Below are 56,845 nucleotides of genomic sequence, written 5' to 3' on the forward strand. Positions count from 1 at the left end.
CGCTGGAATACCTTGTCCACGGTTTCGAGGTAGAATTCCGCGGTCATGTCCAGGACCGCGAAATATTCCTCGTAGAATGTCTTGATCCTGTCGGCTTCCACCTGCTTGCCGTCGGCCAAGAGCTGATACAGTTCGCGATGCGCGGCACCATGGCGGTCCATGTTCATCGACATGAACGCCGAAAGCTGCAGAAAACCCGGATAGACCCGCCGTCCCCGGCCCGCATAGCGCATCGGCACCATGCTGATCAAATTGTCCTCGAACCATTCCAGCGTCTGTTCATTGGCGAGTTCGTTGACGACCGTGGGCGCGGCGCGCGTGTCGATCGGACCACCCATCAGGGTCATGGAGCGCGGCGTGGCGGGGTCCTTGTCCTCCGACATGATCGACACCGCCGCCATGGCGGGCACGCAGGGCTGGCAGACGGAGACGAGGTGCGAACCCGGCCCCAGCTCCTGCATGAAGGTCATGATATAGTCGACATAGTCGTCGAAGCCGAAACGGCCGGCGCTGAGCGGCACGTCGCGCGCATTCTTCCAATCGGTGATATAGACGTCGTGGTCGCGGAGCAGCGTCTGCACCGTGTTGCGCAGCAGGGTCGCGAAATGGCCGGACATCGGCGCCACCACCAGAACCTTCGGCTGGGCGGTCTCCACATCGTCCTTGGCAAAGTGCAGCAGATTGCCGAAGGGCATGTCCAGCGCCACTTCCTCCCGCACCGGAACCAGCGCATTGCCCGTTTCGACCGGGCGAATCGCATAGGCGGGACGGCGATGGGTCAGCTTCGCGCCCTGGAACACATCCATCATGGCAAACATGCGGCGGGGCATCGCCCAATCCGCCACGGGGCCCATTTTATCCCTGAAAGACAATGCGATCTGTGCCCCGAACCGGGCCGGAGCCAGCATGTCGTTCCACGCCTGATAGCCACTGTACAGCATCTTCATCTAATCAAACGCGCCCTGATCTCGTTCGGTCCCGATTCGACCATCATTATAGGTCTATACAGGTTTTCCATATTGCACCGCATCATGATTGATGGAAAAGTAGGATAAAGCGGGAGGATTTGCCATGGCCGACGCGGAATTGACCATTTCCAGCAAGACTTATTCCTCTTGGTCCCTGCGCGGATGGCTGTTGTGCCGCCTTGCCGGATTGCAGGTGGCGGAAAAGACGATCGCGCTCGACGATCCCGAAAACCGGGCGGAATTGCTGCTTTTGTCCCCCTCCGTGCTGGTCCCGCGCCTGACCCATGAGGGGGCGAGCGTGTGGGATACGCTCGCAATTGCGGAATATCTGCATGAGCTTTACCCCCATGCCGGGCTCTATCCGGACGATCGCATCGCCCGCGCCCATTGCCGGTCGGTGTCGGGTGAGATTCATTCGGGTTTCATCAACCTGCGATCCGCCCTGCCGATGAACCTCAAGGTCCGGCATGAGAAATTCCCGGTCTTTTCGGGCGCGAAACAGGATATCGAGCGGATCGAGGAGATTTGGACCGAATGCCTGGATGCCTATGGCGGCCCCTGGCTGTTCGGGGAGAAGCCGACCGTCGCCGATGCCATGTTCGCGCCGGTAGCGCAGCGTTTCCTGAGTTACGCCGTGCCGCTGTCGGCCAAATCGGCAGCTTATTGCAATTTCAGCAACGACTGGCCCTTGATGCGCGAATGGATCGACGCCGCGCGCAAGGAAAAGGACGAGGTCGAGGAATTGGAAGTCGAATTTTAGAGCAAGGCGCTGCCCTAGAGCGCGCTGCGTTAAATCGTACGCAAGCCGCGCGCTCTAAGTTTTTGTTGTCGCATCGTTTTAAGCGCAAAACCGGTTCCCACTTTTCCGCACGATGCTCTAGGATTCCAGGCCCGCCAGCCATTCCCCGATCATTGCCCGGCCCGCCGCGACCGCGCCGGGACCGTGATCGGCATGGTCCTGCCGCAGCGCAATGTCGCATTGCTTCGCCATATCGAGATCGGCCCAGAAATGCGTGAGCCAATCCTCGAAGCGGGGGTCCTCCCCCATTTCGGCGTGAAACTGGAGCGCCAGCAGGTTCCGCCCGCGGCGGAAGGCCTGATGCGCGTAATTTTCGGTCGAGGCGAGCAGGTCCACGCCAGCGGGTAGATCGAATGTGTCGCTGTGCCAGTGCAGGACGGGAACATCCCGCAAATGGCGAAGCGGGGAATCGACGCCCGTCCCGTTCAGCGTGACTGGCGCAAAGCCCAATTCCATATGGCCGCCGGGATAGACGCGGGCACCCAGCGCCGCCGCGATCATCTGACTGCCCAGGCACACGCCCAGCGTCGGCAGGTCCTGCTCCAGCCGGGCGGCGAGCTTCTCGATCTGGTGCGGAATCCAGGGGTGGATATGCTGCTCATAGACGCCCATCGGCCCGCCCATCATGATCAGCAGGTCGGGCGTGCTAAGGTCGGCATCCAGGAAATCGGGACTGGCGACGTCGATCCGTTCGATCTCAAAGCCTGCGGCCTCGATCGGCTGGAGATACCCCGCCGCTCCTTCGCGCGGCACATGACGGACGATCAGCGCTTTTTTCATCTCTACCGCGTTGGTAGCCATTGGAAGCCCGGGCCGCTACCCCAGCCTTTCTTGAGGCGGCGATATTCCTCCTATCGCCCCGCGCGACCCAGGCGGACGATGCGGGCCAGTGCCGCGATGCCGATACCCAGCCAGACGATGTTGAGTACCATCGAGGGAATGGCGCCGTGCCACCAGGTGTTGAGGATGAAGAGCGCCGAGCCCAACGCATTCATCCCCTGGAACAGCGCGGACTTGCCCGACACGCGCCCGCTCGACACCAGCATATAGGCGCCCAGCACCAATATCGCGCCCAGCCAGCCAGCGATTTCGACAAGGATCGGCACATCGTCCCCCACAAGAAAAGGGCCGCCTCCTCTTTAGGAGACGGCCCTTTTTCCTCCAACTCAGCCTGTCAGCCGATCAAGCGGCCAGCTTGCGCAGCACATATTGAAGGATGCCGCCGTTCAGGAAGTAATCCAGTTCGTTGACGGTATCGATGCGGCACAGCGCGGTGAAGGTGAAGGTCGAGCCGTCGGCGCGCTTCACGATCACGTCCACGTCCTGGCGGGGCTTGAGACCCGACACATTCTGGATGGTGAAGGTCTCGTCGCCCGTCAGGCCCAGCGTGTCCTTGTTCTCGCCGTCCTTGAACTGGAGCGGCAGCACGCCCATGCCGACCAGGTTCGAACGGTGGATACGCTCGAAGCTTTCGACGATGACCGAACGGACTCCGAGCAGGTTGGTGCCCTTCGCCGCCCAGTCGCGCGACGAGCCGGTGCCATATTCCTTGCCGCCGATGACGACCAGCGACGTGCCGTCCGCCTTGTGCTTCATCGCCGCGTCGTAGATCGGCATGACTTCGCCTTCATAGCGGGTCATGCCGCCTTCGACGCCGTCCAGCATCAGATTCTTGATGCGGATATTGGCGAAGGTGCCGCGCATCATGACTTCGTGATGGCCACGGCGCGAACCATAGCTGTTGAAGTCGGCCTGGCTGACCTGATGCTCGCTCAGCCATTTGCCCGCGGGCGAAGACGCCTTGATCGAGCCGGCCGGCGAGATGTGGTCGGTTGTGATCGAATCGCCGAAGATCGCCAACGGCTTGGCTTCGATGATGTCGGTGACCGGCGCCGGGGTCATGGACAGCCCCTCGAAATAGGGCGGGTTGGCGACATAGGTCGAACCGGCGCGCCACTTGTAGGTGTCCGAACCCGTGACGTCGATCGCCTGCCAGTGCGCATCGCCCTTGTAGACATTGGCGTAGCGCGCCTGGAACATCTGGCGGTCCATGCAGCCCGCCATGGTGGTGGCGACTTCGTCATTGGTCGGCCAGATATCCTTCAGGAACACGTCCTGGCCGTCCTTGCTCTTGCCGATCGGGGTGGTGATGAAATCCTCGATCACCGTGCCCTTGAGGGCGTAGGCGACGACCAGCGGCGGCGAGGCGAGGAAGTTCGCGCGAACGTCCGGCGACACGCGGCCTTCGAAGTTGCGGTTGCCCGAGATCACGGCGGCGGCGACCAGGCCGTTGTCGTTGATCGCCTTGCTGATCGGTTCGGCCAGCGGGCCGGAGTTGCCGATGCAGGTGGTGCAGCCATAGCCGACCAGGTTGAAGCCGATGGCGTCGAGGTGCGACTGAAGACCGGCCTTCTCCAGATAGTCGGTGACGACTTGGCTACCGGGGGCGAGCGAGGTCTTGACCCAGGGCTTGGGCTTCAGGCCGAGTTCGTTCGCCTTCTTGGCGACGAGACCGGCGGCGACCAGAACGCCGGGGTTCGACGTGTTGGTGCAGCTGGTGATCGCGGCAATGGTGACGTCGCCGTCGCCAATGTCGAAATCCTTGCCTTCGACCGGAACGCGCTGCTGCGCCTTCTTGTAGGTGTTGGCCATGTCGGCGTTGAACACGTCATCGACTTCCGGCAGCGCGACGCGGTCCTGCGGGCGCTTGGGACCGGCCAGGCTGGGGACGACGGTGCCGAGGTCCAGTTCCAGCGTGTCGGTGAAGACGGGTTCGACGGCGGGGTCGATCCAGAAGCCCTGCTCCTTGGCATAGGCTTCGACCAGCGCGATATTTTCTTCGGTGCGGCCGGTCAGGCGCATATAGTCCAGCGTCTTGTCGTCGATGCCGAAGAAGCCGCAGGTCGCGCCATATTCCGGCGCCATGTTGGCGAGCGTCGCGCGGTCGGCCAGCGACAGCGAGGCAAGGCCGGGGCCGAAATATTCGACGAAGCGGCCGACCACGCCCTTGGCGCGCAGCATCTGGGTGCAGGTAAGCACGAGGTCGGTGGCGGTGACGCCTTCCTTCAGCGTGCCGGTGAAGCGGAAGCCGACGACTTCGGGGATCAGCATCGAGACGGGCTGGCCGAGCATCGCGGCTTCAGCCTCGATCCCGCCGACGCCCCAGCCCAGCACGCCCAGGCCGTTGACCATGGTGGTGTGGCTGTCGGTACCGACGCAGGTGTCGGGATAGGCGACGGTGACGCCGTCGGGGCCTTCGCTCGACCAGACGGCCTGCGCGATATTTTCCAGATTCACCTGGTGGCAGATGCCGGTGCCCGGGGGAACGGCGTAGAAGTTGGCGAGCGACTTGGAACCCCACTTCAGGAAGTCATAGCGTTCCATGTTGCGCTGATATTCGATTTCCACATTCTGTTCGAACGCCTTGGGCGTGCCGAATTCGTCGACCATGACTGAGTGGTCGATGACGAGGTGGACGGGAACCTGCGGGTTGATCTTGTTGGCGTCGGCGCCCAGCGCGTTCATCGCGTCGCGCATGGCGGCCAGGTCGACGACGCAGGGAACGCCGGTGAAGTCCTGTAGCAGCACGCGGGCGGGACGATACTGGATCTCGCGTTCGGCCTTGCCCTTGTCATTCTGCCAGTCGACGATCGCCTTCACGTCCTCGGTGGTGACGGTCACGCCGTCCTCGAAGCGGAGCAGGTTTTCCAGCAGCACCTTCATCGAGAAGGGCAGGCGCGAAACGTCGCCCAGCTTGGCGGCGGCCTTCTTCAGCGAATAATAGGCAATGTCCTTGCCGCCGACATTCAAGATGTCGCGCGTTCCAAGGGTGTCCTGTCCGATGGCGGTCATGAGTCGTGCGTCTCCTCGCAGTGGCCCGGCCAGGAGGAGGCAGGATGACGCTATTCCACCAGGGGCTCGCCGGACGGCGAAAAAATACCGGACGGCAAGGTGGCGGGATGCGCCCCAACTCACGGCCGAAGCGGATATGTCCCGATGCGCGCCGCCATAGCGCCTGCACGCCCCAAGTCAAATGCGAAGGCGCGAAAATGGGACATTCCTTCGAATCTTTCTTGTAGACGCGGTCATTCGACGCGGGATACATTGGGTGGCAGCCGCGTTCTGGTTTAAGGAGCGGGCTACACAGAGATGAAAATGGGTCGCTCGCTCTGACTGTCGTCGTTGCATCAATGCAGGCGTGATCGGGTCTCGTGCACTTTCGCGCCGATGCCGAGAATATATGTCTGAGGAGGAAGAGACGATGCGCCCAGTTTCGAGCCTCGCTACCGGCAAGTCTTTTGACCCGGCCTTAAGGGGTTACATCATTCACTATCATCCGGGGGAAGCCAATCACTGCCCCAGTTGCGGCCGCAGCCAGTGGATGGTCGGCCGGTTGATGGCGGAATGCGCCTATTGCGAAACCGCATTGCCGCTCGAGAATAATCGCGGATTCGGCGCATGCGCCCGTTTCGTGCGCACGCATGACGTCATGCCGTCCTATGATCCGCGCGATTCGTTCAATCCGTGAGGCAAATGCGATCCTGATACACGCAGGGCCGCAGCCCGGTCAGGCAGCGGCCACCCCTTCGACCTCCACTATGCCCTCGCCGGCATAAAATCCCCGTACCCTGACCCGCTTTTCGACATGGTCGACAGGCACGCGCAGCAGCACCAGTCGGAAGATGCCGCCGAGATCACGCTGGAGCAGGAAGCCGGCTTCATCGCGTATCAGCCGGCCGGTTTCGTCCACTCCAGCGCCTATCTCAGTGATGCCGATCCATGTCATGGACGGTCAGTCTATCGCATTCCTGATACCCTTGCCAGCCAGCAGGCCGAGCACCAGGAAGATCAGGAACAGCGCGATCGCCAACACGAACAGGAATTTGGCGATACCGACAAAGGCGCCCGCCGCGCCGCCAAAGCCCAATATGGCCAGGACAGCGGCAATCACGAGCGAAATGATGGCCAGACGGATCATGCGACACTCCTTCCGTTGAAAGACCCGCATATTCCAACGGATGGTGAGGCAGTGGGGTTCCGGCTAGAGCATCGTGCGCAAAAGTGGGAAACGGTTTTACGCTTAAAACGATGCGAAAACAAAAACTTAGAACGGGCGTCTTGCGTACGATTTAACGCAGCGCGCTCTAGCGGGACGGTGATAAACATCTGCGAAGTTGCGATGTGTGATTTGCCGATGCGCGGGCCTCCAGGCCAGAAACTGGCCGGAAAGGCCTTGCATGTCAGACCCAGCCTTCCAGCACCTGATTGGGCGGACGATGCCCGTCCACCCAGCTACGGATATTGGCGATCACCCGCGCGCCGGTCGCGTCGCGCCCCTCGAACGTGGCGGACCCCATATGCGGCAGCAACACGACGTTGGAGAGTTCCAGCAAACGCGGGTCGATCGCCGGTTCATGGGTATAGACGTCGAGCCCCGCCCCCGCGATCCGCCCTTCCGCCAGCGCCGTGATCAGCGCCGGTTCGTCGGTGATCTCCGCGCGGGAGGTATTGATCAGATAGGCGTCCGACCGCATGAGCGCGATCCGCCGCGCATCGATCATCCCCCGGCTATCGGCATTGAGCGGACAGTGGATCGACACGATGTCGCTGGCCGCCAGCAGCGAGTCCAGGTCCGGATACCAATGCGCCTCCAGTTCCTGCTCGACCTCGAAGGGCAGGCGATGGCGGTTGTGATAGGCGATGGAGAGGCCGAACGCCGCCGCCCGCCGGGCTACCGCCCGGCCGATGCGGCCCATGCCGATGATCCCCAGCTTCTTGCCGCCGATGCGATGGCCGAGCATGCCGGACGGGCTCCAGCCGGTCCAGGCGCCGGATCGCACCAGCTTCTCCCCCTCGGCCAGGCGGCGCGGCACCGACAGGATCAGCGCCATCGTCATGTCGGCCGTATCCTCGGTCAACACGCCCGGGGTATTGGTGACGATGATCCCCTTCTTCCGCGCGGCGGCGAGGTCGATATGATCGACACCACTGCCGAAGCTGGCGATCAGTTGCAGCCGTTCCGGCGCCGCCTCGATCAGCGCGGCGTCGATCTGGTCGGTGACGGCAGGCACCAGCACGTCGCATTGTGCCATGACGCGGGTCAGCGCGGCGCGGTCCATCGGAACGTCGCCGATGTTGAAGACGGTGTCGAACAGATCGGCCATGCGCGCCTCCACATTGGGAGGCAGGCGGCGCGTGACGATGACGCGCGGCGTGGCGGGGCGCGGTTTCTTGGCCATATCCGGCCGCTATGCTTCACAGGCGCGATGGTCAAGCGCTTATACCGCCAAGTCGCTGCGATGCTGACGCATCACGACCTGGCGACGCTCCGCCGCGGCGCGGGCCTGGCATAAGAGCGGTTGTCGGGGCTGCCGCCCGGCGTCTATAAATGCAGTATCGTTCGGCTTGGGGAATATGGGAACATGAAGGGCTATTTGCTGGGCGCGGGGCTGATCGCCGCCATTTGCCTGAGCGGCGGCGCGGGGGCGAACCCGGTCAAGCCGGTGCCTTACTGGGCCTCCCTCAGCCATGACGAGGCCCGGATGCGCGTCGGCCCCAGCCTGGATTACCCCTCCAACTGGGTCTATCGCCGCCGCGACCTGCCGGTGAAGGTGGTTCAGGTGCTGGGCCTGTGGCGCAAGGTCGAGGATTCCACCGGAACGCAGGGCTGGATGCACGTCCGGCTTTTGAGCGACGCGCCGACCGCCATCGTCACCGCCGAGATCGCGCCGATGCGGGAATCCGCCAATGAGGAGGCCCGCACCGTCTTTCGCGCGCAACGGGGCGTGGTCGGGCGGATTTCCTCCTGCGGCAAGGGCTGGTGCGGGTTCGATGTGGGCGGACAAAAGGGCTTCATCCGCGCCGACGACATCTGGGGGGCGACGCGGTAACGCCGCTCCCCTTTCACCTTATCGCGCCTGCCCGATGTGCATCAACCGCTTGACCAGCGGCGCAGCGGCCATCACGGCGATGCCGATGCCGACCGACCACCAGCCGATGCTGCCATAGACCGCCAGCACGTCGTCACGGCTGGCCGCCCCGCCCTCGCCTCCGGTCGCGGCAGAGATCAGCCCGGCGGCATATTCGCCCAGCGCCATGGCGAGGAACCAGATGCCCATCATCAGCCCGATCATGCGCGACGGCGCCAACGTCGACATGGCGGACAGCCCGACCGGCGACAGGCACAATTCGCCGATGGTGTGGCACAGATAGAGGAGGAAGATGAACAGCACTGGAGTCAGCGTGCCGGGCGCGCCCGTTCCGGCGACCAGGATCAGGAAGCCCGCGCCGACCAGCGCGATGGCGATGCCGAATTTTGCCGGGGTCGACGGTTCCCATCCCCGCTTCGCCAGCCATATCCAGAGCGCAGCGATCACGGGTCCGAACATCAGGATATAGGCGGCGTTGACCGACTGGAACATCGAGGCGGGAACGTTGAAGCCCAATATGTGCCGGTTCGTGTAACGGTCCGTAAAGAGGCTGAGCGACGATCCGGTCTGCTCGTACAGGCCCCAGAAGATCGGATTGATGACCAGCAGGAACAGCGCCGCCAGCATCCGGTCGCGCCCGATCCGTTCCATCCGGCCAAAGGCTTCCCACAGGATGTAGAGCACCACCGCCACGCTCGCGACCGCCAGCATCCAGCCGACGATCACATGCTGCTGGATGAGGAACCAGCACAGTGCGATGGACGCAAGACTGGAAAGATAGACCAGCCATTCGCGGGGGATGATCCCGCCGACGCGCTGGGCCAGACGATCGGGATCGGGCGGCTCGCCCTTGCCCTGCAACAGCGGCTTGCTGAGCGTGAAACCGATGACGCCCGCGATCATGCCGACCGACGCGGCGCCGAAACCCCAGTGCCAGCCCCATGTCTGGCCGAGATAGCCGCAGATCACCGGGCCGATGGTCGCGCCCAGATTGATGCCCATGTAGAAGATCGTATAGGCCGGGTCGCGCCGCATGTCGTCGCGCGGATAGAGCTGTCCCACCAGCGCCGACGCGCTGGATTTGAGGAAGCCCGTGCCGGTGATCACCGTCGCCAGGCCGAGCCAGAAGAGCCCAAGACCCATCGCGCCCGCATCGTCGCTTTCCATTCCCAGGATCAGATGACCGACGGCAATCACGATCCCGCCGAACAGCACCGCCTTGCGCTGCCCCAGATAGCGGTCGGCCAGATAGCCGCCCATCAGCGGCGAGATGTAGATCAGCGACATATAGGCGCCATAGGCATAGGAGGCGTCGCTGTCGGAAAAGAGGAAATGCTGCGTCAGGTAGAAGATCAGCAGCGCGCGCATACCGTAGAAGGAGAAGCGCTCCCACATCTCCACGAAAAACAGCAGGAACAGGCCGCGGGGATGGCCGAGCCAGGTCTTCCCCTCCCCGGCCACGTTTGAAACGGAGGTCGCCATTCAGGCCCCTTTTATTCGATTTGATCGTCGGGCCGCGAAGCTGCCCGCTATGCCCACAGCCTAGAGCGGAAATTATTCATCTGTCAAAGAAGGGCCGCGCACTTGCGTCCGGTCCCGCGGCAAGCCATCTGGTCCGCCATGTTCAACGATCTCCGTTCCCCACTCTCGCTCCTCCAGACCCGCCGTTCCGGCAAGCCCCGCGACCTGGTAGCACCCGGCCCCGATGCGGGCCAGCTGCGCGCGATATTGGATGTCGCGCTGCGCACCCCCGATCATGGCAAGCTGGCGCCGTGGCGCTTCGTCATCGTCCCGTCGGAGCGGCGCGACGCGCTCGCCGATCTGCTGGAAAGCGCCTATCGCACCGAAAAGCCTGACGCTGGACGGTTGGAGATCGAAGCGATGCGCCAGTTCGCGCATCAGGCCCCCGCCTTGATCGTCGCCCTTTCCGCGCCGGTCGCGGGCAGCAAGATTCCGGTCTGGGAACAGGAACTGTCCGCCGGCGCGGCGATCATGAACCTGCTGCACGCTACCCATGCGCTGGGCTTTGCGGGCGGATGGCTGACCGGCTGGCCCGCCTATAATGAAGATGTCCGCGCCGCCTTCGCGCGGGGGGATGAACGGATCGCCGGCTTCGTTTTCATCGGCACGCCGGGCAAAGCGCAAGAAGAACGGCCACGGCCAGAATATGATAATGTAGTTTCCATCTGGGACAGATAGTTACGCGGTTAGCGTCCCGTTGAGAAACTCCCAGCCTTGACCCGAATGGCTGTATTATGTCACTGAAGCACTATGGCCGACGACTCCAAGCCCGTCTATCTCCGCCTGCGTGAGATCATCGCCGCCTCCATCTTGGACGGGGCGTTTCGCGATGGCGACATGCTCCCCTCGGTCCGCGCACTGGCCGCGCAGCAGGGGGCCAATCCGCTGACGGTGGCCAAGGCCTATCAATGTTTCCAGGATGACGAACTGGTGGTGGTGAAGCGCGGTGTCGGCATGTTCGTCGCGGATGGCGCCACGAGGCGGCTGCGTGAGATGGAGCGGGCCAAATTCCTGGACACGGTGTGGCCGCCAGTAGCCGAACAGATCAGGCGGCTGGGGATCGATGTCGCCGATCTGGACATGCAACGGGCCTGATATTCCGGAGCATGAGCGGATCGGGCCGGAAGAGGATATGTCGGATGGCCGCCCTCAATTCTGCATCTGATACTGTTTGAGCAGATCGTAGAGCGTCGGGCGACTGATCCCGAGAATCTTGGCAGCGCCGGAAATATTGCCGTCGGTCCGCGCAATGGCCCGGCGGATGGCGCGGCGGTCAGCCATTTCCCGGGCGGCCTTGAGGTTCACCATATCCCCACCCTCGGTGCGATCGCCGTCCAGATCCAGGTCGGCGGCGGTCACATGCTTGCCGTCGGCCATGATGACGGCGCGCTTCATGCGGTTTTCCAGTTCGCGCACATTGCCCGGCCAGCCCCAGCTGTCGAGCGCGGCCAGCGCATCGGGCGCCAGGCCCTTGACCTGCGGGTTCATGTCCTTGGCGAAGCGATGGAGGAAATGCCGCGCCAGCAGCGCCGGGTCGCCGGGCCGGTCCTTGAGCGCGGGAATGCGCACGACGATCTCGGCCAGACGGTAATAGAGATCCTCGCGGAAAGTCCCAGCCGCGATCATGTCTTCCAGATTCTGGTGCGTGGCGCAGACGATCCGGGTGTCGACCTGGATCGGCTGGCGCCCGCCGATCCGCTCGATGACGCGTTCCTGAAGGAAGCGGAGCAGTTTCACCTGCAAGGCCAGCGGAATGTCACCTACTTCATCGAGGAACAATGTGCCGCCCTGCGCCAGCTCGATCTTGCCGGGCGTGGTCTTGATCGCCCCGGTGAAGGCCCCCTTCTCATGCCCGAACAGTTCGGCTTCCAGCAGCGTTTCGGGTATCGCCGCGCAGTTGATCGCGACGAAGGCCCCCTCACGCCGCGGGCTGGCATCATGCAGGCCCTGCGCCAGCAATTCCTTGCCCGTGCCGCTCGCGCCCAGCAACAGCACGGAAACGTCCGCACCCGCCACGCGCTCTATCGTGCGGGCGACCTTCATCATCTCCGGCGCGGCAGTGATCAGCCGCCCCAGCACCCGCCCGCTCTCCGGCGCGGTTTCAGCCAGCCGCGCATTTTCCTTCTCCAACGCATGGACATGGAAGGCGCGGCGGACGATCAGCCCCAGTTCGTCGATGTCGACCGGCTTCTGGTAGAAATCATAGGCGCCGCCGGAAATGGCATGGAGCGCGCTTTCCCGCGCGCCATGGCCGGAAGCAACGATGACCTTCGTGTCGGGCTTGATCCGCAATATCTCGGCCAGCGTGGCGAAACCCTCGCTGGTGCCGTCGGGATCGGGCGGTAGGCCGAGGTCCAGCGTCACCACGTCGGGCGCCTGCTCGCGCAGCATCTCGATCGCCTCCTCGCGGTCGCCCGCGATGAAGAGCTGATATTCCTCATAGGCCCAGCGCAATTGCCGCTGGAGGCCCGGATCGTCCTCGACGATCAGCAATTTCGGTCGCGTGTCGCTCATCAGGCGGCCTTCCCCCTGTCAATGTCCGTCCGCGCCAATGGCAGGCGCAACGTGAACCGGCTCCCCATGCCGGGCCTGCTTTCCACATCGATCCGGCCGCCCATGGCCTGGGCCAGCGCGCGCGCCTCGAACGCGCCGATGCCGAAGCCCCCCGCCTTGCTGGACGAGAAGGGCTTGAACAGATCGCGGCGGATGAATTCGGCGGTCATGCCCCGGCCCTGATCGATCACGGCGATCAACGCGTCCTCGCCGTCCGTCGAGAGCCGCAATTCCACAGGACTGCCGGATGCGCTGGCATCGATGGCGTTCTGGAGCAGGTGTATCAATATCTGTTCCACCCGCGCCGGATCGGCCAGGGCCAAGGGCGCTTCCCCCGTGACACTGATCGGATGCTGACGCGATCGGGTACGCGCGACCTGCCGCGTCACCTCGTCCAGCGCCATGGGACGCGGTTCTTCCACCCTGCCCTTGTTATGCTGCGACAGGCGGGCAAGCATATCGTTCATCTTGCCCACGGATTCCTGGAGCGTCAGCACCATGTCGGCGCGGAAATCGGGATTGTCGGCATGACGCTCCGCATTCCGGGCAAGCAGGGAAAGCTGGCTCACCAGATTCTTGACGTCGTGGATGATGAAGGCGAAGCGGCGGTTGAACTCCTCGAACCGCTGGGCATCGTCCAGCGCCTGCTGGCCCTGCGCCTCGCTCAGATAGCTGGCGGCCTGCCGTCCGGCGGCGCGCAGCATGTCGAAATCCTCCCAGTCCAGCCGCCGGTCGATCGGCGGCCGGGCCAGCAGGATCGCCCCGATCAGCCGGTTGAAATGGATCAGCGGCACCAGCGCCCAGGCACGACGCTCCTCGCTCATCCAGCCCGGCGCAACGACCTCTCCCGCGCCGCTCGGCGGGCGGTCGACATCGATGATCCAGCCGCTCTGCTCGATCAGCAGCGCGAGCGGCGCGGGGACCACGGCGCCATCGGGCAGTTCGCCGGTCCAGTTCCACTGCGTTTCGAAAGCCAGCGCGCCATCCTCGGCCCGCAGCATCAGGATGGCGGCCGGGGAATCGGTAATGTCGGCCACCGCCTTCGCCACTCGCTCACCGAGCGGCATGGCATTGTCTCCGGGGCGCCCTATGGTGTCGCCGAAACGCATCCATTCGGTGCGATAATCGTAGCGATGCTGGAAGAAATGCTTGGCCACCTGCACTTTCCAGAAGGCGCGCAGGCGGCGGGAGGGCAACAGCACCAGCGCGCTGACCGCCATGAAGAAGACACAGCCGATCTCGACCAGCCGGGCGTAGGGACCAGCAACCAGTTCCAGCAACACCGCCGCCGCCACCAGCACCACGCCGTAAAGCGCCACCGCCGCCAGCGAGAGCGATTTCAGGGCCAGCGTGCGCGACAATTGCAACCGCCCCGCCATGTCGTTGCGGAGACCCGCGCCGATGACCGGGGCGAGCAAGGCCATCATCGGTCCGCGCAGGGCGTAAAGTTCATTCGCGCGGTGCATCGCGAAGGTGGCGATGGCATAGAGGTTGAGGTCATAGGTCCACATCGCCGCCAGCGCGCCCAGCAGCAGCGCGACCCGCCCTCGATCCTGCGCGGGCCAGCTGATGTAAAGATGATGGACCAGCATCAGGCCACCGATCGCGGTCATCATGTGCAGCACCAGCGAGACATGGATGAGAGCGCGGTGCAGATCGCTCGCCGTCGGCAGTTGCCGCCAGATGATGTCGGTGAAGGTCTGGAGCAGGAGCAGGCCCGCCACCGCGGCATAGACCGAACCGATCGCCACCAGCGATCCCGCTCGTCCCGCCGTCCCCTGCCGCAGCATGACGAACAGCAGCAGCAGCCAGGCAGCGTTGCGGATATTCTCGCCGATGCCGGTCAGCGGCTTGTCCACCCCGCCGAACGACACATAGAGCGACCAGCAGGATGTGAGCAGCAGCGCGGCGGCCAGCAGGCGCTGTTCCGGCGCCTCGTCGCGGCGGCGCAGGATGAAGATGCCGAGCGCCGCGAACAGCACCGCCGCCAGCGCGTGCCCCCAGTCCCCGATAAATTGCAGCAACGTGCCCATCGCCCGCCTCCCTCAGCGCGCGCCTTCGGGCCAGAGGATGACCCGCAGCGTCTGGATGAGGATCAGGAGATCCAGGAAGGGCGTGTAATTCTTGGCATAATAGAGGTCATATTCCAGCTTGTGCCGGGCATCCTCGATCGAAGCGCCATAGGGATAGTTGATCTGTGCCCAGCCGGTGATGCCGGGCTTCACCATATGGCGCTCGGCATAATAGCGCAGATGCTGTTCCAGATCCTCGACGAACTGGCGGCGTTCGGGACGCGGGCCGACGAAGCTCATCTCTCCTTTCAGCACCGTCCAGGTCTGGGGCAATTCGTCGATGCGCAGCTTGCGCAGCCAATAGCCCAGACGCGTGATGCGCGGATCGTCCTTCTCCGCCCAGACCGCCTGGCCGGACAGTTCCGCATCCTGCCGCATGGTGCGCAACTTCACGATCCAGAATTCCTCGCCGAACAGGCCGACGCGCTGCTGGCGGTAGAAAGCCGGGCCCTTGCTGGTGAGTTTCACCAGAAGCGCCGCGAGCAGGATGACCGGGCCGGTCAACAACAGCAGGATCGAACTGGCGACGATGTCGAACAATCGCTTGGCAATGCTGGAGAGGCGCCGGCCGGCGGAAAAACCGTCGGAAAAGATCAGCCAGCTCGGGTTCACGCTGTCCAGGTCGACGCGCCCCGTCTCCCGCTCCAGGAAGGTGGAGATTTCGTTCACATGGACGCCGGTGGTCTTGATCCGCAGCAGGTCGGACAGCGGCAGGGCGTTGCGGCGTTCCTCCAGTGCCAGCACGACCTCGCTTGCGCCCAGACGCACGACGAAATCGGCCAGATTGTAGATGGCGTTGCGGTTGATCGCTTCGGGGATCACCTGCGCGCCGTCGTTCATGGCGATATAGCCGACGACGAGGAAGCCCGAACCCTTGCGTTCCTCGATCTCCCGGATGCGATGGGCGCGGTTGCCCGCGCCCAGCACGACGAGCCTGCGCTTGAAGGCCTCACCGCCCAGCATCGACCCCAGCAAGAGGCGGATCGTCAGCAACAGGCCGATCGCCAGGCCCATGGCATAGAGCGAGTTGGACCGCCAGAGCGTGATGTCCGGCAGAACGAAATGCATGACCGACAGGAACAGCACGCCCAGCGAAATCGCCACCAACAGGCGCGCGAGGGCATAGCGAATCGATTGCAGGGCCTCCGTACCGTAGACGCCGACGGCGATCATGGCCGTCTGGATAGACACGGCGAAGCTGGCCAACGGCCCGATGCGGGTCATGACGGGATCGACATCCATGCCGATCTGGTGCGCGCGCAAGATCCAGCCGCCCTCCGCCGCGCCGATCAGCAGCATGCAATCCAGCAGGCCGAGCAACAGCACCGCATGCGGCACATAATGTTTGAACAATCTTATCATTCGTCGCGCGTTCCCGCTGCGCCCCGCGGGCGGACAGATGGCCGGATCGCCTTACAGTGATTGTAAGAAAATCCGACATGCCGTCACATTGCACGACAATCGCAAAGAATTTCTGAACGAGACACGCTGGAAGTGAGCCGACGGATCGGGCATGAAAATGCCGCGCTTCAGGCGCCGGGCCGGGCCGCCTTCCCCCGCAGACGCGCAATGCGCCCCGGTCGTTCAGCCTCACTCGTGGTTCTGGAGCCTGTCGGCAGCATTTTTCGCCGCATTTCCGACCACGCGGGCCGCACTGTCAGGCGCATCGGCGGCGTCGATCAAGGCATCGGCCCCACGATCATGATTGCCCTTGGTGGCGTAAAAGAAACCAACCGCCAGGATCAATGCCAATGCCACCAGAATGAAGATGACCAAGCTGCCGCGCGACCGGCCCGTCGGCCGGGTCGATTCATTCAAATTGTCGAAGGGCGTGGAGGACTCGTTTCTCCGATCCTCGGCCATTCTCCTTCTCCCGTCGTAGCGACCAACATGGAAGGCGAAACCTTAACATAGATTATTCCCGATCAGGGTCAGTATCTTCCTTCGCTTCGCGGCCGCGGCTCAGCCGGTCGACATCATCCATGATCTCGTCCAGCACCGCGACGTCGCTGCTATCCTGGCTTCGACGCGATGGCAGTTCGCCATTTTCCAGAATCTGCTCCAGCGCCGCCCGGCCACGCGCCACGCGGCTCTTGATCGTGCCCACCGCCACGCCGCAGATTTCGGCCGCTTCCTCATAGGCGAAACCGCCCGCACCGACCAGGATCAGCGCCTCGCGCTGCGGCTGGGGCAATTGCAGCAGGGCGCGCTGCATGTCGGACAGTTCGACATGCTTGTCTTGCCCGGCCGGTGCTGCCAGCAGGCGGTCCGCAGCCAGATCGTCCCAATCCCCCCGGAACCGCGAACGGCGCATCTGCGAGAGATAATGGTTGCGCAGGATGATGAAGGTCCAGGCCCGCATGTTGGTGCCCGCCTGAAAACGGGACCGGGCCGCCCATGCCTTCAACAGCGTTTCCTGCACCAGGTCATCGGCCACATCGCGATTGCCCGACAGCGATCGGCCAAAGGCACGCAGATGCGGAATGACGGCCGCCAGTTCATGCTTGAAATCAGTATCCGACAGGGCCTCGCGCTCGCCATCCGGACCTGCGCTATCGGTCATGGACACAACCCCCTCATTGGCTGTCGCCCTCGCTGCATGAACCGAAGTCGTCAAAGCCATATCCGCGTCCGCATCCTAACCTTACTCTGCCCGGGGGCCAAATTACCGAGGCGCTCTCTAATAGCCCCACACTATCACGATCATCACGATAATGGCGAGTGTGAGGGAAATACCCAACACATAACGCACGACATGCGGCGTGGAACCCGCCCGGGCTTTTTCGGTGGCGATATGCTGCTCCTGCTCGACCATGAGCTTCTCCCGATCGTTACGCATCAATAACGCGGGCCCCGGGTCGGGGTTCCGTTTTCGCCCCAATTTTCCAGGATAATCAGCCGCTCAGACTGGCGCGGTCGCTTCGTCGAAGAACAACGCCTGGGAAATGGCGGCTTTCACGGTGGAACGCTGGAACGGCTTGGTGATGAGGAATGTGGGTTCCGGCCGTTCGCCGGTCAGCAGGCGTTCCGGGAAGGCGGTGATGAAAATCACCGGCACGGAAAATTCCGCCAATATGTCCTTCACCGCATCGATGCCGCTGGAATCGTCGGCCAGTTGGATATCGGCGAGCACCAGGCCGGGTCGCTCCGCCATCGCTTCGCGTACCGCATCCTCGCGCGTGACGGCGATCGCGGTGACTTCATGGCCCAGGTCGCGGACGATCGTCTCTATATCCATGGCGATGATCGGCTCATCTTCGATGATCAGCACCTTGGCGCGGGTCTGCGCCTCGATCTCGCTCAACGCTTCCTTCACAAGTTCCTCGACATCGTCGCTGTCGAGACCGATCAGATAGCCGACATCGTCGACCGTGAAGCCCTCCAGCGCCGTCAGCAGCAGCGCCTGGCGGGGCAAGGGCGTCAGCCGGGCGAGTCGTGCCTGGGCAATCGCCTCCTGACCGTCGGCACCCGAAAGCAGCGGTCCGTCTTCCAGATGGGAGGATGACCAGATGGCATGAAAAGTCTTGTAGAGGCCCAGGCGGGGATCGACCGTGCTGGGAAATTCGTCCGGCGCCGCGACGATCGCTTCCAGCGTCGCGCGGACATAGGCATCACCATGCGCCTGACTGCCTGTCAGCGCACGGGCATAACGACGCAGAAAAGGAAGATGGGGGTGAAGTTGCTGACCAAGCGACATCTGTAAAAATTCTCCCAGCCCGTTGGGCGCCGTTGTTCCAACACATTCTGTTTCGAAACATTCGCCGACGAAGGAAAATGGATGGACGATGCCGATGTGGCAAGCCCCCTTTTCCCCCTGTTGAAATCAGGCGTGCATCCCGGCCATGGCCCCAACCATGACGCGATCGCGCCGTCCGATTTCCCTTGCCGAATGGCCGGCAGGGCAAAAAATGCTTCGGACAAGGGAACCATCAAGCACAGAATTTGTTTCACTGGCGTTCGGTTTTTTCGAATTTCTTTGGAATTTTCTGTTTTCATACCCCCGACGCTGAATTGACGTCATGGGGGAAAGCCGCAAGAAGAGCAGGCGGGCATGGTGATATTGGCTGCAGAGGGGCGTGTTTTGGTTGCTTCAACGACGGAACGGGATGTGACGGGAGGGGACAAGAAAGATGTCAGCGCCAACACTCCGGGTTCTGGCGTGAAGAGCAGCGCGGCCCGCAAGAAGCGGGTATCGGGGGCCAAGAATGACGGCCAGGTTGGCAATGCGCTGCGTTCCGTCTATCAACGCACAGTCGAGGAAGATATTCCTGCCGAAATGCTGGACCTCCTCAGCAAACTGGACTGACCTCCTTCTATCATCGGCCCGTTGAAAAAGGCGAAAGGCGCTATGGCGCGGATTGCGATGTGCAGCGTCGATTTCCCTTGCCAGCGGCCCCGCGCGATCCCAAAACCGGCCCTGCCCATTCAGCACCAGGTCCATGCTCGCTAGCCTTGAGCCGCCAGCGGCGCAGGACGGCCCGACCGCGGCCGCACCCTCCTTCCTGCACAGATTGAACGCGGTGCCGCAGTCCACCGGCGTCAAGATGTTCCTGATCCTGACGTTGGCACTGTTGCCCCTGGGGCTGATCGCGCTGGTCGCATCGCTTCAGGCAATCCGCACGACCGATCTGGAAAAGGAAGCGCTGCTGCGGGTCGCGGTCACCCAAAGCGCGCGGAAATTGTCCGCCGATCTCACATCGGACCGCACTGCGCTGATGCTGACGGCCAACAGTTTCGCGGTCTCCGGGCCTGATCGCGCGATGTGTGCGCGTCTCTCGATCTTCCTGGCTTCACATGATCGCGGGGGCGGACGCTATTATATCTACGACCGAGGCGGGCGGCGCCTGTGCGGATCGCCGCAGCCCGAGCCGGACGGGCTGGCGCCGGAGCGCCGCTTTTCCGTCCGGGCGATGCACTTGCTGCCGCGCAGCCAGTTTCTCGTCAATCCGGTGCAGAGCCGCGACGGTACCGTCGTTGCGCTCGCTTATTATCCGCGCGCCTATCTGGAGGCGATCACCAGCCCTGCGGGCGCCCTGCCCAACCGCCAGATCAGCCTGCGTCAGGGCCGGGACAGCCTGGTCATCACCCAGCCGTCCAGCCTGCCTCAAAGCCGCAGCACCACCCTTTCCGCCCGGCTCGATCCGTCCGACATGATCCTGACCATGACGATGCGCGACCCGCCGGTGACGCTGGTGCGGATGCTCTCGCTATTCCTGCCGCTCGTCATGTGGTTCGCGGCGGCGGCGATCGGCTGGTTCGTCGTCAACCGGCTGCTCATCCGGCCACTGGTGCTGCTGCGCCGGTCGGTGGCCACCTACCACCCCGGCGAAGTCCTGGAACCGATGCGCCGCATCCGAACCCCGGCGCAGGAAATCGTCGCTTTGGGCGACACCTTCCGCGAGATCAGCGAGGATGTCGCCACGCACGAAGCAGAGATGGCCGAAAGCCTGGAAACCCAGCGCAAACTCACGCGGGAAGTCCATCACCGGGTCAAGAACAACCTCCAGATCATCGCCAGCCTCATCAACCTGCACGCGCGGTCGGCCCATGATGCCGAAGCGGTCGAGGCCTATGCGACGATCCAGCGGCGGGTCGACGCGCTTTCCGTCGTCCATCGCAACCATTATGCGGAACTGGAGGAGCATCGCGGCGTGGGCGTGCGTTCACTGATCAGCGAACTGTCCGCCAGCCTGCGCGCCACCGCGCCAGCCGAAGCGCGCCGCTTCGGCATTCAGATCGACAGCGACAATCTGCATATCAGTCAGGATGTGGCGGTGCCGGTCGCCTTCCTGCTGACGGAACTGGTGGAACTGGCCATGCTATCCAATCCGCGCGCGACGATGCACATCTCCGTGCAGTTGGAGGACGATCGTGAGGATCGAGCCGTTCTGCGCATCGCCTCCCCCGCCCTGCGCGCATCGCAGGAGATGAGCGAGCGGCTCGAGGACCGCTATGGCCGGGTGCTGACCGGGCTTTCCCGGCAACTGCGCGCGCCGCTGGAGCATGATTCGGAGGCCGGGGATTATGCCATCGCCATCACGGTGCTTCCCTGATTTTCCGGCCTGTTTTCTCCGGCTGAGCGTCAGGCGCGCTGATAATCCCGCCTGAAATCGGCGGCGAAGCCGGCAAACCGGCCTTCTGCAATGCTGTCGCGGATTGCCTGCATCAACGCCTGGTAGAAATGGATATTATGCTGGGTCATCAGCATCGCGCCCAGCATCTCTCCCGCCTTGACCAGATGGTGCAGATAGGCGCGGCTCCAGGTCGCGCAGACCGGGCAGCCGCAGCGCGGATCGAGCGGCCCCATATCTTCGGCGAAGCGCGCATTGCGGATGTTGAGCGGCCCCGCCCAGGTAAAGGCCTGTCCATTGCGTCCACTACGCGTGGGCAGCACGCAGTCGAACATGTCGATCCCGCGTTCGACCGCGCCGACGATATCGTCCGGCTTGCCCACGCCCATCAGGTAGCGCGGTTTGTCCACCGGCAACATGCCGGGTGCAAAGTCGAGCGTGGCGAACATCGCCTCCTGCCCCTCGCCCACGGCAAGACCACCGACGGCATAGCCATCAAAGCCGATATCGATCAGCTTTTCCGCCGAAATCCGCCGCAGTCCTTCGTCAAGCGATCCCTGCTGGATGCCGAACAGGGCGGCGCGCTCCGCATGCTCCCCGCCCGCGTCAAAGCCTTCGCGTGAACGCCTGGCCCAGCGCATGGAGCGCTCCATCGACTTCGCCGCTTCGTCATGGGTGCAGCCATTTTTGGTGCACTCGTCGAAGGCCATGACGATATCGCTGTCCAGCAAACGCTGGATTTCCATCGAACGCTCCGGCGTCAGCATATGCTTCGACCCGTCGATATGACTGGAGAAGGCGACCCCCTCCTCGCTCATCCTCGTGAGCGCGCTGAGGCTCATCACCTGATAACCGCCGCTGTCGGTCAGGATCGGCCGGTCCCAGCCCATGAAGCCGTGCAGGCCGCCCAGCCGCGCCATGCGCTCGGCGCCGGGACGCAGCATCAGATGATAGGTATTGCCCAGGATGATGTCCGCCCCGGTCGCGCGCACCTCGGCAGGGCGCATCGCCTTGACGGTGGCGGCGGTGCCGACCGGCATGAAGGCGGGCGTTCGGATGTCGCCCCGGCGCATCCGGATCGTGCCGGCGCGGGCCTTGCCATCGGTGGCGGCTATGGAAAAGGAAAAGCGGGAATTTGTCACAGCGCGCGCTGTAGGAGCGAACGGCGCCTCAGACAAGGCCGCCCGCGCGCACCGCCTCAACCGTCCTTGCGCAACCCGTCAAATGCGACGATCGCATCGATATCGAACCCCTCTACCCGGCGGTAATTGCCGATGAAGCAAAGGCAATCGGCCGACAGGCTCAGCCGCCAGGACTCACCCTGCATATCGTGCAGCAGCAGGGTCACAACCTGCATGTCGTTTCGGGGCGTTTTCATGCCCCATTTCCTAATTAATAAAGGTTAACAAAGGCCTGTCGCTGATCCTCGCCCGATTTCTTAACGCCGAAATGTTGCATTAATACAACGTTAACCATGGCATATAGGGTTTTTCAGAGGCTTATGGGCAACAGTGCGTAATAAAAATGGTTTATGCCCGCCAACACCCTATGGGATGGTTGCGCAGAGGATGTAAGATTGTCCACCTCAATCCCAAGAAAAGGTTGGGGGCGCAGATGATTGATTCCGGACGATTTAATTCGAGGCACGAGCCTATGGACGATCTGTCCTCGACACCTCTGTCGGCGGGCGAGCATGAAGCGCTCGTTACCGCTACGGAAAGCTTCACTTCCGCGCCCCATACCGGCCAGTCGACGATGTTCGATCTGGGCCAGATCGATGTGAGTTGGAATGCGGACGAGCAATCGCTGTGGGCGTTCATGACTCCCGCGAATCGTCCCAACTTCAGCATGCAGATGCTGCGCGACGTTCGGACCTGGTATTCGGAAACCAAAAGGCTGTTCGAGGCCGAATTGCTGCCCGTCAAATATATGATCGCCGGATCGCGCTTTCCGGGCGTCTTCAATCTTGGCGGCGATTTGGAGCTGTTCGCGGCCTGCATCGAACAGCGCGATCTGCCCAGCCTGGTCAAATATGGTCATGCCTGCATCGACGTCGTGCATCGGACGTGGCGCAACGGCGACCTGCCGGTCGTGTCCGTCGCGCTGGCGCAGGGCGACGCATTGGGTGGCGGCTTCGAAGCCCTGCTCTGCTTCGACGTCGTGATCGCGGAACGCAGCGCGCGTTTCGGGTTGCCGGAAATGCTGTTCGGCTTGTTTCCCGGCATGGGCGCCTATTCGATCCTGGCGCGCAAGCTGGGCCGGCTGATGGCCGAGCGCATGATTCTTTCCGGTAAGGTCTATACCGCCGAAGCGATGTACGACATGGGCATCGTCCATATGTTGGTGGAGGATGGCGAAGGCGAGCAGGCGGTACATGATTATATCGCCGCGAACCGGGCCCATCATGCCGGCCATGTCGGCGTGTTCGAGGCCGGACGGCGGGTCGATCCGCTCGATTATGCGGAACTCAAGGACATTGTTGAAAACTGGGCCGAATGCGCCCTCCAGATCGATCTCAAGGATCTGCGGATGATGCGGCGCCTCGCTTCCGCGCAGACCCGGCTGACCAAATAGGATCAGGCTCGCCGGCGACCTTCCAGCGTCGGGACTTCATTGACCGTCGTGCCCCGCATCCGTTGCAGCAGCTGATCGGCGGGTATCGGCTTGCACAGGACGAAACCCTGGACATTGGTGAAGCCCGTTTCGCGGGCATAGCGTAGCTGTTCTTCGGTCTCGATCCCCTCCGCCACGGTTTCGACGTCCAGTTGCCGGGCCAGATAGGCCACCGACTGGGCGATGGCCCGGTCGCGGGAATTTTCGCCGACGCCGCGCATGAAGCTCTGGTCGACCTTGATCGTGTCGAAGATATTGTGTCGCAGATAGCCCAGCGACGAATAGCCCGTGCCGAAATCGTCCAGTGCCAGCCGCAGGCCGGTCCTGCGCAATTCGTTGAGGATCATGTGGGTCCGACCGTCATCCTCCAGGAAGATCGATTCCGTCACCTCCAGTTCCAGGCGGCGCGGCTTCAACCCGGATTGCAGGAGCGCGGCCATGACGCCGCGCGGTAGATTGTCGCCCCGGATCAGAGCGGGCGAGATGTTGACGGCCACGCGGATATGTTCGTCCCAGGTCATGGCGTCGCGGCAGGCCTGTTCCAGCGCCCATAGCGTCATCGGCTCGATCAGCGAGCAGCTTTCCGCGATCGGGATGAATTCGGCCGGCGAAATCCGGCCGAGCACCGGATGTTCCCAGCGCATCAGGGCTTCGCAAATGGCGATGCGATCCGTGGCGGCATCGAATATCGGCTGGTAATGCAGCATCAGCTCGCCATTGGCGATGGCGGTGCGCAGGCCCATTTCCAGTTCGTAGGTGCGGTTCTGCCGTTCCTTCATCTTCCAGTTGAAATGGGCATGGCGATTGCGCCCTTCATGCTTGGCGCGATACAGCGCCATGTCGGCATGTTGCAGCAATTCGTCGCTGTCGCGGCCATCCTCCGGCGCGATGGAGATGCCCATCGATGCCGTGATGTTCAGATGGTAATTTTCGACTTCGAAGTCGGACACGAATTCGGCCAGCAGGTCGGACGCTATCTCCTCCGCCATTGCACGATCCGCGCCCGGGCAGATGAGGATGAATTCGTCACCGCCGAAACGCGCGACATGGCCGCGCCGGTTCAACGCATGCGAAAGCCGCTCGGCCACCAGGCGGAGCAGCTGGTCGCCGATGATATGACCCAGCGAATCGTTGACTTCCTTGAAGCGGTCCAGGTCCATCCACATGACCGCCATCAAATCGTCTTCGGATTGCCGGGAATCGAACCAGTCGCGCAGCCGCATGTGCATCGCCATGCGGTTTTCCACGCCGGTCAGGCTGTCGAACCGCGCCAGCCGTTCGAATTTCACCGCCAGTTGCGATTTTTCATATTTGCCCTGAAAGGCGTCGAGAACGATATGATGGGTGGTGCGGGTGATGTCCGCCATGGCGAAGATCATGAGGAAGCACATGATCCCGAGGGTCGTATAGGGCAGCCCGCCGACCAGCAGCAGCCCGAAGGAGGTCGGCAACATCGAGAAGCAGGTCTGGCCCACGGCAACATGGATTCGCCCCGCATTACGGCCCGAAATACCGCCGGCATAAGCGGCAACGATGCCCACGCTCAAAACATGCAGGGTCAACATGTTGGTCAGCGTCAGGGTGACGAAGGCCAGGACCCCCAGCAGCGCCGCATAGCCCCAGGCGCCCAGTTCATAGGCGAAACCCCAGATCGGCTTGGCCGGCCGATCCTGGTGCGCCAGTTCGCGGTGGAAATAGAGCGAAGCGATCGAACGGCTGATCCCGACCATGCAGATCAGGACTGAAACCACTGTGATTTGAGCCAGTTGGGCCTTATAGGCGACGACCAGACTGGCGCCGCCGCCGGCCAGCGCGCCGCTCATCAGCGATGCCGGGGACGCATAGAGGGCTTTGACAAGATTCGCCTGCACTTCAGCGCTGTGCTGAGTGTCTTGCGCAAAGCGCGCTCGCATGGCGGCGATCAGGTTTCGAACAAGGCGTGACACGTCATCAGCACCATTGGCGAAACATGATTTCCATTTGGTAAATTCGCGCTTCGCAAAGCGCTCCATAATGACGCATCTGTTACGAATTTGGTCAAATTGTCCGCCTCTCTTCGCCATGACGGACAGGAAATCTTGCTTTCCCGGCCCAACGGCGGAAAATGCGGTCGTCATGACGCTTCATCCGCTCCATCGCCCGGTCTGGAACGCCCTCAACAGCGGCTGGTCAACGCTGGCCCAGGGGGATGCGCGCGCCCTGCGGACCGATCCGCGCTACGCCCCCTTCGCAGCGGCTGCCGATGACAGGGCCGAGGCGCAGACAGCGCTCGCCGCATTAATAGCGGGGAATGACGAAGCCTGGATCGTCGAGCCGGACCCGATCGTTGCGCCGCCCGGCACGCGGATTGTACGCGAAGCCATGCTGGTGCAGATGGTGGCGGAAGGGATGGTGGGACGCACGCCTACCATCGATAGCGTGTTGCTGGGAGAGGAGGATGCGGCCGAGATGCGCGACCTGGCGCTGATGACCAAACCCGGGCCGTTCCTGCCCCTCACCCATCGGCTGGGCCGTTTCATCGGGATCAGGGAGCAGGGCAAGCTGGTCGCCATGGCGGGAGAGCGGATGCGCATCCCCGGCTTTGCCGAAATCAGCGGCGTGTGCACCCATCCGGAACATCGTGGACGGGGCTATGCCAAGGGTCTGATGCAATTGGTCGGCCGCGCCATGCTGGAGCGGGGTGAGACGCCCTTCCTCCACGCCTATGCCGCGCATGAAGCGACGGTGGCGCTGTACCGCACGCTGGGCTTCGAGGTGCGAGCGCAGATGCACATGATGGTGATCGCGGCCCGATAGGCGGCTTCAGCCTGGCCTCATTGCGTCAGGGCCTCATTGGGATCGACGGAGCGGATCGGGCTGGCCGGGCTTTGCGCCGGCGGCGCGGCTTCGGGCATGATCGCAGGCGTCGTCGTGGGGATATGAACCTCCTGATCGACATAGACGTCGAAAACCGTTCCGGCGGGCAACTTCACATCCTTGCCCCGCACCAATATGGCAAGCGGCAGAAAGACGATCCCCGCCCCCACCGATCCCAATGTGCCTGATTTGCCCTTGGCATTGCGCTGGCCGCGCACGGGAATGTCGAGCTGCCCGACCTTCAGCCGGTCGACCCGGATGTCGAGCTTGCCGGAACGGCCGAGCAGGCCGTTATCCCTCGCTCGCGTGACTTCCCCCACCGCAGATGTTCCGGCGGGAAGGACGACGACCCCGCCGATCGTCACCGGCTTGGCTACCGCCAGTTCCACCTCATCCCCGGTCCGGGCCGATTTGGAGGAGATGTCCTCGCGCGTCTGGAGCGGGATCGCCATGCCCTCGGGAAGGATGGCATATTGGGCGAATGCGGGAAATGCACTGCCCAGGGAAAGCGCCATGGCGATCAGGGCCAATCGCCGTGCCCGGTATTTCGGCAATGCAATGCGAGTCATAGGGACATCCTTTCCGCCAGCGGCCGAAGCGGAGCCATGCTCGCAATCTACGCTTCGCGGGGGGGAGCGTCAACGAATGGGGCGATCGAAACCGGATCACGAACTGGATGGGACAGGGCCGACAAAAAGCGCCATGTCCTGCGCTTTGCCGATTGCGGTCAAGGATTCCACGGGCCTGTTCCGCTTAGCCCAGCCGCGGCGCTGTAGGACAGGGAAATCGAGGGCGCGAAAAAGGCCGGCGGATCGCTCCACCGGCCTTCTCGGTTCGCTTGCAGGCGAAGGAGGTGGACTTAGAAGTCCATGCCGCCCATGCCGCCCATGCCGCCGCCGGGCATGCCCATCGGCGCCTTGTCGTCGGCGGGCAGTTCGGCGATGGTGGCTTCGGTGGTGATCAGCAGGCCGGCGACCGAAGCCGCGTCCTGCAGAGCAGCGCGCACGACCTTGGTCGGGTCGATCACGCCGGCCGAAACCAGGTTCTCATAGGTGTCGGTCGCGGCGTTGAAGCCCTTGGTCTCGTCATTTTCGCGCAGCAGGTTGCCGGCGACGACGGCGCCGTCGACGCCCGCATTCTGGGCGATCTGGCGCAGCGGCGCTTCGATGGCCTTGCGGATGATGTCGATGCCGCGGGTCTGGTCGTCGTTCGCGCCCTTCAGGCCATCCAGAGCCTTGGTCGCGTACAGCAGGGCCGTGCCGCCACCGGGGACGATGCCTTCTTCAACGGCTGCGCGGGTTGCGTGCAGCGCGTCGTCGACGCGGTCCTTGCGCTCCTTGACTTCGACTTCGGTCGCACCGCCGACCTTGATGACGGCCACGCCGCCAGCCAGCTTCGCCAGACGCTCCTGGAGCTTTTCGCGGTCATAGTCGGACGTGGTGGTCTCGATCTGAGCGCGGATCTGCTCGGTGCGGCCCTTGATCGCTTCGCCATCACCGGCGCCATCGACGATGGTGGTGTTGTCCTTGTCGATGGTGACGCGCTTGGCGGTGCCGAGCATGCCGAGCGTGACGTTCTCAAGCTTGATGCCGAGGTCTTCGGAGATCACTTCGCCCTTGGTCAGGACGGCGATGTCTTCCAGCATGGCCTTGCGGCGGTCACCGAAGCCCGGAGCCTTGACCGCAGCGACCTTCAGGCCACCGCGCAGCTTGTTGACGACCAGGGTCGCCAGCGCTTCGCCTTCAATGTCTTCCGCGATGATGAGCAGCGGACGGCCCGACTGAACCACGGCTTCGAGGATCGGCAGGATCGACTGCAGGTTCGAGAGCTTCTTCTCGTGGATCAGGATGTACGGATCAGCCAGCTCGACAGCCATCTTTTCCGGGTTGGTGATGAAGTAGGGCGACAGGTAGCCGCGGTCGAACTGCATGCCTTCCACGACGTCCAGTTCGAAGTCGAGACCCTTGGCCTCTTCCACGGTGATGACGCCTTCCTTGCCGACCTTCTCCATCGCTTCCGCGATCTTCTGGCCGACTTCCACGTCACCATTGGCGGAGATGATGCCGACCTGGGCGACTTCCTGCGAACCGGCGACGGGCTTGGAACGAGCCTTGACGTCTTCGACGACCTTGGCGACGGCGAGATCGATGCCGCGCTTCAGGTCCATCGGGTTCATGCCGGCGGCGACCGACTTCATGCCTTCGCGCACGATCGCCTGGGCCAGGACAGTGGCGGTGGTGGTGCCGTCACCGGCGATGTCGTTGGTCTTCGAAGCGACTTCGCGGACCATCTGCGCGCCCATATTCTCGAACTTGTCCTTCAGTTCGATTTCCTTGGCGACGCTGACGCCGTCCTTGGTGATGCGGGGGGCGCCGAAGCTCTTGTCGATGACGACGTTGCGGCCCTTGGGGCCCAGGGTCACCTTGACCGCGTCGGCCAGGATGTCGACGCCGCGCAGGATGCGCTCACGAGCGTCACGCGAAAACTTTACGTCCTTCGCTGCCATGATCTTCTACCTCTCTTTGAGAATTGCAAATCTTGCGAAGTTCACACCGTTGCTGGTGTCGGAAAATCGCGGAAAACAGGAATGACCTTCGGGTTCGCCGCTTTACGCGACGACGCCCAGAATGTCCGATTCCTTCATGATCAGCAGGTCTTCACCGTCGACCTTGACCTCGGTGCCCGACCACTTGCCGAACAGGATGCGGTCGCCGGCCTTGACGTCCAGCGGGGTGACCTTGCCGTCTTCCGACTTGGAGCCGGTGCCAACAGCGACGATCTCGCCTTCCTGCGGCTTTTCCTTGGCGGTGTCGGGGATGATGATGCCGCCGGCAGTCTTCTCTTCCGCTTCCACGCGGCGGACGAGAACGCGGTCATGCAACGGACGAAATGCCATGTTGTGTGCCTTTCCCTCTTTACGACGTTTGAATGGGATAAGGTGGAACCGCCATGGACGACGACTCCGGATCCTTCTCCCTATGAACCCGTGCCTGTTAGCACTCCTTATCAGGGAGTGCCAGCGCCGTTTCATATGGATCGGCCGGACCGAGGGTCAAGGGGACCATGGAATTTTTATGCCGAAATTTTCCCCAGCCCGGTCTGGCCCCCGGTCGCGATCTCGTCAGATCAAGAGTTGGAGACGGCGCCCTTGGCCCGGAACCGTCCCGCCAAACGCCGGAAACTGTTGCAGATATACTTCAACGTGCGGAAAATGCGACAAGCGGCTCAAAGCAGACGGAGAATATTGCTTTACGGACATAAAACAGAAAGGCACCCTCCGCCCCAGCCATAGTCCATATGGCCTATCGCAGGGGTCGCGCGATGACCGACACGAAGACCGGCACGCGCGCAACAGGGGAACATACAAGTCTATGAAGAAGAGATTCGCCGGGCTGCGCCACGGGGCCGCCATGTCTGCCTTCGCCATTGCCGCTACCGGGATAGCGCCCGCTTTGGCCCAGTCGTCACCACAGACCGCGACCGCACCCGACGAGGGCGCAACCATCGTCGTCACAGGGTCGCTGCTGAGCCGTGCGAATGCGGAAACGCCGTCACCCGTCAGCGTGATCACCTCCGAAACGCTTACGCGCGCGGGCGTCACCAACATGGCCGACGCGATCCGTCAGGCGTCGGCCGATGGCGCGGGCTCGATCGGCATCGGCTTCACCAGCGGCTTTTCGGCCGGCGGCTCCGCCGTTTCGCTGCGCAATCTGGGCGTCTCCTCGACGCTCGTGCTGGTCGACGGCCTGCGGTCCGCGAACTTCCCGCTCAGCGACGACGGCCACAATAGCTATGTCGATCTCGCCAGCATCCCGCAGGTCAATGTCGAGCGGGTCGAAGTGCTGAAGGACGGAGCATCGTCGACCTACGGCGCCGACGCGATCGGCGGCGTGGTGAACATCATCACCCGCAAGCAGTTCACGGGACTTGAAGGCGGCGCCGAGTCCGGCATCTCGCAAGAGGGCGACGGCCAGAAATACCGCCTGCGCCTGCTGGCCGGCTATGGCGACTATGACAGCCAGGGCTGGAACGTCTATATCGGCGGCGAATATGAGAAGGGCGGCAAGGTCACGGCCAATTCGCGCGGCTTCCCGTTCAACACGCTGGACCTGCGCGCCATAGGGGGTGTCGACAACAACCGCGCCGACGACACGCTGGGCACCGCGACAACCAATGCGGTCGTCACGCGCGTGACCCAGACCGACCTCAACAATCCGCTGGCGGGCAGTGTGGCGAACGCCACGACGCCAGCGCTCTTCACCTCGCTGACACCGCTCGGGAACTGCCCATTCGGCACATATTCCGAAAATACGGGGACGCGCGTCGGCACGGCCTGCGCGCATGACCTGACCCGCGAATATATCCAGATCCTGCCCAAGCAGGAACGCTATGCCGGCGTTGCCCGCTTCAGCTTCCGGCTGAGCGACGATATCGAGGGCTATGTCGCGGGCAGCTATTCGCACAACAAGGTCGACATCACCTTGATTCCCCGTGCCATCCGGCAGAATCAGGCATTCGGCGGCTCGCCGTCGACCTCGACGCAGAATCCCGGCATCGTGCTGCCCGTGTGGATCTGCCCGTCGGGCGTCAACTGCGCCGATCCGGCAACGCCCGGTCGCACGCTGAACCCGAACAACCCCTATGCAGCCGCCTTCGCCAACAACCCCGCAGCCGGCGCGGCGCGCATCTATTATCTGTTCGGCGACGTGAAGGCGGGTTCGGTCCGCACTAACGAACTGTATCGCATCACCAGCGGCCTCAACGGCACATTCGGCGACAGCTGGAAGTGGAATCTGGAGGCGGGCTATTCGCGCGACGACCTGAAGCTGATCCAGCAGGGCTGGGCCAATGTTGCGGGCCTCACACAGGCGATCAACACCGGATCGTACAACTTCGTCAATCCGAGCCTGAATTCGCAGGCCGTCCGCGATTCCGTGCTGCCGCCGATCACCTCGCTCTCGAACTCGAGCGAATTCACGGTCGATGCCTCGCTCAGCCGCAAGCTGTTCACCCTGCCGGGCGGCGACCTCCAGATCGCCGTGGGCGGTCAGTATCGCAAGGAGAAGCTGACCAACCGGAGCGCCAACCCGAACCTCGACGTGCCGGGCCTTTCGACGGCGCAGGCCTATGGCAACCGTGACGTCTGGGCCGGCTATTTCGAAATCGACGCCCCGATCCTGGATTCGCTCGAAGTCAACGCGTCGGGCCGTTACGATCACTATTCGGAAGGCTTCAGCCACTTCTCGCCCAAGTTCGGCGCGAAGTTCACCCCGATCAAGCAGATCTCGTTCCGTGGCACCTATTCGAAAGGCTTCCGCGCCCCGACCTTTGCCGAGATCGATCCGCGCAGCTCCTACTCGGGCTTCGTCGGTTTCAACCCGAGCACTTCGCCCGACGCCGTCGCGTTCCGCCAGGCCCATGCTGCCAACGCCGCGTACATCGCCAATTACTCGCTTGGCCGAGGCTATGTCGGCAATCCCGACATCAAGCCGGAGAAGTCGCGCAGCTTTACGCTGGGCGTGGTCTTCGAGCCGACCCGGAACATCAGCTTCACCGCCGACTATTTCAACGTCAAGAAGACGGATCTGATCGTGACGGGGCCGCTTACGGGCAATGCAATCAGAGCCTACTACTCGGTCGCGGGCCAGACCTTCGCCTCGGCGGATGCGGCCTCGGCCGCCGGGTGCGCCGCGGTGGCGGCGGTCGCCGCCGGTTATTCGTGCAACGTCATCGACGGCGCCGATCCGTTCGCGCTCAACGCGCTGCCGCGTCTGCTGGTGGTCAATGCGCCTTATGTGAATGCGAACTTCGATGTCACGACGGGCTTGCAGTTCGGGGCCAATGCCCAGTTCGATATCAGCGACAACGTGCAGTTCCAGAGCCGTCTGGACCTGCAGGCCACGCTGAAGTTCAATCGCCACCTAGACGACGGTAAGGTGCAGCGCTTCGTCGGCACGGTCGGCCCGGCGGATCTCTCGTCAGGCGGCGGCACGCCGAAGTGGCGCGGCAACTGGCAGAACACGCTGACCGTCGGCAAGGTCTCGCTGACCGCGACGACCTATTATGTGGGCAGCATGAAGGGCGTTGCGACGGACCAGGGCAATCTGGACACCTCGTGCGCGGCGACGATCTACAAGGATGGCTCTGGCGGCAACTCGTTCTGCAAGATCAAGACCTTCGTCTATGCCGATCTGAACGCGACGGTGGAGGTGAACGAGAATTTCAGCTTCTTCGGCTTCATCGGCAACTTCACCAATGCCGGGGCACCGCTCTATGCGAACACGCTCTATACGTCGCAGCCCAACTATCTGGCCTCCTGGCACTTGCCGGGCCTGATCGGCCGGACGTACCGCGTCGGGGCGAACTTCAAGTTCTGATCCTCGACCAGGGGAAAGGAAGGAAAAAGGGCGGCCTCCCTTGGGCCGCCCTTTTTTTTGATCGGGCGGGTTTGTGCCGGGCGGACGCAATCCCTACCTAGCGCTGGCCGATGGGCGCCCCCGCCACCCGTCGCCTCGTTCGCAGCCTATCAAGGGATCGCCCGAATGACTGATAACAACAGCTATACCCCGCCCCGCGTCTGGACCTGGGACAAGGAAAATGGCGGTGCGTTCGCCAATATCAACCGGCCTATCGCCGGTCCCACCCATGACAAGGACCTGCCGGTCGGCAAGCACCCCCTGCAACTCTATTCGCTCGCCACCCCCAATGGGCAGAAGGTGACGATCCTGCTGGAGGAGTTGCTGGCGGCGGGGAAGGACGCGGAATATGATGCCTGGCTGATCCGCATCGGCGATGGCGACCAGTTCGGCAGCGGCTTCGTTTCCGTCAATCCCAACAGCAAGATTCCCGCGCTGATGGACCATGGCGTCTCGCCGCCGCGCCGGGTGTTCGAATCCGGTTCCATCCTGGTTTATCTGGCCGAGAAATTCGGCGCCTTCCTGCCGACCGACGCGGCCAAGCGGACGGAAACGCTCAACTGGCTGTTCTGGCAAATGGGTTCGGCGCCGCTGCTGGGTGGCGGCTTCGGTCATTTCTTCGCCTATGCGCCGGAGAAGTGGGAATATCCGATCAACCGCTATGCCATGGAGGTGAAGCGGCAGCTCGACGTGCTGGACCGGCAACTGGCCGAGCACGAATATATCGCGGGCGACGAATATACGATCGCGGACATGGCGATCTGGCCCTGGTATGGCGGCGTGGCGTTGGGTCGCGCCTATGACGCCGCGGAATTCCTCGATGCCCGGAGCTACAGGAATGTGGTGCGCTGGGCCGAGCAGATCGATGCGCGCCCGGCGGTGAAGCGCGGGCGGATGGTCAACAAGGCCAACGGGCCGCTGGAAGAGCAGCTGCACGAGCGCCATGACGCCAGCGATTTCGAAACGCAGACCCAGGACAAGCTGGAAGGGACGGCCTAAAAGCCCTGGTCGGCGGGGTGCCCCTACCCCGCCGCCTTGACGATCTCGGCCCAGGCGGCCTCGTCTATGACATCGATGCCGAGCGCGGCCGCCTGTTTCAGTTTCGAACCGGCGCCGGGACCGGCCACCACCAGGTCGGTCTTGGCGCTGACCGATCCGGCGGCCTTGGCACCCAGGCGTTCGGCCTGGGCCTTCGCCTCGTCGCGGCTCATCGTTTCCAGCTTGCCGGTGAACACGACGGTCTTTCCAGTGACGGCGCTGGCGGTGGTTTCGACCACATAGTCCGGCGGCGAGACTTCGCTTAGAAGGTCGTTCCAGACTTCGACATTATGCGGTTCGTGGAAGAAGTCCGCCAGCGCATGGCCGACCGCCGAACCGACATTCTCCACGCCGATATGTTCGGCAATCGCCTTGTCGAGCCGGTTGCGGAAGCGGCTTTCCTCCTCCCCTTCGGCCGGGACCGTGGCTTCGCGCAGGGCGATGACCTGCTGGGCCAGCGCATGGATGCCCGGCAGCGTCGTGTAGCGCTTGAGCAGGTCGCGGGCGGTCACGGCGCCGATGTGGCGGATACCCAGGCCGAAGAGCAGGCGCGCGGCATCGGGCCGGCGCTTGGCCTCGATCGCGGCGAGGAGGTTGTCGACCGATTTCTCCTTCCAGCCCTCCCGGCCCAGCAGGTCGGTGCGATGGGACCGCAGGCGGAAGATGTCGGCGGGTTCGGTGATCCAGCCGAGATCGAGGAATTCCTCGATGCTCTTTTCGCCCAGCCCCTCTATGTCGAGCGCGGCGCGGCTGACGAAATGGCGCAGCCGTTCGAAGCGTTGCGCGGCACAGATGAGGCCGCCGGTGCATCTGATGTCGACCTCGCCCTCTTCGCGCACCGCCTCCGAATGGCAGACGGGGCAGTGGTCGGGGAAAGCGAAGGGGGCGCGCGGCTCATCGCGGGTGAGGTTGTCGACCACCTGCGGGATGACGTCGCCCGCGCGCTGCACGACGATGCGGTCGCCAGGGCGGACGGCGAGGCGGGCGATCTCGTCGGCATTGTGGAGCGTGACGTTGGAGACGACGACGCCGCCCACAGTGACGGGCGTGAGGCGGCCGACCGGGGTCAGCTTGCCGGTGCGGCCGACCTGGATGTCGATGGCTTCCAATGTCGTCTGGGCACGCTCGGCGGGGAATTTATGGGCGATCGCCCAGCGCGGCGCCTTGGCGACGAAGCCGAGGCGCTGCTGCCAGTCGAGCCGGTCGACCTTGTACACCACCCCGTCAATGTCGAAGGGCAGGTCGGCGCGGGCGGCTTCGATGGCGCGGTAGTGGGCGATCAGCGATTCCAGCGTGTCGACGCAGGTGAGGCGGTCGGAGACGGGCAGGCCCCAGCTTGCGATCGCCTGCATGACGCCGAGCTGGGTTTGCGCGGGGACGGCACTGACTTCGCCCCAGCCATGGGCGAGGAAGCGCAAGGGGCGGCTGGCGGTGACGGCGGCGTCCTTCTGGCGCAGCGAACCGGCGGCGGCGTTGCGGGGGTTGGCGAACTGGCGCGCCTTCTCCGGATCGTCGGCTTCGGCCAGCAGCCGTTCGTTGAGGGCGACGAAATCGGCCTTGGCCATATAGACTTCGCCCCGGACCTCGAACAGGTCGGGGATGGCGTCGCCGGTCAGGCGTTGCGGGATGTCGGGGATGGTGCGGACATTGGCGGTGACGTCCTCTCCCGTCGTGCCATCGCCGCGTGTGGCGGCGAGGACCAGTTCACCCTTCTCATAGCGGAGCGAGCAGGACAGGCCGTCGATCTTCGGCTCGGCGGTGAGGGCGACAGGCGCGTCTTCGGGGAGCGCGAGGAAGCGGCGGACGCGGGCGACGAATTCGGCAATGTCCTCATCCGCAAAACCGTTGTCGAGGCTCATCATGCGGACGGCGTGCTGGACCTTCCTGAGCGCGGAGGTGGGCGCGGCGCCGACCTGGGCGTTGGGGGAGTCGCTGCGGATGAGGTGCGGGAAGGCGGCTTCCAGCGCGTTATTCTCGCGGACCAGCGCGTCATAGTCCGCGTCCGCGATCTCCGGCTCGTCCTGGTCGTGGTAGAGGCGGTTGTGGCGCGCAATCTCGCGCGCCAGCCGCATCAGGCGGTTGGCGGCTTCGGCTTCGGTCATGGACGCGGGGTCGGTCATGCGGCTGTCTTTAGCGCGGGGCCTTGGCGGCGGGTAGCGGATATTCGGGGAGGTTGTGGGAGGCGGGGCGTTAGGGTGGGCATGGGTGGGTGGCGGACTGTCAGGTTATCGGCTGGTAACAGCCAGAAACTGACGTTACCATTCTCTGATGGATTTATCGGGCTTCCTCCTGATCCCAGTCGCAGCGGTAATCGCTGCCGTCTGGATTGTTGGTGCAGCCTTCATTTCGAAGCGAAGACTCGGCTTCCGCTCGCCGTTTCTACTCTCCTATGGGTTAGGCGTGATCTTCATGCAGCCCTGGAGAATATCGACTTGGGAGCATTTCGGCATGTTCACCATCATGCTTGTCATGCTCGTATTTTGGGTCGCAATAGGCTGCCTTATCGGCGGTTTACCGGCCACTTTGGCGGTTTCAATCGTGCGCAAATTGCGGCGGCGCATTATTAGCTGATAGTCGGCTGTTGGATTGGGAAGCCCACAAATCTAACGGCAACAAGTGGTCGCTTGCAGTCGTAGATGAAAGAAGAAAAGCGGAACCCCCGGATCAAGTCCGGGGTGACGGGGGGGCGCAAATATCCGGCTTTGGCTGGTGGCCGCTTTATAGCTTTTCCAGCAGGCGTTCGGCCTGGGCGCGGGCCTCCGCCGTGATTTCGGCGCCGGAGAGCATGCGGGCGATTTCTTCGCGGCGTTCGCCGTCGCTGAGCGCGTGGACGCCAGTGCGGGTGACGGTGCCGTCGCTAGATTTGGCGATCAGCATGTGGCCTGCGCCTCTTGCGGCCACTTGCGGGCTGTGCGTGACGACGAGGATCTGGTTGGTTTGCGACAGGCGGGACAGGCGCTCCCCGATGGCGGACGCGACGGCGCCCCCTACCCCGCGATCGATCTCGTCGAAGATCAGCGTGTCCGCGCCGCCCCGTTCCGCCAGCGCGACCTTGAGCGCGAGGATGAAGCGGGACAGTTCGCCGCCGCTGGCGATCTTGACCAGCGGGGCGAAGGGCGCGCCGGGGTTGGTGGAGATTTCGAATTCCACCCGGTCCATGCCGTGGGCGCCCCATTGCCCCTCCTCCTGCGGCGCGACCACGGTGCGGAAGCGGGCGGCGTCCAGCTTCAGCGGGGCGAGTTCGGCGGCGACGGCGGCGTCGAGCTTTCCGGCCGCCATTTGGCGTTCGGCGGAGAGGGCCTGGGCGGCGGTGCGATAGGCGGCGGCCCTGCCCTTCACCTCGGTTTCGAGGGCGGCGAGATGTTCCTCTCCACCTTCGATGGCGGCCAGTTTCGCGGCCATCTCGTCGCGCAGGGCGGCGAGGCCGTCGGGTTGCACCTGATGCTTGCGGGCGAGGCCGCGCAGATCGAACAGGCGGGTCTCTATGGCGTCGAGCCGGGCGGGATCGAAGCTCAGCGCTTCGGCGGCTTCGTTGAGGCGGTCCTCGGCTTCGCTCGCTTCGATGACGGCGCGGTCGAGGGCGGCGAGGACTTCGGCCAGCGGTTCATATTCGCTGACCATGCGGTCGAGGCGGCGGGCGGCCTGGCGCAATTGGGCGAGGCCGCCGTCGGAGCCGGTGAAGCATTCGGTGACGGCGGACAGGTCGTCGGAGAGGCGCGCGCCCTTCTGCATGGTGGCGCGTTCTTCGGCCAGCGTCGCTTCCTCGCCCGGTTCGGGGCCGAAGCGGGTGAGTTCTTCCACCGCATGGGTCAGATAGTCGCGGTCGCGGGCGGCGCTTTCGACGGCGGCGCGGCTTTCCGCGAGACGGTCGGCGGCGGCGCGCCAGGCGTGATAGGCATGGGCGACCGCGCCCGTGTCGCAGCGGCCATAGGCATCCAGCAGGGCGCGATGGCCGCGCGGGTTGAGCAGGCCGCGATCGTCATGCTGGCCATGGATTTCAACCAAGGCGCTGCCAAGATCGCGTAGCAAGGCCGCCGAGCAGGCCTGGTCGTTGACGAAGGCGCGGCTGCCGCCATCGGCCTTGACCGTGCGGCGGATGATGAGCGGCTCGCCCGGTTCCAGGTCGATGCCATTGTCGGCCAGCAGGTCGGTTGCGCGGTGATCGGTGCGGGGTGCCTCGAACGTGGCGGTGACGCTGGCCTGCGCCTCCCCCGTGCGGACAAGCCCGCTGTCGGCGCGGGCGCCCAGCGCGAGGCCCAGCGAATCGAGCAGGATCGACTTGCCCGCCCCCGTCTCGCCGGTCAGCACGCCGAGGCCGGACCCGAAATCCAGGTCCAGCGCCTCGATCAGCACGACGTTGCGGATGGAGAGATTGGTCAGCAAGGCGCGCGACTTCCTTTGCCCTTCCAGGGTGGATGCGCCGCGCCAGCGGCGCATTTCAACGCAAGGGCGGAACACTCGCTTCGCTCGCGACCCACCCCTAGCCCCTCCCGCTTGCGGGAGGGGAATAAGGTCGGGTTACGCCTTGTTGGGATGTTCACGCATGAGCTTGTGGCTGCGCTCATACCATTTCGAACCCGGATAGTTGCGGCCCAGCACGGCGGCGGCCTTCTGCGCTTCGGCGGGGATGCCCAGGGAGAGATAGGATTCCACCAGACGTTCCAGCGCTTCGGGCGTATGCGTGGTCGTCTGATATTTGTCGATCACGGTGCGGAAGCGCAGCGTGGCGGCGAGCCACTGGCCGCGCCGCTGGTAGAAACGGCCGATCTCCATCTCCTTGCCGGCAAGGTGATCGTTGACGAGGTCGAGCTTCAGCCGGGCATCGGCGGCATAGCGCGTGTCGGGATAGCGGCGGATCAGCTCGCCCAGCGAGTCCAGCGCCTGGCTCGTGATCTTCTGGTCGCGGGTGACGTCGGCGATCTGCTCATAATAGCAGAGCGCGATCAGATAATAAGCGTAGGGCGCGTCCTTGTTGCCGGTGTGGATCGACAGGAAGCGCTGCGCCGCGCTGATCGATTCCGGATAATCCTTGTTCATATAATAGCTGAACGCGGACATGAGCTGCGCCCGGCGCGCCCAGGGCGAATAGGGATGCTGGCGCTCCACCTCGTCGAACAGGGCGGCGGCGAGCTTGTACTGGCCGCGATCCAGCCGGTATTTGCCCGCATTGTAGAGCGTGGACACGTCGCGGGCGACATATTGGGTGTCGGCCTTGTTCTTCGACGTGGCGCATCCGGCAAGAAGAGCGGCAAGCAGAAGCGGTGCAGTGGCCGCGCCGATGCGCGTCATGTTTTTCGTCAGCATGGCCGGGTCATAGCCGAGCGAATGCGCCTCGCCAAGCGGCAGATGCGCATGTCGTTCACTATAGGCGGGCCGGCAGGTCCAGCCGCGCAATCGCGCCGCCCTGGGCCGAGGGCTTCAGCGAGAAGCGGCCGTTCAACTGGCCGGCCAGAGCGTTGGAAATGCGCAGGCCGAGGTTGGTGGCGCCGTTATGGTCGAAATCGGACGATATGCCGTTGCCGTCATCCGTGATGTGGAGCGCGATCCCCTCCTCCGATGCATCCAGGCCGACATGGATGCTGCCGCCCCGGTGCGGCAGGCCATGTTCTATCGCATTGCTCACCGCCTCCGTCACGATCAGCGCCAGCGGCACGGCGACATCGGGTTGGAGAATCAGGTCCTCGGGCGCCTCCACCGCCATGCTGATGTCACCCCGGCCGCTCGCCTCCACCACATCGGCAGTCAGCGTGGTCAGGAAAGCGCGGATATTCTGCCCTTCCCCCGACGGATTGTAGAGCGCACGGCTGATGCGGCCCACCAGCGCCAGCCGGGCCGAAGCGTCGTCCAGCGCGCGGCGGGCCAGATCATGATCGACATGGCGCCGCTGGAGCGAGAGCATGGCGGCCACGACCTGGAGATTGTTGGACACGCGATGCTGCAATTCGTGGAACAGCAATTCGCGATTTTCCGCGAGCACGCGGCTGCGTTCGCGTTCCACCGCCAGGTTGAAATTGGCCTTTTGCAGGAAATGGATGAGGGCGACGTCGATGGCCACCACGGCGCCGTAGAAGGCCAGCGCCAGGATGACGCTGGGTTGGAAGGAGAAGCCCATGCGCGGCGGGATGAAGAAGTACCAGGACAGCAGACCGCATAGCAGGCCCGCATAAATGCCCGGCCGCACGCCGAACAGGAAGGAGGAAAGGATGACCGCGGGGAAGAAGGAAACGAAGGGATAGCCCATGGGCATGGCGATTTCGGCGGCGCTGCGGATGGCGAGCGCCGTCAGGCACAGGCAGGTCGTCAGGAAATAGGCTTGCCAGGGGCGGCGCAGGACGAGCGGCAGGCGCTCCACGAATCTTTCGTTTCTGCGCTGCATATGTCCCCCCGAACCCTTCTTGTTACAGTATCATAACTTCTCCGGCTGCCAATTGATGGAGATCAGAAAAATCCCAACTCATCGAAAAAGGGCGCCCGGAAAGCCGGGCGCCCTTTTCATGTGTCAAACCGGATGGCTTGCGATCAATCCTGGGTCAGGAAGTCGGGGAGACCGGCATTGCCGCCGTCGTCATCGCCGCCGCCATTGCCACGGCCTTCGCCGCGCGGGCCACGATCACCCCCGCGGTCGCGGCGGGGGCCACGATCACCACGGTCGCCACCACGCCCGCCACGGTCGCCGCCGTCACGGCGCGGGCCACGGCCCCGATCGCCGCGACCTTCGCCGCGATCACCACGGTCGCCGCGCGGTTCACGCGGTTCGCGGGCGGGACGGGTGTCTTCCAGTTCCTCGCCGGTTTCCTGGTCGACGACGCGCATCGACAGGCGAACCTTGCCGCGCGGATCGATCTCGAGGACCTTGACCTTCACTTCCTGGCCTTCCGACACGACGTCGGTCGGCTTTTCGACGCGCTCATTCTTCATTTCGGAGACGTGGACGAGGCCGTCCTTGCCGCCCATGAAGTTCACGAACGCACCGAAATCGACGATGTTGACGACCTTGCCGGTGTAGATCTTGCCGACTTCCGCTTCCTCGACGATGCCGAGAATCCACTTCTTGGCGGCTTCGATCTGGGCGATGTCGGACGAGCTGATCTTGATGATGCCCTCGTCGTCGATGTCGACCTTGGCGCCGGTTTCCGCGACGATCTCGCGGATGACCTTGCCGCCGGTGCCGATGACGTCGCGGATCTTCGACTTGTCGATCTGGATCGTTTCGATACGCGGGGCGTGCGCCGACAGTTCGGTGCGGGTCGAGGACAGCGCCTTGCTCATCTCACCCAGGATATGGGCGCGGCCTTCCTTCGCCTGACGCAGCGCGACTTCGAAGATTTCCTGCGTGATGCCGGCAACCTTGATGTCCATCTGCATGGTGGTGATGCCCGCTTCCGTGCCCGCCACCTTGAAGTCCATGTCGCCGAGATGATCCTCGTCGCCCAGAATGTCGCTGAGCACGGCGAACTTCGAACCTTCCAGGATCAGGCCCATGGCGATGCCCGACACCGGACGCTTCAGCGGAACGCCCGCGTCCATCATCGAGAGCGAACCGCCGCAGACCGTCGCCATCGAGGACGAGCCATTGGACTCGGTGATGTCGGACAGGACGCGGATGGTGTAGGGGAACTCGTCCTTGCTCGGCAGCACGGGGTGCAGAGCGCGCCATGCGAGCTTGCCATGGCCGACTTCGCGGCGGCCCGGCGCGCCGAAGCGGCCGACTTCACCGACCGAATAGGGCGGGAAGTTATAGTGCAGCATGAAGCTTTCATAATGAACGCCGGTCAGGCCGTCGATCATCTGCTCGGCGTCCTTGGTGCCCAGCGTGGTGGTGCAGATGGACTGCGTTTCGCCACGGGTGAACAGCGCCGAACCATGGGTGCGCGGCAGGAAGCCGACCATCGCCTCGATCGGGCGGATCTGCGTGGTGGTGCGGCCGTCGATGCGCTTGCCGTCCTTCAGGATGGCGCCGCGCACGATTTCGGCTTCCAGCTTCTTGGTCAGCTTGATGCCGGCCATGACGGTCTGGGCGTCGAGGCCGTCGGCCGCGAACTGGGCCTTCGCCTTGGCGCGGGCTTCGTTGAGGGCGTTGGAGCGGGCCGACTTGTCGGTCAGCTTGTAGGCGGCGGTGATGTCCTTGCCGATCAGCTTCTTGAGCTTCTTCTTGAGGTCATCCAGATCATCGCCCTTGGCGACGTCCCACGGGTCCTTCGCGGCCTTTTCAGCGAGGTCGATGATCGCGTTGACGACCTTCTTCGACGCTTCATGGGCGAACAGGACGGCGCCGAGCATGACGTCTTCCGACAGTTCCTTGGCTTCGGATTCGACCATCATCACGGCATTGCCGGTGGCGGCGACGACCAGGTCGAGTTCGCCGGTCTTCACTTCGTCCAGCGAGGGGTTGAGCTGATATTCGCCATCCTTGTAGCCGACGCGGGCGGCGCCGATGGGGCCCAGGAAAGGCACGCCCGACAGTGTGAGCGCGGCCGAAGCGGCGATCATCGCGACGATGTCGGGCTCGCTTTCGCCGTCGAAGCTCAGGACCTGGGCAATGACGTTGATTTCGTTATAGAAACCCTCGGGGAAGAGCGGGCGGACCGGCCGGTCGATCAGGCGGGAAACCAGCGTTTCCTTTTCCGTGGCGCCACGCTCACGCTTGAAGAAGCCGCCCGGAATGCGACCGGCGGCCGAATATTTTTCCTGATAGTGGACGGTCAGCGGGAAGAAGTCCTGTCCTTCCTTCACCGACTTGGCGGCGGTCACGGCGCACAGCACCACGGTTTCGCCATAGGTCGCCAGCACGGCGGCGTCGGCCTGACGCGCAATACGGCCGGTTTCGAGCGTCAGGGTCTTGCCACCCAGCTCGATTGATACCTTCTTTACATCGAACATTGGTTTTTTCCTTCGCCCGCCTGGCCCTATTGCCGGGCGGGGCCTGTGTTGCGCGCTATCCGGCGCGCGGCGGTTTCAGGGCATCGTCTGGCCCCTTGGAAAATCGACACCGAATTGCGCGACCTTCCCTTCTTCGTGTTCCTGCGGAGGCAGGAACCCAGTTCCAACGTTTGGACTGGGCTCCTGCCTACGCAGGAGCACGGCAGCTCCAAACCCCAGAATCGGAAACGGCCCCGCTGGGGGGCCGTCCCTTCTTTAGCAGACTTACTTGCGCAGGCCCAGCTTGGTGATGAGGTCGGTATAGCGACCCGCATCCTTTTTCTTGAGATAGTCCAGCAGCGAACGGCGCTTGTTGACCAGCATCAGCAGGCCGCGACGGCTGTGGTTATCCTTGTGGTGACCCTTGAAATGCTCGGTCAGGTTCGAAATGCGCTCCGAAAGGATCGCAACCTGGACTTCCGGCGAACCGGTATCGCCTTCGGCGCGGGCATGTTCCTTGATCAGCGCTTCCTTGCGCTCAGCAGTAATCGACATCGGCTTCCTTTCTGTAACTAGAGATTAAAGCCGCGCACCACCCTGATTTCAGGGCCACTGGCCTCCACCAGCGCGACGGGCGTGTCGCCCTCCATCGCCAGTAACAAGCCGGTATGCGGTTTCCCCACGAGCACCTTCCCCTGTCGGAGAGCCAGCGCATCGTCGGGAGAGACTGCGAGAGCCGGGATGTCGTCCAGCCCTGCGGTCAACGGCAGCATAAGCTGCGCGATGCCGCCGCCACTAGCAGCTTCGTCCAATTTGTCCAGCGAAATCGCGGATTCCAGGGTGAAGGGACCGGCCTTCACGCGGCGGAGCATGGTGACATGGCCGACTGTACCAAGCGCGAGCGCGACGTCGCGGGCGAGGCTGCGGATATAGGTGCCCTTGGAGACATGGGCGGTGAGGGTGACGGACGCCAGACCGTCCTCTGCCGCCTCCTGCCCCGTAATCGTGAGGGCGTGGATGGTGACGGCGCGCGTCTTCATCTCCACATCTTGGCCCGCGCGGGCAAGGTCATAGGCGCGCTGGCCGTCGATCAATATGGCGGAATAGGCTGGCGGCGCCTGTTCGACCGGGCCGGTGAAGCGGGGCAGGATCGCTTCCACCTCCGCCAGCGTGGGGCGATAGTCGCTGGCGGCGATTTCCTTGCCCTCCAGGTCCAGCGTGTCGGTCTGGACGCCGAACCCAATCGTGAAATCATAGATCTTGTCGCTGTCGAGCATGCGCCCGGCAAGCTTCGTCGCCTCCCCGATCGCGACCGGCAGCACGCCGGTCGCCAGCGGATCGAGCGTCCCGCCATGGCCGACCTTCCACTTGCCCGCCCCACTCTGGCGCAGGGCGCGTTTCACCGCGCTCACCGCCTGGGTGGAGCCGAGGCCATGAGGTTTGTCGAGGATGATCCAGCCGTGCATGGCGGCGCGCTCTAGCTGTCCTGTGCGCCATTGTCAGCCCTTATCGGGTCGTCGCGGCAGGGTACGGCGGATCAGTGGCCCGATCGCCGTTCGACGAAATGGCGGCGGCAAAGCGCGACATAGCGGTCATTGCCGCCGATTTCGGTCTGTTCGCCCTCGCGGATCGGGCGTCCCTGCGCATCCACGCGCAGGTTCATGGTCGCCTTGCGGCCGCAGTCGCAGATCGTCTTGATCTCCGTCAGCGTGTCGGCCAGACCCAGCAGCGCGGCGCTGCCCTCGAACAATTGCCCCTGAAAATCAGTGCGGATGCCATAGCAGAGGACGGGAATGCCGAGCCGGTCGCACACGGCGGCGAGTTGCCAGACCTGGCCCATGTCCAGGAACTGCGCTTCGTCGACCAGCACGCAGGACAGGCGGTTCTGGGCATGTTCGGTCGCGATGGCGGCGAACAGATCGGTCGCGGTATCGAACAGATGGGCCTGCGCCTCCAGCCCGATGCGCGAGACGATGCGCCCCTGGCCGTAGCGGTCGTCGAGCGCGGCGGTCCACAACATGGTTTCCATGCCGCGTTCGCGATAGTTGAAACTCGATTGCAGCAGGGTCGTGGATTTCCCCGCATTCATCGAACTATAGTAGAAATAGAGCTTCGCCATCTGCGTGGGCTTTCAACGGGCCAGAGGCGCGATCTGCTTGAGGAAACGCACCAGCGCATCGGCCAGAGCGATCCGCTTGTCGGAAAAACTGTGGTCGGTCGGCCAGACCATCAGCCGCGTGTCGGGATTGGCCGACTGGGCGTCGGCCGTAACCTTGCGCGCCATGGCGCCGATCCCCCGTTCCGCGCCGATGATGCTGAGCGGACGGCGGCCGTAACCGACCAGCCGGCGACCGAGGTCGAATTTCTCGCCATTGGTGCGGATTTCGGCGGTCAGGCTGTCATAGGTCGCACCTTGCAGCGGCGGGAGGTCGCCGGCGACTTCGGCTTTCCATGCCGCTTCGCCCTGCAGGGTGGCGAGCGCGGCGACGGTTTCGGCGGGGTCCCAGGGGTCGATCAGGAACAGGCCCGCGACACGCGGTTCGGCGGCGGCGACATCGGCGGCCATGAAACCGCCCATGCTGTGGCCCGCGACGACGATGGTGCCGGCGTCGATGCGATATCGGGCGATATTGGCCGATTGCTGGAGGAATTGCAGCGCGTTCCACGCATCTTCCGAAGCGTGGTTGAAGGAGAAGCTGCCGGGGCTGCCCCAACTGCCGCGATAATGGAGCGTCAGGACATTCCACCCGGCGCGGCGGGCGGCTTGCGCCAGGTCCAGATTCTGCTCATTGCCGGGGAAGCCGTGGAGCAGCAGCAGCGTCGGATGAAGGCCCGAACCCGCAGCGGTGTACATGACGGCGTTGAGCGCGCCGTCTTCGGAGGGGATGGCGAAGGCGCTCATGCCTGGGGGATAGGCGGCGTCGGGCGCGGGGTCGCTGATGACGGCGGGATGGACCGGCGCTTCCCTGGCGGCGGCGGGCGTGGCGAGAGCCAATATTCCGCCCAAGAGAATTGCGATGCCTTTCATGCGCCTTGCCCCCTTTTTCCGATTGCGGGTGAGACGCTGTTAGCCCGGACGCGCCGTCCCGTCGACGGGAAGAATGAGCGCTTCCCCTCTCCTCCGTTTGCGCGCCCGCATAAGGAAGTGGGAGGCTTCGACAGGCTCAGCCCGCACGGAAGTGGCGCATGGGATTGGGGAGCGCCCTATTCCTCGTCGGGCTGTTCCAGATCGCGGGCGACCTTGGGATCGCGGAGCAGCCGGTCGATATGCGTGCCTTCATCGAAGCTCTCGTCCGCGAGGAATTTGAGCTTCGCCGCATATTTGAGGCGCACGCGGGTCGCGACCTCCCGCTGGAGATAGGCGGTGTTGGTGCGCAGCGCCTTGATCACCGCAGCCTCATCCTGCCCCAGCAGCGATTTGATGAAGACCGTCGCATGGCGCAGATCGGGCGACATGCGCACTTCGGTGACGCTCACCACATGACTGGCGAGTACATCGTCATGCACGTCGCCGCGCTGGAGGATGTCGGACAGCACATGGCGCACCTGTTCGCCCACGCGGAGCAGACGGACGGAGGGGCCTTCATTTTGTTGAGCCATAGCCAAAATTCCTCCCTCCCCCAGAGTGATTGCCGGGTCGGCAGGTGGAACCACCTGCCGACCCGGCAATCATGTAAAACAAACCTCCGGAGGGAGGGTTTTATCCACTTACAACGTGCGGGCGCGTTCCTCGACCTCGAACAGTTCGAGCGTATCGCCGGGCTTGATGTCGTTGGTGTCCTGAAGCACCGCACCGCATTCCATGCCCGCACGGACTTCGGACACGTCGTCCTTGAAGCGGCGGAGCGAGGCGATGTGGGTGCGCGACACGATGACATCGTCGCGGGTAAGGCGCGCCGACAACCCCTTGCGGATGATGCCGTCGAGGACGAGCAGACCGGCGGCCTTGTCCTTCTTGCCCGCCGGGAACACCTGAAGCACCTCGGCACGGCCGACGATGGTTTCGATGCGCTCCGGAGCCAGCTGGCCCGCCATTTCGCCGCGAACCTCTTCGAGCAGGTCGTAGATCACGTCATAATAGCGCAGCGAGATCTTCTCGCGCTCGGCAAGCTGGCGCGCCTTGGCATTGGGACGCACGTTGAAGCCGATCAGCGGCGCGCGGCTGGCGGCGGCCAGCGTGACGTCGCTTTCGGTGATCGCGCCGACGCCCGAATGCAGGATGCGGACCTTGATCTCGTCGGTCGAGATCTTGTTGAGCGACGAGACGATCGCTTCCACCGAACCCTGCACGTCGCCCTTCACCACCACCGGATATTCGATGACCGTCGTGTTGAGCGCCGAGAACATATGTTCGAAGCTGGTCGGGGCGGCCGTGGTCCGCTTCTTGGTCGCCTGTTCCTGACGGTAGGCGGCGACTTCGCGGGCGCGGGCCTCATTCTCGACGACGGTGAGCTGGTCGCCCGCCATCGGCACGCCGGACAGACCCAGCACCTCGACCGGGGTCGAGGGACCGGCGGTCTTCACCTGCTGGCCCTTGTCGTTGATCATCGCGCGGACCTTGCCGCTTTCCGAGCCGATGACGAAGGTGTCGCCGATCTTCAGCGTCCCCTTGCGGACCAGCACGGTCGCGACCGCACCGCGGCCCTTGTCGAGCTGCGCCTCGATCACATTGCCTTCGGCGGCGCGATCGGGGTTGGCGGTCAGTTCGAGCAGTTCGGCCTGGAGCAGGATCTTCTCGAGCAGTTCGTCGAGGCCGGTCTTCTTGAGCGCCGAAACCTCCACGTCCTGAACGTCGCCGCCCATATCCTCGACCACGACCTCCTCGCTCAGCAGGCGCTCTCGCACCTTCTGCGGATTGGCTTCGGGCTTGTCGCACTTGTTGATCGCGACGATCATCGGCACGCCGGCCGCCTTGGTATGGTTGATCGCCTCGACCGTCTGCGGCATCAGGCCGTCGTCCGCCGCCACCACCAGGATGACGATGTCGGTGACGTTGGCACCGCGAGCGCGCATTTCCGAGAAAGCCTCATGGCCCGGCGTGTCGAGGAAGGTGATGAGATCGCCGCCCTTCGTCTTGATCTGATAGGCGCCGATATGCTGGGTGATGCCGCCGCTTTCGCCCGACACGACATTGGTGCCGCGCAGGGCGTCCAGCAGCGAGGTCTTGCCATGGTCGACATGGCCCATGATGGTCACGACCGGCGCACGGGGCTGTAGCGTTTCGGGCGCGTCAGCCTCACCCTCGATACCGATTTCGACGTCGGCGTCGGACACGCGCTGGATGCGGTGGCCGAATTCCTCGACCAGCAATTCTGCGGTGTCCTGATCGATCGCCTGGTTGAGCGTGACGGCGGTGCCCATCTTGAACAGGGCCTTCACCAGATCCGCGCCCTTTTCGGCCATGCGGTTGGCGAGTTCCTGAACGGTGATGCTTTCCGGCACGACCACGTCGCGCGACTGCTTTTCGCGCTGCTGGGCGCCGCCCGAATAATGGGCGCGGCGTTCCTTCTCACGGGCGCGCTTGAGCGCCGCGAGGCTGCGGGCACGGGCGCTGTCGTCGTCCGCAAGGGCGCGGGTGACGGTCAGCTTGCCGGCCTGGCGGCGATTGTCGTCGCCCCGCTTGGCGCGGTCGGGCTTGGCCGGTTCGGGACGCTTGACCGGCGCGACCGGCGTGAAGCGGCGCGGCGGCGGCATGGTGGAAGAGGTGGTGGTCGTCGCGGCGGGCTTTGCCTCGGCGGCGGGGGCCGGTTCGGCCGCGGCGGCAGGCGCCGCTTCCTCGACCGGCGCGGGCGCGGCGGCAGGAGCATCGGCGGCTTCGGCGGCCTGACGCGCGGCTTCGGCCTCGGCGGCTTCGGCGGCGAGGCGATTTTCCTCGGCCCGGCGCTTTTCTTCCTCGGTCGCGGCCTGACGCTGGGCGTCTTCGCGGCGCCGCGCTTCCTCCAGCGCGTTCATGCGGGCTTCCTCCGCCTCGCGCAGCAGCTTCGCCTGCAATTCCTGACGCGACATCAGGCTCTGCGGCGGCGGCCGGGGCGCGGGGCGGCAGGCTGCGGCGCGCGAGTCTGCTGCGGCGCAGGCGTGGCGCGGCCGGGGCGGCGGCCACGGGCGTGGGATCGGCCTGCGGCTCAGGCGCAGCGTGACCGGCTTCGCCCGGCTTGCCCAGGATGCGGCGCCGCTTCACCTCGACCACGACCGTATTCTTGCGGCCATGGCTGAACTGCTGCTGCACCTGACCGGACTCGACCGTGCGCTTGATCCCCAGCGGCTTGCGGCCCAGAACCGGCTTGTCTTCCTTGCTGTCACTCATACGACTGAACTATACCCTTCACATCAACCCGACCGGCAAGGCCCGTCGGCGCCTTCATTCAATATGCTGCTACCGACAGATTACGTTAGGCGCCCAGCACACCGGCGGAGTCCCGCTCCCCATGCACCGGCGCTCCGTTAGCGCAACCCAGATAGCTTTCCAAGCGGCCTATGGCGCCGCGCAGACGTGACGCCGCACGCGAGTCGGTCACCGCGATATGGACGACATTGTCCCGCCCCATTGCCATAGATAGGGCGTGTCGGTCCACAGGCAAGACGATGCCCGCCAAATCCGTGCCCTCCGCCTCCTGCCCGACGCGCAGCGCCTGGTCCAGTTTGCGGTTGCCGTCGGCGGCCGCATCGGCGGCGTGGAGCAGCAGCGTCACGTCGCCCTTGCGGCAGGCGACATCGATCTTTTCGGAGCCGGTCAGGACCATGGATGCCTTCGCTTCCAGGCCGAGGCGGTCGAGCAACGCCTTGCGCAAGCCGTCCTCGATAAGAACAGGCAGCGTGTCGGGGATGTGCAGGTCGCCGGTCTTGAAAGCGCGGGCGAGCGCGCCCTTGAGCTTGCCCTTGGCCAGCGCCTGTTCGAGTTCGGTGCGGGACACGCCGATCCACGCGCCTCGGCCGGGGGCCTTGGCGCGGATATCGGGCAGGATTTCGCCGTTCGGACCGCAAGCGAGGCGGACCAGCATGTCCGGATCGGCACGGTCGCCCGACAGGATGCATTTGCGTTCGGTCATGGGCGCGCGTCCCCGGAAGAAATCCGTGTTCCTGCGCAGGCAGGAACCCAGTTCCGCCATTGGAAGGACACGCGACCTTGGGACTGGACTCCTGCCTTCGCAGGAGCACGATAGTCCGATAGCGCTATAGGAGCGTTTAACCTCTCATCGGGAAGTGACCGCAGCATGGGCGTCCTCCCCTGCTTTGGGCGCATCGCGATCAGCGATAAGCTGACCGCCAGACCCGTAATTTTCCGTCGAAATCTCGGAAATCACCACCTGGACGGCAGCGGGCGACTTCCCCAGACGCTCGACGAGCGACCGGGTGACGTCGGCGACGATGGCCGCCTTCTGCTCCTTGGTGGCGTTTCCGGCCAGACGGATGTCGACGAAAGGCATCTGGGCTTACGCTTCCTCGTCTTCGAACCAATGGGCGCGCGCGGCCATGATGATCTCATTGCCCTGTTCTTCGCTGAGGCCATATTCGGCGAGAATCCCGCCCTTGTCCTCTTCCTTGTTCTCGCGGCGGCGGCGCTGGTCGACGCGCTTCTTGGCGACCAGTTCGTCGGTGGCAAGGTCGGCCAGATCGTCGAGCGTCTTGATGCCCGCCTTGCCCAGAGTCACCAGCATGGCTTCGGTGAGGTGGGGCATATCGGCCAGCGCGTCCTCGACGCCCAGCGCCTGGCGCTCCTCGCGCGCAGCGGCTTCGCGCCGGTCCAGCGCTTCCTGCGCACGGCTTTGCAGCTCCTGCGCCAGTTCCTCGTCGAAGCCCTCGATCGCGGCCAGTTCGTCGATGCCGACATAGGCCACTTCCTCCAGCTCGCCAAAGCCTTCGGCCACCAGAAGCTGCGAGAGGGTTTCGTCGACGTCCAGTTCGTTCTGGAACAGTTCGGAGCGGGCGACGAATTCCTTCTGGCGCTTCTCGGACGCGTCGGCCTCGGTCATGATGTCAATGGCCTTGCCGGTGAGCTGCGAAGCAAGACGGACATTCTGGCCGCGGCGGCCGATGGCGAGCGAGAGCTGATCGTCGGGAACGACGACTTCGATGCGTTCCTCTTCCTCGTCGATGACGACGCGGGCGACCTGCGCGGGCTGGAGCGCGTTGACGACGAAAGTCGCGGTGTCCTCGCTCCAGGGGATGATGTCGATTTTTTCGCCCTGCATTTCCTGCACGACGGCCTGCACGCGGCTGCCCTTCATGCCGACGCAGGCGCCGACCGGGTCGATGCTCGAATCGCGGCTGATGACGCCGATCTTGGCGCGCGAACCCGGATCGCGGGCGGCGGCCTTGATCTCGATCACGCCGTCATAGATTTCGGGCACTTCCTGCGCGAACAGCTTTTTCATGAACTCGGGATGCGCGCGGCTGAGGAAAATCTGCGGGCCACGGTTTTCGCGGCGCACGTTCAGGATCACCGAGCGGATGCGGTCGCCGACGCGGACGACTTCGCGGGGAATCTGCTGGTCGCGGCGGATGACGCCCTCGGCGCGGCCCAGGTTCACGACGACATGGCCGAATTCCACGGACTTCACGACGCCGGTGATGATCTCACCCACGCGGTCCTTGAATTCCTCATGCTGGCGCTCGCGTTCGGCATCGCGGACCTTCTGGAAGATCACCTGCTTGGCCGACTGGGCGTCGATGCGGCCCAGATCGATCGGGGGCAGCGGGTCGACGATGAAGTCACCGATCACGGCGTCCTTCTTCAGCTTCTGCGCCTGACGCAGATCGACCTGCTTGAAATAATCGTCGACCGCCTCGACCACCTCCACGACGCGCCACAGGCGCAGGTCGCCGGTGTCCGGGTCCAGCTTCGCGCGGATGTCGTTTTCCGCGCCATAGCGCGCACGGGCGGCACGCTGGATCGCGTCTTCCATCGCCTCGATGACGATCGCCTTGTCGATCATCTTCTCGCTGGCGACACTGTTCGCGATGGCGAGCAGTTCGGCCTTGTTGGCGGAAATGGCGTTGGCCATGGTCGTAAACCCTTATTCTTCGGTTTCGAACTCGTCCGCCCCATCGGAGGAGAGCGGCATACTAGCAGCAATCAGCGCGTCGGTCAGTATCAGCTTGGCATCCCCGACCAGCGCGAAAGGGATGACCACCTCACCGGCCTTGGCGTCGGTGAACAAAATATCTTCGCCCTCGATACCCTTCAGCACGCCCCGGAAGCTCTTGCGGCCCGAGACGGTTTCGGTGGCGGCGATCTTCGCCTCATGCCCGGCCCATTCGAGGAAATCGGTGAGGCGGGTCAGCGGGCGGTCGATGCCGGGCGAGCTGACTTCCAGGCGATAGGCCTCCTCGATCGGGTCAGCTTCGTCGAGCACGTCCGAAAGGCGGCGGGAGATGGTGGCGCAATCCTCGATGACGAGCTGCTTCGTTGCGGGCCGTTCGGCCATGATCTGAAGCGTATATTCGTCACCCGACCCGAACAGCTTGATGCGCACGAGGTCGAAGCCCAGGGCTTTCACCTCCGGTTCGATCAGGGCTGTCAGTTCGGCGATGTCCGCCATGGATTCTCCAGAAACAAATGTGCAGCCTCCCCGTCGCCGCAAGCGATCCGCTCGCGACCCCGACATGTTTGACGATGTAAGGAAGCAAGGGCGATATAGGCGGGATGCCGCAAAGCTGCAACAACATTTGTTGTGGGGCATTGCAGCACCCGACGAGGAGAAGAAAAGATGCGCCATTTCGCCCTGACCGCCCTGCCGCTGGCCCTGATCGCCTGTTCGGCGGACGATGCCACTGGGCAAAACGCCACTGCGGACAAGCCGTTCAAGACGTCGGTGATCGCGGATTTCGATTCTCCCTGGGCGATGACCTTCCTGCCGGACGGGCGGATGCTGATCACCGAGAAGGCAGGTGAGATGATCCTGTTCGATCCGAAGAACGGGACGAAAATCCCGGTCGCGGGGATTCCGGCGGTCGACAGCGCGGGACAAGGGGCGCTGATGGATGTCGTGCTGGCGCCCGGTTTCGCGGACAATAAGAAGGTCTATTTCAGTTTTTCCGAGGCTGGCGAGGGCGGCAAGGGGGTGGCGCTCGCTACCGGCACTTTCCATCAGGCGAGCGACGGGACGACGAAGCTCGACGGCGTGAAGGTGATTTTCCGCGCCAGTCCCTATGTCGACGGCAATGGCCATTATTCGGGGCGAATCGCCTTTTCGCCGGATGGGAAATATCTGTTCTTCGCCAATGGCGAACGGCAGAAATTCGATCCGGCGCAGGACCCCAAATCCACCTTGGGCAAGGTGTTACGGCTGAATCTCGACGGCACGGCGGCGGCTGGGAATCCCTTGGCGGCGAAGGGGTTTCATCCGGCGGTCTGGTCCTATGGCCATCGCAACCTGCTGGGGATCGCCTTCGACAAGGACGGGCGGCTGTGGGAGCAGGAAATGGGGCCGAAGGGCGGGGATGAGGTGAACCTCATCAAGCCGGGATTGAATTACGGCTATCCCCTCGCCTCCAATGGCAGCCATTATGACGGGCGGGACATTCCCGACCACAGGCCGGGCGATGGGTTCGAAGCGCCCAAGCTCTGGTGGAATCCGGTGATCTCGCCGGGCGGGCTTGCCTATTATTCGGGCGACCTGTTTCCGAAATGGAAGGATTCGCTGTTCATCGGCGGGCTGTCGAGCCAATCGCTGGTACGGGTGAAACTGGATGGGGAGAATGCCGCCAAGGCCGACCAGTGGGACATGGGCGCACGCATCCGGGAGGTGGAGCAAGGGCCGGATGGGGCGCTGTGGCTGCTGGAGGATGGCGGGCAAGGGTCGCAGGGGCGGTTGTTGAAGTTGACGCCTGCCCAGGGGTGACCCCCGTGTTCCTGCGCAGGCAGGAACCTAGAGCATCGTGCGCAAAAGTGGGAACCGGTTTTGCGCTTAAAACGATGCGACAACAAAAACTTAGAGCGCGCGGCTTGCGTACGATTTAACGCAGCGCGCTCTAGTTCAAGCGGTGCGTGTTTATTCAGACGGCGGGACTGGGCTCCTGCCTTCGCAGGAGCACGTTGTTGTTTAATCCCCTTTACCGCGAACGAAAAACGGGGCCTGTCCGGCCCCGTTTTCTTACACCAACCGGCTCTGCTTGACTGCCGCTTCGATGAAGCTCGCGAACAAGGGGTGCGGGTCGAAGGGTTTCGATTTGAGTTCCGGGTGGAACTGCACGCCCACGAACCAGGGATGGTCCGGCCGCTCGACGATTTCCGGCAGCATGCCGTCGGGCGACATGCCAGAGAAGATCAGGCCGCCTTTCTCCAGCGGCTCGCGATAGCCGGCATTGACTTCATAGCGGTGACGGTGACGCTCGCTGATGTCGGTCGCGTTGTAGATGCCTGCGACGACGCTGTTGCCGGTGAGTTTGGCGGGATAGGCACCCAAACGCATGGTTCCGCCCAGATCGGTCTCGGCGGTGCGCTTTTGCAGGCCTTCCTTGCTCATCCATTCGGTGATGAGGCCGACGACCGGTTCGCTGGTTTCCCCGAACTCCGTGGTCGAGGCGTTTTCGATGCCCGCCGTGTTCCGCGCGCCCTCGATGCAGGCCATCTGCATGCCCAGGCAGATGCCGAAGAAAGGCACATGGCGTTCGCGGGCGAATCTGACAGAGGCGATCTTGCCCTCCGACCCGCGCACGCCGAAGCCGCCTGGGACGAGGATGCCGTGCATCGGTTCCAGGCGGGCGGCGATGTCGGCGCCCTCCTCCTCGAACAGTTCGGCATCGATCCACTTGATGTTCACCTTCACCCGGTTGGCGAAACCGCCATGGTGCAGGGCTTCGTGGAGCGATTTATAGGCATCGGGCAGACCGACATATTTGCCGACGACGCCGATCGTGACTTCGCCCTCGGGATTCTGCTGGCGGTCCATGATGTCGTGCCAACGGTCGAGCCTGGGCGCGGGCGCATTGTCGATGCCGAAGGCGCGCAGCACTTCGTCGTCCAGCCCTTCGGCATGATATTGGGTCGGAACGGCATAGATGCTGCTGGCGTCGAGCGCGGGGATGACCGCTTCGGGGCGGACGTTGCAGAACAGCGCGATCTTCCTGCGCTCGCTTTCCGGCAGCGGATGCTCGCAACGGCAGAGCAGGATGTCGGGCTGGATGCCGAGCGAGGTCAGTTCACGCACGCTATGCTGGGTCGGCTTTGTCTTCAGCTCGCCGGCCGCCGCGATATAGGGCACCAGCGTCACATGGACGAAGATCGCCTGGCCGCGATCAAGGTCGTTATGGAGCTGGCGGATCGCCTCCATGAAGGGCAGCGATTCGATGTCGCCCACCGTGCCGCCGATCTCGCACAGCACGAAATCCAGGTCTTCGGTGTCGGCGGTGGCGAAGGCCTTGATCTCGTCCGTGACGTGCGGGATCACCTGCACCGTCGCGCCCAGATAGTCGCCGCGCCGTTCCCGCTGGATGATGGTCTGATAGACCCGGCCCTGCGTCACATTGTCCGACTGCCGCGCCGAAACGCCGGTGAAGCGCTCATAATGGCCAAGGTCGAGGTCGGTTTCCGCCCCGTCGTCGGTCACATAGACCTCACCATGCTGATACGGGCTCATCGTGCCCGGATCGACGTTGAGATAGGGATCGAATTTCCGAATGCGCACACGGAAACCTCGCGCCTGCAACAGAGCTGCAAGCGAAGCGGCCATAAGGCCCTTGCCAAGCGAGGAGACCACGCCGCCGGTGATGAAAATATACCGCGCCATGGGAGGAGAGGCTTAGCCTTTTACAAACGAGTTGGGCAAGCGCGCGAATCATCGCGCGTGCGAAAAAAGATCGAAATGATCGTTAACGGGATTTAGTTAGCGAGCGGAACCGCCCCGTTGGCGGCATTGCCGCTCGCCGCACCCGCAGCGCCGGCCAGGGGATCGTTGCCCGTCGCCGGTGCCGGAGCGGTCGCCGGAGCCGTCGGTGCCTGCTTGACGAGCGACGTATCGATGTCGCTCGGACGATGCTGGACCGAAGCGATCACCGCCAGCACGATCGACAGCGTCACGAAGATGCCGGCGAGAATCGTGGTCGAACGGGTCAGGAAATCCGCCGCGCCGCGCGCCGACATGAACCCCGCCGGGCTGCCGCCGACGCCCAGGCCGCCGCCTTCCGACTTCTGCATCAGGATGACGGTGACCAGCAGAGCGGCGACAATGGCCTGCACGACGAGGATGAAGGTGAACATGGCTAGCGAATAATGTCCGGTAAAGGGTGCGTTGCCGCGCACATAGCGATGATGAGGCGCGGGGGCAACCGCCCCCGGCGCCTTGCGCCTGCGATGGGGCGTTTAATTCAGGCCGCCGCCGCGATCACCGGCGCGAATTTCTCCGCCGTCAGGCTCGCACCGCCGACCAGCCCGCCATCGACATCGGCCAGCGCCAGCAGTTCCGCCGCATTGTCGCCGTTCATCGATCCGCCATAGAGGATGCGCATGGCATCGGCCTCTACCCCGATCCGGCTCGCCAGCGCGGCGCGCAGGGCGGCATGCATGGCGGCGACAGCTTCCATGGTGGGGATTCGGCCGGTGCCGATCGCCCAGATCGGCTCATAGGCGATGGCCAGCCAGTCCGCCGCCGCCCTTCGGGAAGAGACGCCAGCAACTGCGCCGACACCACCGCTTCGGCATTGCCCGCATCGCGAACGTCCAGGCTTTCGCCCACGCAGAGGATGACTTTCAGCCCCACCGCCTTCGCCGCCAGCGCCTTGGCCGCGATGTCGGCGTCGGTTTCGCCCTGGTCCTGCCGCCGCTCGCTATGGCCGACGATGGCCCAGCTTGCCCCGGCCTCCGCCAGCATCGCGGCGGAAAGGCAGCCGGTATGCGCGCCGCTGGCCTTCATATGGCAATCCTGCGCGCCGACGAAGGCTGCGCCCTTCACACCGTCCGCCGCCGCGATCAGCGTCGCGGGCAGGCACAGGCCGACTTCCACCGCCGGATGCTCCTGCGCCAGGCCGCCGATCGCCTCCACCTCGCCCAATTGGGCGCGCAGGCCGTTCATCTTCCAGTTACCGACAACCAGCTTCCGCCTGCCCATCGATCTTTCCCCTTATGGTTATTGCTGCACGGTCCCCGACAGCGCCGCTCTCCAACAGGACCGCCGGGTTGGCCGAGCCGATGAACGGCGCACGGGCATTTGTCC

The 56,845-nt window shown here is 63.9% G+C and carries 51 protein-coding genes and 2 pseudogenes (1 of these 53 running past the window's edge); 14 read left to right on the top strand and 39 right to left on the bottom strand.

Going from position 1 to position 56,845, the window contains the following annotated elements:
* On the bottom strand, positions 1-947 hold the 5' portion of the coding sequence (locus YP76_RS09510; protein WP_046763380.1) for a polyhydroxyalkanoate depolymerase. Its footprint begins 277 nt before the window's first position; the window shows 947 of its 1,224 coding nt (coding positions 1-947); the start codon lies at positions 945-947; the stop codon falls past the left edge of the window.
* Positions 948-1,071: 124 nt separating this feature from the next.
* Between YP76_RS09510 and YP76_RS09515 the strand changes: the two genes are divergently transcribed.
* The gene (locus YP76_RS09515; protein WP_046763381.1) at positions 1,072-1,728 is read left to right on the top strand and encodes a glutathione S-transferase; all 657 of its coding nucleotides are present in this window, start codon (positions 1,072-1,074) and stop codon (positions 1,726-1,728) included.
* 117 nt (positions 1,729-1,845) lie between these two features.
* On the opposite strand, the gene YP76_RS09520 is transcribed toward YP76_RS09515, so the two are convergent.
* The 3 genes from YP76_RS09520 to acnA all read right to left on the bottom strand — a co-directional run bounded on the left by YP76_RS09520 (position 1,846) and on the right by acnA (position 5,619).
* A complete protein-coding gene (locus tag YP76_RS09520; RefSeq protein ID WP_046763664.1) occupies positions 1,846-2,547 on the bottom strand; it encodes a glutamine amidotransferase in 702 nt (233 codons plus the stop codon).
* A gap of 71 nt (positions 2,548-2,618) precedes the next feature.
* The gene (locus YP76_RS09525; protein WP_046763665.1) at positions 2,619-2,873 is read right to left on the bottom strand and encodes a CBU_0592 family membrane protein; all 255 of its coding nucleotides are present in this window, start codon (positions 2,871-2,873) and stop codon (positions 2,619-2,621) included.
* Positions 2,874-2,949: 76 nt separating this feature from the next.
* A complete protein-coding gene (gene acnA, locus YP76_RS09530) occupies positions 2,950-5,619 on the bottom strand; it encodes an aconitate hydratase AcnA (RefSeq protein WP_046763382.1) in 2,670 nt (889 codons plus the stop codon).
* Between the two features lie 409 nt (positions 5,620-6,028).
* On the opposite strand from acnA, the gene YP76_RS09535 reads away from it, so the two are divergent.
* Positions 6,029-6,295 (top strand): hypothetical protein, encoded by a 267-nt coding sequence (locus tag YP76_RS09535; protein ID WP_046763383.1) that lies wholly within the window; start codon positions 6,029-6,031, stop codon positions 6,293-6,295.
* A gap of 39 nt (positions 6,296-6,334) precedes the next feature.
* On the opposite strand, the gene YP76_RS09540 is transcribed toward YP76_RS09535, so the two are convergent.
* The 3 genes from YP76_RS09540 to YP76_RS09550 all read right to left on the bottom strand — a co-directional run bounded on the left by YP76_RS09540 (position 6,335) and on the right by YP76_RS09550 (position 8,006).
* Entirely contained in the window at positions 6,335-6,553 is a 219-nt protein-coding gene (locus YP76_RS09540) for a DUF5818 domain-containing protein (RefSeq protein WP_232307497.1), read from the bottom strand.
* Between the two features lie 6 nt (positions 6,554-6,559).
* Positions 6,560-6,745, bottom strand: a complete 186-nt coding sequence (locus tag YP76_RS09545; protein ID WP_046763384.1) for a DUF1328 domain-containing protein — start codon at positions 6,743-6,745, stop codon at positions 6,560-6,562.
* A 262-nt stretch (positions 6,746-7,007) separates the two neighbouring features.
* Positions 7,008-8,006, bottom strand: coding sequence for a 2-hydroxyacid dehydrogenase (locus YP76_RS09550; RefSeq protein ID WP_046763385.1), 999 nt, complete (start codon positions 8,004-8,006; stop codon positions 7,008-7,010).
* Between the two features lie 183 nt (positions 8,007-8,189).
* Between YP76_RS09550 and YP76_RS09555 the strand changes: the two genes are divergently transcribed.
* Positions 8,190-8,657 (top strand): SH3 domain-containing protein, encoded by a 468-nt coding sequence (locus YP76_RS09555; protein WP_046763386.1) that lies wholly within the window; start codon positions 8,190-8,192, stop codon positions 8,655-8,657.
* Between the two features lie 18 nt (positions 8,658-8,675).
* On the opposite strand, the gene YP76_RS09560 is transcribed toward YP76_RS09555, so the two are convergent.
* Entirely contained in the window at positions 8,676-10,178 is a 1,503-nt protein-coding gene (locus YP76_RS09560; RefSeq protein ID WP_046763387.1) for a peptide MFS transporter, read from the bottom strand.
* Positions 10,179-10,316: 138 nt separating this feature from the next.
* On the opposite strand from YP76_RS09560, the gene YP76_RS09565 reads away from it, so the two are divergent.
* Both YP76_RS09565 and YP76_RS09570 read left to right on the top strand, forming a co-directional pair.
* On the top strand, positions 10,317-10,895 hold the full coding sequence (locus YP76_RS09565; protein ID WP_046763667.1) for a nitroreductase family protein: 579 nt from the start codon (positions 10,317-10,319) through the stop codon (positions 10,893-10,895).
* Between the two features lie 72 nt (positions 10,896-10,967).
* Complete coding sequence (locus tag YP76_RS09570; protein WP_046763388.1) at positions 10,968-11,312, top strand: GntR family transcriptional regulator; 345 nt, start codon at positions 10,968-10,970, stop codon at positions 11,310-11,312.
* A gap of 54 nt (positions 11,313-11,366) precedes the next feature.
* On the opposite strand, the gene prsR is transcribed toward YP76_RS09570, so the two are convergent.
* From prsR to YP76_RS09605, 7 genes are all read right to left on the bottom strand, one after another.
* Positions 11,367-12,731 (bottom strand): PEP-CTERM-box response regulator transcription factor, encoded by a 1,365-nt coding sequence (gene prsR / locus YP76_RS09575; protein ID WP_046763389.1) that lies wholly within the window; start codon positions 12,729-12,731, stop codon positions 11,367-11,369.
* Positions 12,731-14,803, bottom strand: a complete 2,073-nt coding sequence (prsK, locus tag YP76_RS09580; RefSeq protein WP_046763390.1) for an XrtA/PEP-CTERM system histidine kinase PrsK — start codon at positions 14,801-14,803, stop codon at positions 12,731-12,733. The genes prsR and prsK overlap by 1 nt, the downstream gene beginning before the upstream one ends.
* Positions 14,804-14,815: 12 nt before the next feature.
* Positions 14,816-16,204 carry a TIGR03013 family XrtA/PEP-CTERM system glycosyltransferase gene (locus YP76_RS09585; RefSeq protein WP_046763391.1) on the bottom strand — a complete coding sequence of 463 codons (1,389 nt, stop codon included), beginning with the start codon at positions 16,202-16,204 and terminating at the stop codon, positions 14,816-14,818.
* Positions 16,205-16,432: 228 nt separating this feature from the next.
* On the bottom strand, positions 16,433-16,705 hold the full coding sequence (locus YP76_RS09590) for a hypothetical protein (protein ID WP_046763392.1): 273 nt from the start codon (positions 16,703-16,705) through the stop codon (positions 16,433-16,435).
* 52 nt (positions 16,706-16,757) lie between these two features.
* On the bottom strand, positions 16,758-17,405 hold the full coding sequence (locus YP76_RS09595) for a sigma-70 family RNA polymerase sigma factor (protein WP_046763393.1): 648 nt from the start codon (positions 17,403-17,405) through the stop codon (positions 16,758-16,760).
* A 117-nt stretch (positions 17,406-17,522) separates the two neighbouring features.
* Complete coding sequence (locus YP76_RS29060) at positions 17,523-17,657, bottom strand: hypothetical protein (protein ID WP_046763394.1); 135 nt, start codon at positions 17,655-17,657, stop codon at positions 17,523-17,525.
* 87 nt (positions 17,658-17,744) lie between these two features.
* Positions 17,745-18,539: a response regulator gene (locus YP76_RS09605; RefSeq protein WP_046763395.1), complete on the bottom strand. Its 795-nt coding sequence runs from the start codon at positions 18,537-18,539 to the stop codon at positions 17,745-17,747.
* A gap of 81 nt (positions 18,540-18,620) precedes the next feature.
* On the opposite strand from YP76_RS09605, the gene YP76_RS27720 reads away from it, so the two are divergent.
* From YP76_RS27720 to YP76_RS09615, 3 genes are all read left to right on the top strand, one after another.
* Positions 18,621-18,857 carry a hypothetical protein gene (locus YP76_RS27720; protein WP_157035730.1) on the top strand — a complete coding sequence of 79 codons (237 nt, stop codon included), beginning with the start codon at positions 18,621-18,623 and terminating at the stop codon, positions 18,855-18,857.
* Positions 18,858-18,893: 36 nt separating this feature from the next.
* The gene (locus tag YP76_RS09610) at positions 18,894-19,148 is read left to right on the top strand and encodes a NepR family anti-sigma factor (protein WP_046763396.1); all 255 of its coding nucleotides are present in this window, start codon (positions 18,894-18,896) and stop codon (positions 19,146-19,148) included.
* Between the two features lie 238 nt (positions 19,149-19,386).
* Positions 19,387-20,895 (top strand): sensor histidine kinase, encoded by a 1,509-nt coding sequence (locus tag YP76_RS09615; RefSeq protein WP_046763668.1) that lies wholly within the window; start codon positions 19,387-19,389, stop codon positions 20,893-20,895.
* Between the two features lie 29 nt (positions 20,896-20,924).
* Here YP76_RS09615 and tgt read toward each other — a convergent pair whose 3' ends face one another.
* Both tgt and YP76_RS09625 read right to left on the bottom strand, forming a co-directional pair.
* Positions 20,925-22,055 carry a tRNA guanosine(34) transglycosylase Tgt gene (tgt, locus tag YP76_RS09620; protein WP_046763397.1) on the bottom strand — a complete coding sequence of 377 codons (1,131 nt, stop codon included), beginning with the start codon at positions 22,053-22,055 and terminating at the stop codon, positions 20,925-20,927.
* Positions 22,056-22,111: 56 nt separating this feature from the next.
* On the bottom strand, positions 22,112-22,291 hold the full coding sequence (locus YP76_RS09625; RefSeq protein WP_046763398.1) for a hypothetical protein: 180 nt from the start codon (positions 22,289-22,291) through the stop codon (positions 22,112-22,114).
* Between the two features lie 275 nt (positions 22,292-22,566).
* Between YP76_RS09625 and YP76_RS09630 the strand changes: the two genes are divergently transcribed.
* Positions 22,567-23,487: a crotonase/enoyl-CoA hydratase family protein gene (locus tag YP76_RS09630; protein WP_408640433.1), complete on the top strand. Its 921-nt coding sequence runs from the start codon at positions 22,567-22,569 to the stop codon at positions 23,485-23,487.
* A gap of 2 nt (positions 23,488-23,489) precedes the next feature.
* Here YP76_RS09630 and YP76_RS09635 read toward each other — a convergent pair whose 3' ends face one another.
* Positions 23,490-25,472: a putative bifunctional diguanylate cyclase/phosphodiesterase gene (locus YP76_RS09635; RefSeq protein ID WP_046763669.1), complete on the bottom strand. Its 1,983-nt coding sequence runs from the start codon at positions 25,470-25,472 to the stop codon at positions 23,490-23,492.
* A 169-nt stretch (positions 25,473-25,641) separates the two neighbouring features.
* On the opposite strand from YP76_RS09635, the gene YP76_RS09640 reads away from it, so the two are divergent.
* Positions 25,642-26,322, top strand: a complete 681-nt coding sequence (locus tag YP76_RS09640) for a GNAT family N-acetyltransferase (protein WP_046763400.1) — start codon at positions 25,642-25,644, stop codon at positions 26,320-26,322.
* A gap of 17 nt (positions 26,323-26,339) precedes the next feature.
* On the opposite strand, the gene YP76_RS09645 is transcribed toward YP76_RS09640, so the two are convergent.
* The 3 genes from YP76_RS09645 to groES form a co-directional block, all read right to left on the bottom strand.
* A complete protein-coding gene (locus YP76_RS09645) occupies positions 26,340-26,951 on the bottom strand; it encodes a hypothetical protein (RefSeq protein WP_046763401.1) in 612 nt (203 codons plus the stop codon).
* Positions 26,952-27,241: 290 nt separating this feature from the next.
* On the bottom strand, positions 27,242-28,888 hold the full coding sequence (gene groL, locus YP76_RS09650) for a chaperonin GroEL (protein WP_046763402.1): 1,647 nt from the start codon (positions 28,886-28,888) through the stop codon (positions 27,242-27,244).
* Positions 28,889-28,990: 102 nt separating this feature from the next.
* Positions 28,991-29,278 carry a co-chaperone GroES gene (gene groES, locus YP76_RS09655; protein ID WP_025549259.1) on the bottom strand — a complete coding sequence of 96 codons (288 nt, stop codon included), beginning with the start codon at positions 29,276-29,278 and terminating at the stop codon, positions 28,991-28,993.
* A gap of 475 nt (positions 29,279-29,753) precedes the next feature.
* Here groES and YP76_RS09660 point away from each other — a divergent pair, with 475 nt between their 5' ends.
* Together YP76_RS09660 and yghU are read left to right on the top strand one after the other, a co-directional pair.
* Positions 29,754-32,759, top strand: coding sequence for a TonB-dependent receptor plug domain-containing protein (locus YP76_RS09660; RefSeq protein ID WP_046763403.1), 3,006 nt, complete (start codon positions 29,754-29,756; stop codon positions 32,757-32,759).
* Positions 32,760-32,924: 165 nt separating this feature from the next.
* A complete protein-coding gene (gene yghU, locus YP76_RS09665) occupies positions 32,925-33,797 on the top strand; it encodes a glutathione-dependent disulfide-bond oxidoreductase (protein WP_046763404.1) in 873 nt (290 codons plus the stop codon).
* Between the two features lie 23 nt (positions 33,798-33,820).
* Here the strand turns inward: yghU and ligA are convergent, their stop codons facing one another.
* Complete coding sequence (gene ligA, locus YP76_RS09670) at positions 33,821-35,956, bottom strand: NAD-dependent DNA ligase LigA (protein WP_046763405.1); 2,136 nt, start codon at positions 35,954-35,956, stop codon at positions 33,821-33,823.
* 148 nt (positions 35,957-36,104) lie between these two features.
* Here ligA and YP76_RS09675 point away from each other — a divergent pair, with 148 nt between their 5' ends.
* Positions 36,105-36,407 (top strand): hypothetical protein, encoded by a 303-nt coding sequence (locus tag YP76_RS09675; RefSeq protein ID WP_046763406.1) that lies wholly within the window; start codon positions 36,105-36,107, stop codon positions 36,405-36,407.
* Positions 36,408-36,554: 147 nt separating this feature from the next.
* On the opposite strand, the gene recN is transcribed toward YP76_RS09675, so the two are convergent.
* The 14 genes and pseudogenes from recN to rimP all read right to left on the bottom strand — a co-directional run bounded on the left by recN (position 36,555) and on the right by rimP (position 52,234).
* Positions 36,555-38,219 carry a DNA repair protein RecN gene (gene recN / locus YP76_RS09680; protein WP_046763670.1) on the bottom strand — a complete coding sequence of 555 codons (1,665 nt, stop codon included), beginning with the start codon at positions 38,217-38,219 and terminating at the stop codon, positions 36,555-36,557.
* Positions 38,220-38,354: 135 nt separating this feature from the next.
* Positions 38,355-39,140: an outer membrane protein assembly factor BamD gene (locus tag YP76_RS09685; RefSeq protein ID WP_046763671.1), complete on the bottom strand. Its 786-nt coding sequence runs from the start codon at positions 39,138-39,140 to the stop codon at positions 38,355-38,357.
* 58 nt (positions 39,141-39,198) lie between these two features.
* Positions 39,199-40,212 carry a sensor histidine kinase gene (locus YP76_RS09690; protein ID WP_046763407.1) on the bottom strand — a complete coding sequence of 338 codons (1,014 nt, stop codon included), beginning with the start codon at positions 40,210-40,212 and terminating at the stop codon, positions 39,199-39,201.
* A gap of 143 nt (positions 40,213-40,355) precedes the next feature.
* Entirely contained in the window at positions 40,356-42,716 is a 2,361-nt protein-coding gene (pnp, locus tag YP76_RS09695) for a polyribonucleotide nucleotidyltransferase (RefSeq protein ID WP_046763408.1), read from the bottom strand.
* 264 nt (positions 42,717-42,980) lie between these two features.
* Positions 42,981-43,250, bottom strand: a complete 270-nt coding sequence (gene rpsO, locus YP76_RS09700) for a 30S ribosomal protein S15 (protein ID WP_046763409.1) — start codon at positions 43,248-43,250, stop codon at positions 42,981-42,983.
* 17 nt (positions 43,251-43,267) lie between these two features.
* Positions 43,268-44,161 (bottom strand): tRNA pseudouridine(55) synthase TruB, encoded by an 894-nt coding sequence (gene truB, locus YP76_RS09705; protein WP_046763410.1) that lies wholly within the window; start codon positions 44,159-44,161, stop codon positions 43,268-43,270.
* 71 nt (positions 44,162-44,232) lie between these two features.
* Positions 44,233-44,814, bottom strand: a complete 582-nt coding sequence (locus tag YP76_RS09710; RefSeq protein WP_046763411.1) for a thymidine kinase — start codon at positions 44,812-44,814, stop codon at positions 44,233-44,235.
* A 12-nt stretch (positions 44,815-44,826) separates the two neighbouring features.
* Positions 44,827-45,723, bottom strand: coding sequence for an alpha/beta hydrolase (locus YP76_RS09715; protein WP_046763412.1), 897 nt, complete (start codon positions 45,721-45,723; stop codon positions 44,827-44,829).
* Positions 45,724-45,899: 176 nt separating this feature from the next.
* Positions 45,900-46,295: a 30S ribosome-binding factor RbfA gene (gene rbfA, locus YP76_RS09720; protein WP_046763413.1), complete on the bottom strand. Its 396-nt coding sequence runs from the start codon at positions 46,293-46,295 to the stop codon at positions 45,900-45,902.
* Between the two features lie 108 nt (positions 46,296-46,403).
* Positions 46,404-48,999, bottom strand: a pseudogene (gene infB / locus YP76_RS09725) (translation initiation factor IF-2).
* Positions 49,000-49,084: 85 nt separating this feature from the next.
* On the bottom strand, positions 49,085-49,741 hold the full coding sequence (locus YP76_RS09730) for a DUF448 domain-containing protein (protein ID WP_046763672.1): 657 nt from the start codon (positions 49,739-49,741) through the stop codon (positions 49,085-49,087).
* A 144-nt stretch (positions 49,742-49,885) separates the two neighbouring features.
* The gene (locus tag YP76_RS09735; protein ID WP_046763414.1) at positions 49,886-50,119 is read right to left on the bottom strand and encodes a tautomerase family protein; all 234 of its coding nucleotides are present in this window, start codon (positions 50,117-50,119) and stop codon (positions 49,886-49,888) included.
* Positions 50,120-50,125: 6 nt separating this feature from the next.
* The gene (nusA, locus tag YP76_RS09740; protein ID WP_046763415.1) at positions 50,126-51,697 is read right to left on the bottom strand and encodes a transcription termination factor NusA; all 1,572 of its coding nucleotides are present in this window, start codon (positions 51,695-51,697) and stop codon (positions 50,126-50,128) included.
* 12 nt (positions 51,698-51,709) lie between these two features.
* Positions 51,710-52,234, bottom strand: coding sequence for a ribosome maturation protein RimP (rimP, locus tag YP76_RS09745; RefSeq protein WP_046763416.1), 525 nt, complete (start codon positions 52,232-52,234; stop codon positions 51,710-51,712).
* A gap of 168 nt (positions 52,235-52,402) precedes the next feature.
* On the opposite strand from rimP, the gene YP76_RS09750 reads away from it, so the two are divergent.
* Positions 52,403-53,536 carry a PQQ-dependent sugar dehydrogenase gene (locus YP76_RS09750; protein WP_046763417.1) on the top strand — a complete coding sequence of 378 codons (1,134 nt, stop codon included), beginning with the start codon at positions 52,403-52,405 and terminating at the stop codon, positions 53,534-53,536.
* 252 nt (positions 53,537-53,788) lie between these two features.
* Here the strand turns inward: YP76_RS09750 and YP76_RS09755 are convergent, their stop codons facing one another.
* The 3 genes and pseudogenes from YP76_RS09755 to tpiA form a co-directional block, all read right to left on the bottom strand.
* Positions 53,789-55,423, bottom strand: a complete 1,635-nt coding sequence (locus YP76_RS09755) for a CTP synthase (protein WP_046763418.1) — start codon at positions 55,421-55,423, stop codon at positions 53,789-53,791.
* A gap of 92 nt (positions 55,424-55,515) precedes the next feature.
* Positions 55,516-55,893, bottom strand: coding sequence for a preprotein translocase subunit SecG (gene secG / locus YP76_RS09760; protein WP_046763419.1), 378 nt, complete (start codon positions 55,891-55,893; stop codon positions 55,516-55,518).
* A 107-nt stretch (positions 55,894-56,000) separates the two neighbouring features.
* Positions 56,001-56,740 (bottom strand): annotated as a pseudogene (gene tpiA, locus YP76_RS09765) (triose-phosphate isomerase).
* Positions 56,741-56,845 lie beyond the last annotated feature (105 nt).

The organism is Sphingobium chungbukense, from assembly GCF_001005725.1.
In the GTDB taxonomy this organism is placed as follows: Bacteria; Pseudomonadota; Alphaproteobacteria; order Sphingomonadales; family Sphingomonadaceae; genus Sphingobium; species Sphingobium chungbukense.

What these genes read in the sequence shown, in the direction of transcription:
- YP76_RS09515 (WP_046763381.1), top strand. Translation starts at nt 1,072, where the DNA reads ATGGCCGACGCGGAATTGACCATTTCCAGCAAGACTTATTCCTCTTGG.
- YP76_RS09520 (WP_046763664.1), bottom strand. Translation starts at nt 2,547, where the DNA reads ATGAAAAAAGCGCTGATCGTCCGTCATGTGCCGCGCGAAGGAGCGGCG.
- acnA (WP_046763382.1), bottom strand. Translation starts at nt 5,619, where the DNA reads ATGACCGCCATCGGACAGGACACCCTTGGAACGCGCGACATCTTGAAT.
- YP76_RS09535 (WP_046763383.1), top strand. Translation starts at nt 6,029, where the DNA reads ATGCGCCCAGTTTCGAGCCTCGCTACCGGCAAGTCTTTTGACCCGGCC.
- YP76_RS09540 (WP_232307497.1), bottom strand. Translation starts at nt 6,553, where the DNA reads ATGACATGGATCGGCATCACTGAGATAGGCGCTGGAGTGGACGAAACC.
- YP76_RS09545 (WP_046763384.1), bottom strand. Translation starts at nt 6,745, where the DNA reads ATGATCCGTCTGGCCATCATTTCGCTCGTGATTGCCGCTGTCCTGGCC.
- YP76_RS09550 (WP_046763385.1), bottom strand. Translation starts at nt 8,006, where the DNA reads ATGGCCAAGAAACCGCGCCCCGCCACGCCGCGCGTCATCGTCACGCGC.
- YP76_RS09555 (WP_046763386.1), top strand. Translation starts at nt 8,190, where the DNA reads ATGAAGGGCTATTTGCTGGGCGCGGGGCTGATCGCCGCCATTTGCCTG.
- YP76_RS09560 (WP_046763387.1), bottom strand. Translation starts at nt 10,178, where the DNA reads ATGGCGACCTCCGTTTCAAACGTGGCCGGGGAGGGGAAGACCTGGCTC.
- YP76_RS09565 (WP_046763667.1), top strand. Translation starts at nt 10,317, where the DNA reads ATGTTCAACGATCTCCGTTCCCCACTCTCGCTCCTCCAGACCCGCCGT.
- YP76_RS09570 (WP_046763388.1), top strand. Translation starts at nt 10,968, where the DNA reads ATGGCCGACGACTCCAAGCCCGTCTATCTCCGCCTGCGTGAGATCATC.
- prsR (WP_046763389.1), bottom strand. Translation starts at nt 12,731, where the DNA reads ATGAGCGACACGCGACCGAAATTGCTGATCGTCGAGGACGATCCGGGC.
- prsK (WP_046763390.1), bottom strand. Translation starts at nt 14,803, where the DNA reads ATGGGCACGTTGCTGCAATTTATCGGGGACTGGGGGCACGCGCTGGCG.
- YP76_RS09585 (WP_046763391.1), bottom strand. Translation starts at nt 16,204, where the DNA reads ATGATAAGATTGTTCAAACATTATGTGCCGCATGCGGTGCTGTTGCTC.
- YP76_RS09590 (WP_046763392.1), bottom strand. Translation starts at nt 16,705, where the DNA reads ATGGCCGAGGATCGGAGAAACGAGTCCTCCACGCCCTTCGACAATTTG.
- YP76_RS09595 (WP_046763393.1), bottom strand. Translation starts at nt 17,405, where the DNA reads ATGACCGATAGCGCAGGTCCGGATGGCGAGCGCGAGGCCCTGTCGGAT.
- YP76_RS29060 (WP_046763394.1), bottom strand. Translation starts at nt 17,657, where the DNA reads ATGGTCGAGCAGGAGCAGCATATCGCCACCGAAAAAGCCCGGGCGGGT.
- YP76_RS09605 (WP_046763395.1), bottom strand. Translation starts at nt 18,539, where the DNA reads ATGTCGCTTGGTCAGCAACTTCACCCCCATCTTCCTTTTCTGCGTCGT.
- YP76_RS27720 (WP_157035730.1), top strand. Translation starts at nt 18,621, where the DNA reads ATGGACGATGCCGATGTGGCAAGCCCCCTTTTCCCCCTGTTGAAATCA.
- YP76_RS09610 (WP_046763396.1), top strand. Translation starts at nt 18,894, where the DNA reads ATGGTGATATTGGCTGCAGAGGGGCGTGTTTTGGTTGCTTCAACGACG.
- YP76_RS09615 (WP_046763668.1), top strand. Translation starts at nt 19,387, where the DNA reads ATGTTCCTGATCCTGACGTTGGCACTGTTGCCCCTGGGGCTGATCGCG.
- YP76_RS09625 (WP_046763398.1), bottom strand. Translation starts at nt 22,291, where the DNA reads ATGAAAACGCCCCGAAACGACATGCAGGTTGTGACCCTGCTGCTGCAC.
- YP76_RS09630 (WP_408640433.1), top strand. Translation starts at nt 22,567, where the DNA reads ATGGACGATCTGTCCTCGACACCTCTGTCGGCGGGCGAGCATGAAGCG.
- YP76_RS09640 (WP_046763400.1), top strand. Translation starts at nt 25,642, where the DNA reads ATGACGCTTCATCCGCTCCATCGCCCGGTCTGGAACGCCCTCAACAGC.
- YP76_RS09645 (WP_046763401.1), bottom strand. Translation starts at nt 26,951, where the DNA reads ATGACTCGCATTGCATTGCCGAAATACCGGGCACGGCGATTGGCCCTG.
- groL (WP_046763402.1), bottom strand. Translation starts at nt 28,888, where the DNA reads ATGGCAGCGAAGGACGTAAAGTTTTCGCGTGACGCTCGTGAGCGCATC.
- groES (WP_025549259.1), bottom strand. Translation starts at nt 29,278, where the DNA reads ATGGCATTTCGTCCGTTGCATGACCGCGTTCTCGTCCGCCGCGTGGAA.
- YP76_RS09660 (WP_046763403.1), top strand. Translation starts at nt 29,754, where the DNA reads ATGAAGAAGAGATTCGCCGGGCTGCGCCACGGGGCCGCCATGTCTGCC.
- yghU (WP_046763404.1), top strand. Translation starts at nt 32,925, where the DNA reads ATGACTGATAACAACAGCTATACCCCGCCCCGCGTCTGGACCTGGGAC.
- ligA (WP_046763405.1), bottom strand. Translation starts at nt 35,956, where the DNA reads ATGACCGACCCCGCGTCCATGACCGAAGCCGAAGCCGCCAACCGCCTG.
- YP76_RS09675 (WP_046763406.1), top strand. Translation starts at nt 36,105, where the DNA reads ATGGATTTATCGGGCTTCCTCCTGATCCCAGTCGCAGCGGTAATCGCT.
- YP76_RS09685 (WP_046763671.1), bottom strand. Translation starts at nt 39,140, where the DNA reads ATGCTGACGAAAAACATGACGCGCATCGGCGCGGCCACTGCACCGCTT.
- YP76_RS09690 (WP_046763407.1), bottom strand. Translation starts at nt 40,212, where the DNA reads ATGCAGCGCAGAAACGAAAGATTCGTGGAGCGCCTGCCGCTCGTCCTG.
- pnp (WP_046763408.1), bottom strand. Translation starts at nt 42,716, where the DNA reads ATGTTCGATGTAAAGAAGGTATCAATCGAGCTGGGTGGCAAGACCCTG.
- rpsO (WP_046763409.1), bottom strand. Translation starts at nt 43,250, where the DNA reads ATGTCGATTACTGCTGAGCGCAAGGAAGCGCTGATCAAGGAACATGCC.
- truB (WP_046763410.1), bottom strand. Translation starts at nt 44,161, where the DNA reads ATGCACGGCTGGATCATCCTCGACAAACCTCATGGCCTCGGCTCCACC.
- YP76_RS09710 (WP_046763411.1), bottom strand. Translation starts at nt 44,814, where the DNA reads ATGGCGAAGCTCTATTTCTACTATAGTTCGATGAATGCGGGGAAATCC.
- YP76_RS09715 (WP_046763412.1), bottom strand. Translation starts at nt 45,723, where the DNA reads ATGAAAGGCATCGCAATTCTCTTGGGCGGAATATTGGCTCTCGCCACG.
- rbfA (WP_046763413.1), bottom strand. Translation starts at nt 46,295, where the DNA reads ATGGCTCAACAAAATGAAGGCCCCTCCGTCCGTCTGCTCCGCGTGGGC.
- YP76_RS09730 (WP_046763672.1), bottom strand. Translation starts at nt 49,741, where the DNA reads ATGACCGAACGCAAATGCATCCTGTCGGGCGACCGTGCCGATCCGGAC.
- YP76_RS09735 (WP_046763414.1), bottom strand. Translation starts at nt 50,119, where the DNA reads ATGCCTTTCGTCGACATCCGTCTGGCCGGAAACGCCACCAAGGAGCAG.
- nusA (WP_046763415.1), bottom strand. Translation starts at nt 51,697, where the DNA reads ATGGCCAACGCCATTTCCGCCAACAAGGCCGAACTGCTCGCCATCGCG.
- rimP (WP_046763416.1), bottom strand. Translation starts at nt 52,234, where the DNA reads ATGGCGGACATCGCCGAACTGACAGCCCTGATCGAACCGGAGGTGAAA.
- YP76_RS09750 (WP_046763417.1), top strand. Translation starts at nt 52,403, where the DNA reads ATGCGCCATTTCGCCCTGACCGCCCTGCCGCTGGCCCTGATCGCCTGT.
- YP76_RS09755 (WP_046763418.1), bottom strand. Translation starts at nt 55,423, where the DNA reads ATGGCGCGGTATATTTTCATCACCGGCGGCGTGGTCTCCTCGCTTGGC.
- secG (WP_046763419.1), bottom strand. Translation starts at nt 55,893, where the DNA reads ATGTTCACCTTCATCCTCGTCGTGCAGGCCATTGTCGCCGCTCTGCTG.